The organism is Calditerricola yamamurae, from assembly GCF_054654135.1.
In genome coordinates this window covers 287,501-345,171 of sequence record NZ_BAAIFH010000004.1, presented here as the reverse complement: position 1 = coordinate 345,171, position 57,671 = coordinate 287,501, and the positions used below count along the sequence as shown (strand labels likewise).

Here is a 57,671-nt window from a genome sequence, read left to right as displayed (position 1 = left end):
CTCGAAAACGCCCAACCCCTCGTCTTCACCACGGGGGCGGGCAGCCTGGCCCTGGCCCACAACGGCAACCTGGTCAACTATCGCCGCATCAAACGCCGGCTGGAGCGGCAAGGGTCGCTCTTTCAGACCTCGAGCGACACCGAGGTGATCGCCCACCTCATTGCCCGGTCGGGTCGCGCGGACATTGTCGACGGTCTGCGCCACGCCCTCGCCCGGATCCAGGGGGCCTACGCCCTGCTGGTGATGACGGAACGCCGGCTCATTGTGGCGCTCGATCCCAACGGCATCCGCCCGCTGTCCCTCGGGCGGCTCGGCGAGGGCTACGTGGTGGCGTCGGAGACGTGTGCCTTTGACGCCGTCGGTGCGACCTACGTGCGCGACGTGGAGCCCGGCGAGCTCCTCGTCATCGACGAAGGGGGGCTTTCCCGCGAGCGGTTTTCCGCCTGCCCGCGGCGGACCATCTGCACCTTTGAGTACATCTACTTTGCTCGTCCGGACAGCGACGTCGGCGGCATCAACGTCCACCTGGCCCGCAAGCGCCTCGGGCGCCGGCTGGCCGAGGAGGCCCCCGTCGACGCCGATGTGGTCACCGGCGTGCCCGACTCGAGCATCTCCGCGGCCATCGGCTACGCCGAGGCCACGGGCATTCCCTACGAGCTGGGGCTGATCAAAAACCGGTACGTCGGGCGCACCTTCATCCAGCCGACGCAGGTGCTGCGCGCCCAGGGCGTGCGCATGAAACTGTCCGCCGTGCGCCAGGTGGTGGCCGGCAAGCGTGTGGTCATGATCGACGACTCCATCGTCCGCGGCACGACCAGCCGGCACATCGTCCAGCTCCTGCGCGAGGCCGGGGCGAAGGAAGTGCACGTGCGCATCAGCTCGCCGCCGGTTCGCTATCCGTGCTTCTACGGCATCGACACCTCGACGCGCGAGGAGCTGATCGCCGCCACGCGGTCGGTGGAGGAAATCCGCCGGGCCATCGGCGCCGACTCGCTGTATTTTCTGTCCCTCGAAGGGATGCTGGAGGCCATCGGGCGTCCGGACAACGCGGCGGACCACGGCCACTGCCTGGCCTGCTTCACCGGATGCTACCCGACGGAGATCGGCGAGGATGCACCGCGCGAAACGGAAGCGTGCATCGCGGAGAAAAGTAGACGGGACAGGGGGAAAGACGTGTGAGCGAAGCGTACAAGCGCGCCGGCGTGGACCTGGCGGCGGGCTATGAGGCGGTCCGGCGCATCAAGGTCCATGTGCGGCGCACCTATCGACCGGAGGTGTTGGGCGACATCGGCGGTTTCGGCGCCCTCTTCCAGCTCGATGTCTTCCGCTATCGCCAGCCGGTGCTCGTCGCCGGGGCCGACGGCGTGGGCACGAAGCTGAAGATCGCCTTTGCCACCGGACGCCACGACACGATCGGCATCGACTGCGTGGCCATGTGCGCCAACGATGTTGTCGTGCAAGGGGCCGAGCCGCTCTTTTTCATGGACTACCTCGCCTGCAGCAAGCTCGACCCGGCCCAGGTGGAGGCCATTGTCAAGGGCCTGGCTGACGGCTGCGTACAAGCCGGCTGTTCCCTCATCGGCGGGGAGACGGCGGAGATGCCGGGCTTCTACCCGCCCGGCGCCTACGACATCGCCGGCTTTTGTGTCGGCGTCGTCGAGCGCGACCGCCTCGTCGACGGCTCGCGCATCCGGGCAGGTGATGCGCTGGTGGGCCTGGCCTCGACGGGGCTGCACAGCAACGGTTTCTCCCTCGTGCGCAGGGTGCTGCTGGAAGAGCAGGGGATGGCCCTCGACGACTACGTGCCTGCCCTCGGCCGGACGCTGGGCGAGGAGCTGCTCACGCCAACGGCGATTTACGTGCGGGCGGTCCTCGCCCTGCGCGGGCGTTTCGACCTGCGCGGCATGGCGCACATTACCGGCGGCGGTTTTGTCGAAAACGTGCCCCGCATCCTGCCGCCGGGCACGCGGGCGGAGATCGATTGGGGGGCGTGGCCCGTTCCGCCCATTTTCACCCTGATCGAGGAAGCGGGGCGCCTCGATCGTCGCGACATGGTGAACACCTTTAACATGGGCATCGGCATGGTCCTCGTCGTGCCGGAGGACGAGGCCGACGATGTGGTGCGAGCGGCCGCGGAGGTGGGCCATCGCGCCTACCGCATCGGCCGGGTTGGCCGCGGCGAGGGCGGCGTTGTCTTCGGGGGGGTGCGGTGGGCGTGAGGATCGCCGTTTTCGCCTCCGGGAGCGGCTCCAATTTTGAAGCCCTGGTGCGCGCCGCGCGCGCGGGGAAGGTGAACGGTGAGATCGTTCTCCTGGTGTGTGACCGCCCCGGTGCGCCGGTGCTCGAGCGGGCGGAGCGGCTCGGCGTGCCGACCTTCGCGTTCCACCCGAAGGCCTACCCCGACAAGGCGGCCTATGAGCGGGCCATCCTCGCGGAACTGGCGGCGCGCAGGGTCGAGCTGGTCGTCCTGGCCGGGTACATGCGCCTCGTCGGCCCGACGCTCCTTTCCGCCTACGAGGGGCGGATGATCAACCTCCACCCGTCCCTTCTCCCCGCGTTTCCCGGGAAAGACGCCATCGGCCAGGCCCTCGCCCACGGCGTGAAGGTGACGGGGGTGACGGTCCACTTCGTCGACGCCGGCATGGACACCGGGCCCATCATCGCCCAGCGGGCCGTACCGGTGGAAGAGGACGACACGCCGGAGGCGCTGGCGGCGCGCATCCATGCCGTCGAGCACGAGCTCTTGCCGCAGGTGGTGCAGTGGCTGATCGAGGGGCGTGTGCGGCGCGGGGAAGGCCGCCGCGTGCGGGTGTTGTCGATCCCGGAGGGAGCGGCCGGTTGACGGGTGGCCGTCGGGAACGGGTTGCGGCACGTTAGGAGGAACGGTGGGTAACGTGCGCGAAGGAAGCGGAAGCGGTAGCGGAACGAGGAACGGAAGGAGAGGAGACGGACGTGATCCAGCGAGCGTTGATCAGCGTGTCGGAGAAGACGGGCCTGATTCCGTTTGCCCGTGAACTGGCGGCACTGGGGGTGGAGATCGTCTCCACCGGCGGAACGGCCCGCGTGTTGCGCGAAGCAGGCGTGCCGGTGACGGCCATCTCCGAGGTGACCGGGTTTCCGGAAATTCTCGACGGGCGCGTCAAGACGTTGCATCCGCGCGTCCACGGGGCCATTTTGGCCGTTCGCGACAACGCCGAGCACCGGCGGCAGCTCGCCGAGCACGGCATTCGGCCTATCGACCTGGTCGTCGTCAACCTCTACCCGTTCCGGGAGACGATCGCCAAGCCGGGCGTGACGCTGGCGGAGGCCGTCGAGCAGATTGACATCGGCGGGCCGTGCCTCGTGCGCGCGGCGGCGAAAAACCACGCCTACGTAACAGTGGTGACCGACGCAGCGGATTATCCCCTCGTCCTCGAACAGCTCAAGGCGCGGGGCGAGGTGGACCCCGAGACGCGCCGCCGGCTGGCGGCCAAGGCCTTCCGTCATACCGCCGCCTACGATGCCGCTGTGGCCCAGTACCTGACCGAGCAGACGGGTGAGGTGTGGCCGGAGACCTTCACGTTGGCCGTGGAGAAGGTGCAGGACCTGCGCTACGGGGAAAACCCGCACCAGCAGGCGGCCTTTTACCGTACGCCCGACCGGCGCCCGGGAACGCTGGCCGCGGCGGAGCAGCTGCACGGCAAGGAACTGTCGTACAACAACATCCTCGACGCCGACGCCGCCCTGGCCCTTGTGCAGGAGTTTGCCGAGCCGGCCGTTGTTGCCGTCAAGCACACCAACCCGTGCGGCGTGGGCACGGGGGAGACCCTCCTCGAGGCGTGGCGGCGGGCCTACGAGGCCGATCCGGTGTCCATCTTCGGCGGCATCATCGCCGCCAACCGGCCCATCGACGAGGAAACGGCGCAATCGATGCGCGAGGTGTTTCTGGAAATCGTCATTGCCCCCGATTTCGCACCAGAGGCCCTCGCCGTGCTGAAGGCGAAGAAAAATTTGCGCCTCCTGCGTGTGGCCATTCCGGACCGGCCGGTGCCGGAGCGTCGCCTGGTGAGCGTGGCTGGCGGTGTTCTCGTGCAGACGCGCGACGTGCGCGAGCTGACGGAGGCCGACCTGCGCGTGGTTACCGAGCGGGTGCCGACGGCGGAGGAGCTGCGCGACCTGCTTTTCGCCTGGAGGGTGGTCAAGCATGTCAAGTCCAACGCCATTGTCGTGGCCAAGGACGGCCAGACCCTCGGCGTGGGCGCCGGGCAGATGAACCGCGTCGGCGCAGCGCGCATCGCTCTCGCCCAGGCCGGCGAGAAGGCCAAGGGCGCGGTGCTGGCCTCGGACGCCTTCTTCCCCATGCCCGACACGGTGGAAGAGGCGGCCAAGGCCGGCGTGACGGCCATCATCCAACCGGGTGGCTCAATTCGCGACGCGGATTCCATCGCCGAGGCCAACCGCTACGGCATCGCCATGGTGTTTACCGGCGTGCGCCACTTCCGTCACTGAGGCGCTGCCAATGGGGTTGACGAGGAGGGGAAACGGCGATGAAGGTGTTGGTGGTCGGGCAAGGCGGCCGGGAACACGCCCTGTGCTGGGCGCTGGCCCAAAGCCCTCACGTGGAGCGGGTGTACTGCGCGCCGGGGAACGGCGGTATCGCCGAGGTGGCCACCTGCGTGCCGATTAAGGAAACCGATTTGGCTGCGCTGGCCCGATTCGCCCAGGACGAGGGCATCGGCCTGACGGTGGTGGGCCCCGAGGCGCCCCTTGCCGCGGGCATCGTCGACTTCTTCCGCGCCCGGGGCCTGCCCATTTTCGGGCCGACGCGCGCGGCGGCGCAGGTGGAGAGCAGCAAGGCCTTTGCCAAGCGGATCATGCAGCAGCACGGCATCCCCACCGCCGACTACGCCGTCTTTGACGATTACGGGGCGGCGCTGGCCTACGTGCGGGAAAAGGGGGCGCCCATTGTTGTCAAGGCCGACGGGCTGGCCGCCGGCAAGGGAGTGACGGTGGCCCGCACGGTGGCCGAGGCGGAGGAGGCGCTCCGCCGGGCGATGCGGGATGGTGCCTTTGGCGCTGCCGGATCACGCGTGGTGATCGAGGAATGCCTGGAAGGGGAGGAGCTCTCCCTGATGGCCTTCGTCGACGGGGAGACAGTGCGCCCGATGGTGCCGGCCCAGGACCACAAGCCGGTGTTCGACGGCGACCGCGGGCCCAATACCGGCGGCATGGGCGCCTACTCACCGGTGCCGCAGATGGACCCGGCCGTCATTGCGGCCGCCGAGGCGCGCATCTTGAGGCCGATGGCCGCGGCGCTGGCGCGGGAGGGCTGTCCCTTCACCGGCGTACTGTACGCCGGCCTGATGGTCACGGCAGACGGGCCGAAGGTGATCGAGTTCAACGCCCGCTTCGGCGACCCGGAGACCCAGGTGGTCCTGCCGCGGCTGAAGACGGACCTCCTGGAGGTGCTTTTCGCCGTCGTGGAGGGGCGTCTCGAAGAGGTGGCGCTGGAGTGGCGCGACGAGGCGGCCCTGTGCGTCGTTCTCGCTTCGGGCGGCTATCCGCACGGCTACGAGGTGGGCAAGGCCATTTCCGGACTCGACCGGGTCGACCCCGACGTGCTCGTCTTCCACGCCGGGACGAAGCGAGACGGTGAGGCTCTCGTCACGAGCGGCGGGCGTATTCTTGGCGTAACGGCCCTCGGGGCCACGCTGGCCGAGGCCCAGCAGAAGGCGTACGCCAACGCCGCGCGCATCCGCTTCGAGGGCATGCACTACCGCACCGACATCGGGAGCCGGGCGCTGATGGCGAAGGGGTAGGGGAGCGTCCGCCGCGCCGGCGTAGGCTGCGCCTTCGCGTGGACAAACCGCAAAAGAGACAAACGGCTGGTGGAAGGTATCGGAAGCGATTCTCGGGAGGTCCTGCGGGTACCGCTTTGTTTCCCCATCGGTTCGGGCGCATTCGCGACGTGGTGGAGGGACCGGATGGCCCGTTGTACCTGCTCAAGGGGCATCGCGCATTGCCCCACCGTCAGGAGTTGCCTACGTTTCGTCTTTACTGCCGCGACGGCGCAGAGCCGCGCGGCGGGTGTACCACCCGTCGCGGCGCCGGATGCCCATCCACAGGGCGATGGCCAGCACGACGGAGAGCCCGACCAAGAGCAGGGAAAACAGGTTGTCGCTCAGCCATTCATAGGCAATCCACTGGTCGAGGCGGCTTTGGGGGACCAAAGGCCTTCCCTCCTTGTCCGTCAGGAAAAACGAATTCGCCGTAGCGCATTACCCGAACCGACCGCGTTTCATCGCGTTCCGGTCCAGCTCACGTGTGTTGGCCCCCATCAAGGCCAACATGGGACACCAACGCGTCAGCCCTTCGGCGATCTTCAGCGCCGAGAGCAGCATCAGCCCGACAGGCGGGCGCGAGAACGGCCGGGACGCCATGGCGATGGCCCAGGCCAGCCCGGTAAACCCGGCAACGAGCCGGATCATGGCGTCGAGGGTTCCGACGTTTTTCTTCACAGCGCACCCTCCTCCCTGTGTGTTTCAAGTTTAGGATGAGTCGATCCCGGTTTAGTATGAGCCGATCCCGGAAGGCCCAAGCCCTCGTCGGATTGGAAAAATGTTGGAAACAAACACCAGCCACGCGGGCGGACGCCCGCCGGTATGGTACAATGGGAAGAGACGGAACGATTCGACACGTCGAAACCGTCGAACAATACGACAGGACAAGGAGGACGCGATGAAAACGCCCATCCCCCCTCTCACGGCTGAACGTCGGCGCCGCCTGACCGAGGTGGCGATGCGCCGGTGCCCGGCCACCGCGTGGATTCGCGGCGGGCGCGTCTTCAACGTGTACACCGGCGAACTGCTCCGGGCCGAGGTGGTCCTGTGTGACGACCGCATTGCCTACGTCGGCGAGAAAACGCCGAACGTGAACGATGAAACCGCCATCATCGACGCCGACGGCCTCATCCTCGTGCCGGGCTATCTTGAACCCCATGCCCATCCGTTTTTGCTGTACAACCCGTTCGCGTTGGCGGCGTTCGCCTTGCGCCATGGGACAACGGGGATGGTAAACGACAACCTGTTCCTGTTCCACAGGCTCGACGTGGAGGAGCTGGAGGCATTTTGGGACGAGACGGCCGAGCTGCCGGTGCGCATGTGGTGGTGGGTGCGTCTCGACCCGCAAACCGACTCGTCACTGCTGCGCCGGCGGTACACGCCGGAGCGGACCGGCCGCCTGTTGGCCCATCCCGCTGTGTTGCAGGCCGGCGAGCTGACGGCGTGGCCCGACCTTCTTGCCGGCGATGCGGCCCTCGTCGCCGGTGTCGACCGCGCGCGGACCCTCGGCAAGCGCGTCGAGGGGCATCACCCCGGGGCGTCCGTCGAGACGCTCAACGCCGTGGCGGCGGCCGGGGTGACGGCGTGCCATGAGGCGATCAACGGCGAGGAGGCCCTGCGGCGCCTGCGCCTCGGCCTGTACGCGACGCTGCGTCATTCGTCGATCCGGCCCGACGTGCCAACCCTTGTGCGCGAGCTCGTCGCCAGTGGCATCGACCTCACCAGCCGTCTCATGCTGACCACCGACGGCTCGCCGCCCCCCTTTTTGCGGGAAGGATTTCTGGACGCCGTGTTGCGCGAGGCTTTGGCCGCCGGCCTGCCACCGTTGGCCGCCTACCGCGCTGCGACACTCAACGTCGCCGTCTACTACGGGCTGGACGGTGACATCGGCGGCATCGCCCCGGGACGCGTTGCCGACATCAACTTTTTGGAGGACCTGGCCAACCCCACCCCGGTGCACGTGATGAGCGGCGGCCGCTTACGCGTGCAAGACGGCCGGCTGGTTGACGCGCCACCGTCCCTCGATTGGTCGCGCTACCCGGCGCTCTGCCGATATGCGCCCCGCGTGGCGCCGGCTGACCCGGACTGGTTCCGCGTGATCGATCCGGGCTTCCCGTTTCCGGTGATGGAACTGGTGAACGCCGTGATCACACGGGTGAGTCGTGATGTTCCCGCCGTTCGGGACGGCGAGGTGGTGCCCGATCCGGATCGCGGAGAACTGCATGCGGCGTTGCTTAGCGCAGACGGGCATTGGGTGACGACGGGCATTGTCCGTGGCTTTGGCCTCTTTGACGCCTTGGCCAGTTCCTTTTCCGGTTCCGGTGACCTGATGGTGCTGGGGCGCGATCGGAAGGCCATGGCCCGCGCCGTGGATGCCGTGTGCGAAATGGGCGGAGGCATTGTGCTTGTCGACGGCGGGCGGGAGGTGTACCGCCTCCCGCTTCCCCTCGGCGGATGCATGAGCGATCTGCCGATGGACGAGCTGATGGAGCGGACCGAACAGCTGGTGACCCTGCTGCGTCAGCGCGGGTATGGCCATACCGATCCGCTGTATTCGCTGTTTTTCTTTTCCTCGACGCATTTGCCGGCGCTTCGCTTTACGCCCGACGGTCTTTATGACGTGAAGCAAAAGCGCATGCTCGTTCCCTCACGCCTGTTGGAGCACGGGCAAAGGTGAGGGCCAGAAGCCCTCCAGTGCCTTTCCCGTGTCAACCTCTCTGTACGTGTACCTGGAACAAAAGAGCAGGAATTGGATTCCGATCGCGCGAACAGAAAAAGGGACAACCCCATCGTAGGAGAAGAGGGAGACCGCATGCGCAAAGGGATCGTTGTCGCGCTGATGATCACGTTCGCTCTTCTGGCCGGCGGATGCCGCGACGAAACAAAATCGGTGCCGGAACCGTCACCGCAGGCGCCCAGCGAGACGGAAACGCCGGGGGCGGAAGGGCCGACGGTCGTGGCGCCGCTGACGGGGCAGGTGACGGCCGTGCCCGTCGAGCACCGCGCGATTATGGTCATGATCAACAACGCCCCGAAGGCCCGCCCCCAGTCGGGTCTCGACAAGGCGGACATCGTCTACGAGGTGTTGGCGGAAGGGGACATCACCCGCTTTGCCGCCATCTACCACAGCCAGGCGCCCGAGGTGATCGGGCCGGTACGCAGCATCCGGCCGTATTATGTCGAGCTGGGGGAAGGGTTTGACGCCGTCATGGTGCACGCCGGAGGCAGCCCCGATGCGCTGGCGCTGTTGCGGGAAGGAGGGTACGCCCACCTGGACGAAATCCACAATCCCCGCTATTTCTGGCGGGACCCGTCGCGGAAAGCCCCGCACAACCTGTATACCGACCTGACACGCATTCGCCGGGCCATGGCCGACAAGGGGTATGCCGACGTTGGCAAGCTGCCGCGCCTGCCCTTCGTGGACGACCCGCGCCAGGACCCGGTCGGGGCGCCGGCGCGGAAGGTGGAGATTCGCTATGCGGCGACGTACCGCTGCGGATACGAATACGATGCCGCTCGCCAGGTGTACAGGCGCCTAACGCAGGGGAAGCTGCACCGCGACCGCACAACCGGCGAGATGCTCACGGCAGTGAACGTGATCGTCCTCGAAGCCCAGCACCGCGTGCTGGACGCCGCTGGGCGGCGTGAAATCGACCTTGCGGGACCCGGCCGCGCCTACGTGTTTCAGCGTGGGGTGATGCGGACGGGTACGTGGGAGCGGGCGAACGGCGTGTTACGCGTGTATGGGGAAGACGGAACGGAGATTCCGCTCTATCCCGGAAACACCTGGGTGAACATCGTCCCCACGAACCCGGGTTTGACAGCCAGTGTTCGTTACGAGTAAACTATCGTTCGGACGAGTTTTTCGTACGGTGATGTTCTGCAGTCGAAACGTACGGGAACCGGGGGAAGGAGTGAACGGAATGCCCCTGGAAAAGTTGAAGCGCCGCGAAGTGGATCAATTGTTTGAAGCCATCCTGACCCTGCGGACCGTAGAGGAGTGCTACCGGTTTTTTGACGATCTGTGCACGGTAAACGAGATTCACTCGCTGGCGCAGCGGCTGGAAGTGGCGCGCATGTTGCGAAAGGGCTATACGTACAGCCAGATTGAGATGGAGACGGGCGCCAGCACGGCGACCATTTCGCGCGTCAAGCGCTGCCTCAACTACGGAAATGATGGATACGAAATGGTGTTGGCGCGACTGGAGGAAGCAAGAGGGGTGGAAGGGCGCGCGTCTTCGGAAACAGCGCCCCCGTCCCGTGACGGAGGGGACGCGTAAAACCGACGCCTAGGCCACGGTGTGGTCTAGGCGGTTTTGTTTTTCGATCGTGTCCGGTGATCAGCAAGGCCGCGCACCGTACGTGGCCACATTTTTTTGTGCAGGGACAGGAGAGCAGGAACCGGCGCCCGCCGCTGTGCATAGGGTGGAATACGCCCTGTTGGGATGCCGGATGGGGCGAGTGAACCGGGGAAGGTGAGAACGGATGGGGGGACAGACCGCGCGGAAGTCCCGCCCGCTTTCCTGGCGTCTTTTGGGACTGTGTGGGGTTGGCCTGCTTTTTGACGCCATGGAAGTGGGGATGTTGGCGTTCATCTTCGCCGCGTTAGCCGAGGACTGGGGACTGGCGCCCAACATTACCGGTCTGTTGGGGAGCGTCAATTTTATCGGTATGGCCGTTGGGGCCGCCTTAGCCGGATTATTGGCGGACCGCTTCGGCCGCCGGCGGCTCTTCGTCTGGACGCTCATGCTGTACAGCTTGGCCACGGGTGCCAGTGCCTTGGCCGGAACCGTCGCCGTCTTGCTTGTGCTGCGCGTTCTGGCCGGCATGGGATTGGGCGGTGAATTGCCGGTCGCCACCACCTATGTGTTGGAATCGGCGCCGGAATCTTCGCGCGGCCGTGCAGTGGTGTACCTGAACAGCTTCTGGGCCGTCGGCATGCTGGTGGCCGCCTTTGTTTCGTATTTCATCATTCCTGCGTTCGGGTGGCAGGCCGGCTTTTTGATCGGGGCCCTTCCGGCGCTGTATGCGGTTTACCTGCGCCGACGGCTACCGGAGACGCCGGCGTTCCGGCGACAGGCGGTACGCCCATCGTTGTTTGGGCAGGTCAGCAGGCTGTGGGGGACGGAATTCCGGCGGCAGACGGCGGTGCTATGGCTGCTGTGGTTTGCAGCCAACTTTTCCTATTACGGCATGTTCCTGTGGCTGCCCTCGGTGATGGTGCTCAAGGGCTACACCCTCGTGCGCAGCTTTGCATACGTGCTCATCATGACGTTGACGCAAATCCCCGGCTACCTCAGTGCCGCCTACCTGGTGGAACGGTGGGGGCGCAAACCGACGGTGGTGGCCTATCTTCTTCTGGCGGCGCTGTCCGCCCTGGGGTTCGGGCTATCCGACTCGCTGGGGATGCTGCTGGCCTTTGGCCTGGCCCTATCGTTTTTCAACCTCGGCGCTTGGGGCGCCATTTACGCATACACATCCGAGCAGTACCCGGTGCGCATTCGCGCCACGGGAACGGGCTGGGCGGCCGGATTCGGCCGGTTGGGCAGCATCGCGGCGCCCTACCTGGTGGGGCTGGCTATCGGCGCGGGGGTGGGGTTTGCGTGGATATTCGGTGCGTTTTTTGCCGTGATGGTGCTGGGCGCGCTAGTGGTGGCCGGCTTTGGCCGGGAAAGCCGTCCGGTGAACGCGGTAAAATCCGGGCGCCGGCCGCCATGGTGACCGGCAGGGTCCGCTTCGCGCGGACCGCTTTTTTTGTGGGGCCGAACAGCGGCTTGTCGTTGCGAAATCGGTGCGGGATGGTAGAATAACCGTAGCGCAAAAGGAGGAGCGAATCATGGATGTGGGCGCGTGGCGGCACGTGTTCAAGCTGGATCCGAACAAGCCGCTGTCGGATGATGCGCTGGAAGCGGTGTGCGAGTCGGGTACCGACGCCATCGTCATCGGCGGCACCGACGGCGTCACCTTCGACAATACGGTGGAGCTGCTGGCCCGTGTGCGGCGCTACGCTGTCCCGTGTGTGCAAGAAATCTCTTCGCTGGATGCGGTGGTGCCCGGCTTTGACGGCTACCTTGTGCCCCTCGTGCTTAATGCGGGGGACCCCGATTGGCTCTTGCGTCCGCACATGGAGGCCATTCGCCGCCTGGGCCGTCTCATTCGGTGGGATGAGCTGGTTGTGGAAGGGTACATCGTGCTCAATCCGGAGGCGAAGGTGGCGCGCCTGACGCGAAGCGACGCTTCCCTGGACGTGGAAACGGCGGCGGCCTATGCCGTGCTGGCGGAACGGCTCTTGTCGCTTCCGGTGGTGTACATCGAATACAGCGGGACGCGCGGAGACGTGAACCTGGTGCGGGAGGTGCGCCGCGTGTTGACGCGCGCCCGCCTCTTTTACGGCGGCGGTGTGGACGGCCCCGAAGTGGCGCGGGCGATGGCCCGCGTGGCCGATACGGTTGTCGTCGGCAACGCGGTGTACGCGAAACTTGAGGGGGCGCTGGCGACGGTGGCGGCGGTCAAGGAAACCCCGGTGAACACCGTGGACGTATAAGACCGGGCATTCGGGGCTCGGTTGCCCCAATGGGTTTGTACGGACACAGCGGAGGGGCCCGAAGCGGCCACAGGGGAAACCAGAAGTGGGCGGAAGGTGATGGATGTGACGGTACAACTTGGCGAGGTGGACCGGCTGCTTTCCGGCCTCAACGACCAGCAGCGCACAGCAGTGTTGACCATCGAGGGACCGGTGCTCATCCTGGCTGGGGCTGGATCGGGCAAAACGCGCGTGCTCACCCACCGTGTGGCCTACTTGCTGGGGGTGAAAGGGGTCCCGCCGTGGAACCTCTTGGCCATCACTTTCACCAACAAGGCGGCGCGGGAGATGCAGGAGCGGATCGCCCACCTCGTCGGCCCGGCGGCGAAGGACTGCTGGATCATGACCTTTCACGCCATGTGCGTGCGCATCCTGCGCCGCGACATCGAGCGGATGGGGTATACGACGCACTTTTCCATCCTCGACCCGTCCGACCAGCTTGCGGTGCTGAAGGAGTGCCTCAAGGAAAAGAACCTGGACGCCAAGCGTTATGACCCGCGTGCGGTGCTGGCGGCCATTTCTTATGCCAAGAATGAGCTGAAAGACCCGGAGCGCTTTGCCAGGGCGGCGCAAACCCCCTATGACCGGGTCGTCGCCGAACTGTACGCCTTGTACCAGGAGAAGCTGAAGCGCAACAACGCCCTGGATTTTGACGACCTCCTGCTCGTGACCGTGCGCCTCTTTGAAGCGCACGCCGATGTGCTCGGATACTACCAGAACAAGTTCCGCTACATCCATGTCGACGAGTACCAGGACACCAACCGTGCCCAGTACCTCCTGGTGCGGATGCTGGCTGATCGGCATCGCAACCTGTGTGTGGTGGGCGACAGCGACCAGTCGATTTACAGCTGGCGCGGGGCGGACATCCGCAACATCCTCGATTTTGAGGCCGATTTCCCCGACGCCGCCGTGATCAAGCTGGAGCAAAACTACCGGTCCACCAAGCGCATCCTGCGCGCGGCCAACGCGGTGATTGCCCACAACGCGTTGCGAAAGCCAAAGGAGCTATGGACGGCCAACCCTGAGGGCGAGCCGATCCGCTATTACGAGGCCGAGACCGAGGTCGACGAGGCCCTCTACGTCGTCGACCGCATCCGCGAGGGGCAGGCCAAGGGGCGGAAGTTGTCCGACTTTGCCGTGCTGTACCGCACCAACGCCCAGTCGCGCGCACTGGAAGAGGCGCTGATGAAGGCCGGCATTCCCTACCGCGTCGTGGGCGGCATCAAGTTCTACGAGCGTAAGGAGATCAAGGACCTGATCGCCTACCTGCGCCTGGTGGCCAATCCCGATGACGACATCAGCCTGCAGCGCATCGTCAACGTGCCCAAGCGGGGCATCGGCGCGGTCACGCTGGAGAAGCTGGCCGCTTTCGCCGCGGAGCAAGGCCTTTCCCTCTTCCGCGCCATGCAGCGAGCCGAGGAGGCGGGTGTGAGCGGCAAGACGGCTGCGCGCCTGGCTGATTTTGTGCAGTTGATTGAGAACCTGGCCGCCATGGCCGAGTACCTGTCGGTGACGGAGTTGACGGAAGAACTTCTCGACCGCACCGGTTACCGCGAGGCCCTCAGGCAGGAAGGGACGCCGGAGGCCCTGGGCCGGCTGGAGAACATCGCCGAGTTTCTCACCGTCACCAAGGACTTTGAGGCGTCGAGCGAGGACAAGTCCCTTGTCGCCTTCCTCACCGAGTTGGCCCTCATCTCCGATGTCGACCGGCTCGATGACGAGGGTCCGGCCGAGGCCGTCACGCTGATGACCCTGCACAGCGCCAAGGGCCTGGAGTTCCCCGTCGTCTTTCTTGTGGGCATGGAAGAGGGGATCTTTCCGCACAGCCGTGCCTTGGCCGATGACGAGGCCCTGGAGGAAGAGCGGCGCCTGGCCTACGTCGGCATCACGCGGGCAATGGAGGAGCTTCATCTCACCTCGGCCCGGTGGCGCACCCTGTTCGGCGATACGCGCCCGGGCGTGCCCTCGCGTTTCTTGGACGAGATTCCCGAGGCAGAACTCCAGCGCGTGGGCGGTCCGGCGGCCGACCCGGCGGGGCCGTCGGCCGGACGCCCGGCTCCGTGGTGGCGGCGGACGCCAGAGGGGACGTTTGCGGCGATGGGCGCCGCGCAGCGGCGCGTTCCCGCACCCAAGGATACGGTCTTTCAGCCGGGCGACAAGGTGCGCCATGCCAAATGGGGCATCGGCACCGTGGTGAAGGTGAAGGGCAGCGGCAGCGAAGCGGAGATCGACGTGGCCTTCCCGGCCCCCACCGGGGTGAAGAAGCTCTTGGCCGCCTATGCGCCGATCGAAAAGGTGAAGTGACCGGAGCATGTTTGAGGGGAAAGGAGGCGCGGGCATGGATCGCCAGGAAGCGGCCCGGCGGATTGAGGAGCTGCGCCGGCAGATCGAGGAGCACAACTACTGGTACTACGTCAAGGACGACCCCAAGATCAGCGACGCCGAATACGACGCGCTGATGCGCGAGCTGATCGAGCTGGAGAAAGCCTTTCCCGATCTCGTCACGCTCGATTCCCCCAGCCAGCGTGTCGGCGGGGCCCCGTTGGACGCCTTCGAGAAGGTGATCCATCCCGTCCCCATGCTGAGTCTCGACAACGCCTTTGACGAGGGCGACTTGCGGGAGTTTGACCGGCGGGTGCGCGGCCTCCTCGGCGGCGAAACGGTGCAGTACGTCGTGGAACCCAAGATCGACGGCCTGGCCGTGACGCTGCGCTACGAGGACGGCCGTTTCGTGCGCGGGGCTACGCGCGGCGACGGCTTGACCGGGGAAAACATCACCCAGAACTTGAAGACGATCCGTTCGCTTCCCTTGCGCCTGCGCCGCCCGCTGACGCTGGAGGTGCGCGGCGAGGCGTTCATGCCCAAGGCGGCCTTTGAACGGCTGAACCGCGAACGACAGGCGCGCGGGGAACCGCTCTTTGCCAATCCGCGCAACGCCGCCGCGGGCAGCCTGCGCCAGCTCGATCCCAGGGTTGCCGCGGAGCGGACGCTCGACTTGTTTGTCTACGGCCTGGCCGCCGTGGAGGGGGAGACGGTGGCCACCCACTGGGATGCCCTTAACCTGCTGGAAGAGCTGGGGTTTAAGGTGAACCCCGAGCGGCGACGCTTCGATACCATCGACGAGGTGATCGACCACTGCGCGGCGTGGACTGCACGGCGACACGAGCTTCCCTACGCCATTGACGGTCTCGTCATCAAAGTCGACCGCTTTGACCAGCAGGGGCGCCTCGGCGCTACGGCCAAGAGCCCCCGCTGGGCCATCGCGTACAAGTTTCCCGCCGAAGAGGCGGTGACGGTGCTGGAGGACATCGAGGTCAGCGTCGGCCGCACCGGTGTTGTCACGCCGACGGCCATCCTGCGGCCGGTACAGCTGGCCGGCACGACGGTGAAGCGCGCGTCCCTGCACAACGAGGACATCATCCGTGAAAAGGGCCTCCTCCTTGGCGACCACGTCGTTGTGCGCAAGGCGGGCGACATTATTCCCGAGGTTGTTGCCGTGCTCGCCGAGCGTCGGACGGGAAGCGAGCGTCCCTTTGCGATGCCAACCCACTGCCCGGCCTGCGGCAGCGCCCTCGTGCGCCTTGAGGGCGAGGTGGCCCTGCGCTGCGTTAACCCGAGTTGCCCGGCCCAGATCGTCGAGGGGTTGATCCACTTCGCCTCCCGCGACGCGATGAACATCGAGGGCCTCGGCGAGCGGGTGTGTCAGCAGCTCTTCGACCACGGCCTGGTGCGCAACGTGGCCGACCTGTATTTCCTCGACCGTGACGACCTTGTCCGGCTGGAGCGGATGGGGCCGAAGTCGGCCGACAACCTGCTTGCCGCCATCGAGCGGAGCAAGGCCAATTCCCTTGAACGTCTGGTTTACGGCTTGGGCATTCGCTTCATCGGAGCCAAAGCGGCCAAGACGTTGGCCCAGCACTTTGGCACCCTTGACCGCCTGATGGCGGCCACCTACGATGAGCTCCTGACGGTGCCGGAGATCGGGCCGAAGATGGCCGACAGCGTCGTTACCTACTTTGCGCGAGCGGAAGTGCGGGCCGTGATCGAGCGGCTGAAGGCGGCCGGCGTCAACACGGCGTACAAGGGACCGGCACCCGCGGCGCAAGCGGCGTCGCCCTTCGTCGGGAAGACCGTCGTCCTCACCGGTACCCTGGCGTCGATGACGCGTAAGGAGGCCCAGGAGCGCATCGAGGCCCTGGGCGGCAAGGTGGCCTCCAGCGTTAGCAAGAAGACCGACCTCGTCATTGCCGGGGAGAACGCCGGTTCCAAGCTGGCCAAGGCGCGCGAGCTGGGCGTTCCGGTGATCGATGAGGCGGCGTTTTTGGCCCTGCTTGGGTCGGGGGAAGGCGCGTAGGACCGTTGGCACACCAGAACGGTTTTCGGGAAAAGGAGACGAACGAGCGATGCGCCGACTGCTCTTTCGCGTTGTCCTGTTGGTTGGCGCCTGCACGCTGCTGGTCAGCGGTTGCGCACCGTGGGACTTGCGTCCACAAGGGAACTTGCAGCCCAAGAAGGCCTACATTTCGCCGGCGTTGGAGACCACCCATCGCTTCTTCCCGGGCTTGTTGCCGTACCGCCCCAGCAAGACCCGGGGGATGCTGATGCTGGGTGACACCCTGGACGATCTGGATATCAGCCGCCTGGAGATGGGGATGATCGAGATCGCCCAGCAAACCTTTTCGCCGGACAACACGTATTTCCGTGAAGGTGAATACATCCAGCGCGAAGAAGCGCGGGAATGGCTCAGCCGGCAGGGCCCCCAACATCCGCACGGCTTAAATCCGCCGGATGGGAAAGGCCCGCGCCTTCTTGTGCACATCCTGGAACATGACTATTACCAGGTCGTGAACAACGAGGCCCGCCTGGCGGGCATGGTGATCGGCCTGACCCTTGATCCGACGCCGACGGTGAAGGGGCCCGATGGTCAGCCGACCAAACTGGAGCTGACTGACGATGTGCTGCGCCGCGAAGGCAAGCGTTTCGCGGCCATCGTGTCTGAGCGCCTCCGTGCCAAAAACGTGCGCGACGTGCCCCTGATCTTTGCCCTCTTTCGAGAGGAGACGCAGAATCCGTACCTGCCCGGCCGCTTTATTGCCGTCGGCACGGCCGACGCGGGGAAGACGGCCATCTCGCAGTGGCAGGAAATCCACGAGCGGTTTGTGCTCCTGCCCAGCAAGGAGCGCCTGGAGGGAGCACTCCTTGGCGTCAACCGGCGATTTGTGGACTACCAGCGGGCGGTTCAGGAGTTTTTCTCCGGGTATGTCGCGGTGACCGGCTTGGCCCGTTTCGAGGGGGACCAATTGCTGGAGCTGCGCATTCGGGCGGTGGCCGAGTACGATTCGCGTGCAGAGGCCATCCAGACGATCCAGTTTATGGCCAATCGCCTGAACGACCTGGTCGACGAGGATGTCCACGTGACGATCACCGTGGAAACGGTCAACCAACCGCTTGCGTTGTACGAACGTCCGGCCCAAGGCGAGCCCTATTTACATGTGTTCCGTTACTAGAACCGGGTGGGCGCCGCGGCGGGATGCGCCGACAAGCGAAGGGAAGTTTTGAAGGATCGCGTTCCTCTGTATTACAATAACGTTGAGATGAAATCGCCAACATTGGAAAACGGGAGTGAGGCCGCATGGTCGTCGATTTCAAGAACGAGCCCTTGACCGACTTTTCAAAGGAGGAGAACCGCCGCGCCTTCGAAGAAGCCCTGCGCAAGGTGGAAGCGGAACTGGGGCGCGAGTACGACCTGATCATCGGCGGCGAGCGGATCAAGACCGATCGCAAGATCCAGTCAATCAACCCCTCGAACATTGACCAGGTCGTGGGGGTCGTGTCGCAGGCGGACACGGCGCTGGCCGAAAAGGCGGTCCAGGCGGCGCTCAAGGCGTTTGAAACCTGGAAGCGCGTGCCGGCCGAAGCGCGCGCCCGCTATCTGTTCAAGGCCGCGGCCATCCTGCGCCGGCGCAAGCACGAGTTTTCGGCGTGGATGGTCTACGAGGCCGGCAAGAGCTGGGCCGAGGCCGACGCCGACACGGCCGAGGCGATCGACTTCATGGAGTACTACGGCCGGCAAATGATCAAGCTGGCCGAGCGCCAGCCCCTGGTGCGCATCCCGACGGAAGACAATGAGATGTACTACATTCCGCTTGGCGTGGGGGCGGTTATCCCGCCGTGGAACTTCCCGCTGGCGATCATGGTCGGCATGACCACCTCGGCCATCGTGACGGGGAATACCGTCGTCCTGAAACCGGCCAGCACGACACCGGTCATTGCTGCCAAGTTTATGGAAATCCTCGAAGAGGCGGGCCTCCCGGCGGGCGTGGTCAACTATGTGCCCGGTTCTGGGGGCGAGATCGGCGACTACCTCGTTGACCACCCGAAGATCCGCTTTATCTCCTTCACCGGGTCGAAGGAAGTCGGGCTGCGCATTTACGAGCGGGCGGCGAAGCGCCACCCGGGCCAGTTGTGGCTCAAGCGCGTCATTGCCGAGATGGGCGGCAAGGATTCGATCATTGTCGACTCCAGTGCTGATCTGGAATTGGCTGCGCAGGGCATCGTCGTTTCGGCTTTCGGCTTTTCCGGCCAGAAGTGTTCGGCCTGCTCGCGGGCGATCGTTCTTGAAGACGTGTACGACCAGGTGCTGGAGCTGGTGGCCGAGAAGACGAAGGCCCTCAAGGTGGGCGACGTGCGCAACCCCGACGTCTTCACCGGACCGGTGATCGACGAGAAGGCCTACAACAAGATTCTCTCCTACATCGAGATCGGCAAGAACGAAGGCCGTCTCGTTGTCGGCGGCGGCAAGGGAGAAGGGAACGGCTACTTCATCCAGCCGACCATCTTTGCCGACGTCGATCCGCAGGCGCGCATCATGCAGGAGGAGATCTTCGGGCCGGTGGTGGCCTTCACCAAGGCCAAGGACTTCGACCACGCCCTGGAGATTGCCAACAACACCGAGTACGGGCTGACCGGGTCCGTCTACTCCCGCAATCGCTTCAACCTGGAAAAGGCACGGGAGGAGTTCCACGTCGGCAACCTGTACTTCAACCGCAAGTGCACCGGCGCCCTCGTTGGCGTGCACCCCTTTGGCGGGTTCAACATGTCCGGAACCGACTCCAAGGCCGGCGGTCCGGACTACCTGCTCCTGTTCACCCAGGCCAAAGTGGTGTCGGAAGTGCTGTGAGGCGGACAAGCGAAGGAGCGAGACACAGACGCCGCGGCAGGACGCCGCGGCGTTTGCTTATGCCGTTTCCCGGCGGTTTGTGGCTGGGGGGTTCCCGGAGGGAAAGGATCAAATTGGCGGTAAGAACTGACGTCGAAAAGCCCAAATTATAGGGTGAAGGAGGAGGGATTTCACCATGCCAATTTCCAAGAACATCTTCCGCAGGGGCAGGGGCGCGATGGCCGGCGTGCTGGCAATCGGCTGCTTGGTGGGGGCCGGCGCGGCAGGCGAGGCGTGGCGGGTGACGGCGGAAACGGTGGGGAATGCGGAGCAACCCGCCATAGCAGAGAGCGGATCGGGATGGACGAAGCCGGATAAGGGCTTTCGCCATTTCCACGGGGCCAAACGGGCTGTCCTGGTGGAACAGGTGGCGGCGTACCTCGGGGTGTCGAAAGAGGAGATCGAGAAGGTGGCCCAATCCCACCCGGGCGGATGGCGCCTTGTGGTGCAGGCGGCGCCGTACGCCAAGGTGAGCGGAAAGAAGCTTGCCGATGTGGTGGCCTACAAAGCGTCGGGGGCCACGTGGGCGCAGACAGCCCAACATTTTGGAGTGAAGCTGGAAGACGTGCAGAACGCGCGAAAGCAGTGGATGGAAGAACAGCGCCAGAAGGCCAAAGACGCCTGGGTGACGCGCTTGGCCAACTACCTCGGCGTGCCCAAGGCGGAAGTGGAGCAGGTAGCCCAGTCGCAAGAGGGCGGCGGGCGCTTGGTGATGATGGCCGCGCCGATCGCCAAGCTGAGCGGGAAGAGGCTGGCTGACGTGGTGGCCTACCTGGCGAACGGCGCAACGATCGAGGAAGCGGCCGAGCATTTTGGCGTGAAAATGGATGCGCTCCAAAACGAACGCAAGCAATGGATGAAGGGCAAAGGGCGGCACGGCTTTGCCTACGCGTTTCCTCGGGGGTAGACGGAAAACGAAGCGGATGCTGCAATCGTGTGCCTCTCGCGGGCCTTGGGCCCGCTTTTTTGTCGCGGGAAGGGGCCGTTGACCTTTTTTATGCCTTTCGTCGGGCGCGTGCGGCGGCCTGGAGGGCCGCTTCTTCGACGGGGATGCGCACGCGCCACACGAGGGCCAGGTGAAGCAAAGGGAAGAGCGTGGCGGTCATAAGTGCGCCAAAGGTGAGGGGGAGCACGAGCAGCTCGAGGGCAACGATCCAGTAGTTGGGATGGCGCAGCCAGCGGTACGGTCCGCGTGCAACCGGAGCGGCGCCCGGCACGACGATCACGCGCGTGTTCCAGAACCGGCCGAGGCTGGTGATGCACCAGTACCGGCCGACCTGGGCGAGGAGAAAAAGGGCGAGCGTCCACGGCCACCATGGCGGCAGCGCCGGCGCGCGCCACCCCACTTCGGCCGCCAAACTGAGAAAAAAGAGAACGTGCAGCCCTACGAAAAGCGGGTAATGACGTGCGCCCACTTCGTATCCGCCCCGGGCGCGCCAGTAGGCGGCGTTGCGGCGGGCGATGGCCAGCTCGACCAGCCGTTGCGCGACAACGAAGGCGAAGGTGGCAACAAACAAGGCAGACATCAGGACGATCCCTCGCTTACCTGCACAGAAGCACCAATTCGCCGCTGAAGCCCGGCCCCAGCGCCGTGACAAGGGCCGGCTCTCCGGCCGGCCAGGGGCGGTTGAGACGGCGGGCGAGAACGAAGAGAACGGTCGCGGCAGAGACGTTGCCGTATTCAGCAAGGATTTCCGCGGCGTCGTGCAGTGCATGCGGCGGCACGCCCAGCGCTTCCTGGAGCGCGTCGAGCACCTTCGCGCCGCCGGGATGGGCCAGGATGTGGCGGAGGTCTTGCGGAGTCAGGCCGAAGCGGGCCAAAAAGCCGCGTGCGAATTCGGGCATGTTCCGGCGCACCAGCTCGGGAATGGCGGGGGAGAAGACCACGTTCAGGCCGTCGTCGGTGAGGTCCCAGCCTATCACGTCAAGGGTGTTGGGCCATGTGACGGAGGCACGGCCGACGATGGCAGGGTGTGGCGCAGGGTTTCCCTGGGCCGGGGCAGCGGCGTCGCCGCCGACGAGCACCGCCGCCGCGCCGTCGGCGAAGAGCGCCGTGGCGATGAGGTTTCGCTTCGAGCGATCCTGGGGCACAAAGGTCAGGCTGCACAGTTCGGAAGGCGTGGCCGCGTCCCCCGACGCTTGGGCAGCCACCGCTTCCCCTTCCTGGGTGATGGCACCGACTTTAGGAGCGCCGTCCCACCTGCGGGACGCGTCAGTCCACGCCAGGTGCTGTTCCTCGCGGGGGTATCCGGCATAGTCGACGCCGAGCACGCGGGCCAGCTCCTTGTCCACGCACACCAAGTCGTCGCGGCTGATCTGGTTGAGATCGGTCTTGCTCAGGGCGTAGGCGACCAGCTTCATCTCTTCCACGCAGGATTTGAGAAATTTGGCCAGGTGCTCGGCCCCCTGTTCGATATCGAAATCTTCCTTAAACTTGCCATGGTAGAGAGCGGCTTGGACGGGGGGCTCAAAGGGCGTGGCGAGATTCATCTGCGTATGCAGCATGGCCACGAGGGCGATGGATCCGATGTACACGGCATCGGCGCCGAGGGCCATCGCTTTGAGGAAATGGCCGGGCGTGGTCAGTCCGCCTGCGGCGATGACCGATACGTCGCGTTTCACGCCGCGCCGCTCGAGGTGGCGAACGGTGCGGGCGAGGGCGATCAGCGTGGGTAAGCCGACGTCGTCCTGCAAGATGGTCGGGCCGCCGTGGGTCCCCCCTTCCGCCCCGTCGACGACGACGAAATCGATTTCCCCTTCAAGGGCGATGTCCAGTTCTCGTTCCAGGTAGTGGGTGGCGCACGTTTTGAGGCCAACGGGCACCCCGTAGGTGGCGCGCAGCTCGCGCACGAGACGGACGAAATCTGCAGGGCGGTTGACGCCCGGCAGCCGCGTGTGGATGACGGCGTCTTCTCCCGGCGGGATGCGGAAATGCTTTCGGAAGGGGTCGTCGATCTGCCAGGAGGCGGTGCCCATCGGCGCGGCGGCCTGCGCGCCCTGGCCGAGCTGGATCTCGAAGGCGTCCAGCTGGCGAAGCTGCTCCGGCGTGTTCATCCACCCGCCGCGGTTGTACTGACCGATGAAATACCTGGCAGCTTGCCGTTCCTCCGGAATCAGCGGAGCCTCACCCGAATTGGTGGCCGTTCCGGCCATCGTGGCGGCACGGGCCAGGGCGATTTTCTGCTTCATACCCAGGGCCCCGCCGTACGACATGCCGGTAATCAGGATGGGGATCTCCAGGTGAAGCGGTTTTTTGGCCCGCGGACCGATGGTGACGCCTGTTTGAATTACCACACCATCTTGGGTGGGCAGGCGTGGGGCGAGGTGAACAGGATTAAAGAGGAGCGTTTCCCAACGAGACAGGACGATGGGGCTTCCCAGGGGACGGGACAAGGGCTTCCCGGATTCGGCCCGCATTGCCGCTTCGACGATGGCACGGGGGGGTGAGTTTCTGTGCAACGGTGACATACGCAAACAAGTTTTCGGTATAGGGATCCTGCAGCAATCTGGACATCACGCTGTCCATCATGGCATTCGCCATTCGCCGGCGTGCAGCTTCTCCGCTTGCGCATGCAGGCGGCGACAAGCCTCGCGCAGTTCTTGGTTGGCGCTCTCCGTCTCCGCGACTGCGTAGGCGTGGGCGAGCATTTTCTCCAAGAGCAACATGTCCTGGGCGATGTCTCGGTCGACGAGTTTCATCCGATCTTGCTCCTTTCCGCTTCGATGGATTCTGTTGGTTGGGACACGAGGTTCCGCGCGTAGCCGCGGCATCCGTTTACGTTGGGGCGGGGATCACGCGTCGGGTCGTTGTGCGGTTTGCTCCCTCTCCCGCCCACTGTGGCGGCGCATCTGGTCGACGAGGGCTTCCACGTGGGCCTGGTGCGTGGCGGCCGCGTTGTGCAGCCATTGTTTGAGTTCGGGATCTTGACGTGAGCTAATCCATTGCGTACCCTCCTGGATTCGATTTGTCCATTGGTGGCCCATTTGCTAGTATGGGGATCGAGTGGACAAAGCATGTAACAGGAACGTTTTGTTGGCAAGGAGGGTTCCCCGTGTTGTACGGTGTCGTCGGCAACGGCCGTGCGCTGGCCGTTGTGAATCCCAACCTGGAAGTGGCATACCTGGCGGTGGGAGAGGGTTCGGCGGATGTGCTCTTTGATCGTGCGCAACATCCCGAAGGAGCCAGCTTGCGCCTCGCCGCCGGCGGGCGTGCGCCCGAACCCATCGCGCAGGCCTATGTAGGCGGAAGCGGCGTCCTGCGCACTGTGGCCCGGATTGGCGAGGTGGAGATCGACGCGACGGATTACTTGCCCTTTGGAAGACCGCTGTTTCTCCGCGATATGACCATCACCAACCGATCGGATGCGGAAATGCCGTTCGTGCTGACGGCGGAGGCGGTCTCCGTGCCGCCGAACGTGACCGTTGCGCGCGACGGCGACCTGACGGTGTTGGAAGGCGCGTTCGGCGTGGCTGCCTTTCGATTGGAAGGGGTTGTCGGGTTCCTCGAACCGGAAGAAGAGGCCCTGGTGCGCCTGGCGCTGGCGTGGGGGCCGGACCGCGCCGCGGTGCGCGAGGTGCTTGACGCGGCTGAGAGCCTCTCGCCCCAGGAGGCGCTGTGGGAATGGGGGGAGCGGCTGAAGAAGGAGGTACGTCCCGACGTGCCGGAGCACGACCGGGTCCTGCAGGTCGCGACTGGGTGCCCCACCTTTTGCGCCGACTGGTTGGACGAGCCGGTTGCGCGCTGGCTGGGCCGGCTGCGTGGCCACTGAAGTGGCCACGCAGGGGCGCATCCGGTTTCGTGAGTATGCAAAATCCAGAATTGATTTACACATAGGGCGTGCTAAAATGGTTGTCAAACAGCGCGTGTTGCCGAGGAGGGTTGCCGCCATGTCCCGTCTCGCAGGGCTACCCTTGGCCACTTGGTTTTGGTTGATTTTTCCTTATTTTACATTAATTTTGCTTTCTGTTTGGCATTACGTCCGGGAGGGTCGGAAATAAGATGGCGTTCACCCAAGCGGCGCTTTTCACATTTTCCCTCTATCTTGTCGCCATGCTGATCATCGGCTTCCTCACGTTCCGGCGCAACCGGTCGTTTTCCGACTACGTGCTTGGCGGTCGGGGACTCGGAAGCTGGGTGACGGCTTTGGCGGCTCAGGCCAGCGATATGAGCGGTTGGCTGCTGATGGGCTTGCCCGGATTTGTCATCGCCACCGGGTTTGGCTCCCTTTGGCTCGTCATCGGGTTGGCCGTTGGGACCTTTGTCAACTGGGTATTCATCGCCAAGCGCATTCGCCTGTACACGGAAAAATTGAACGTGCTCACCGTTCCCGACTACCTCGAAGCGCGTTTTCGTGACCGCACGCGCTTGTTGCGCCTGATCTCGGCCACCGCCATCGTGGTCTTTTTTCTCTACTACACAGCCTCCAGCATGGTCGCGGGCGGCAAGCTGATGGAACTGGCCTTTGGGGTGGACTACCGCCTCGGTGTCAATATCGGTGCCCTGGTCATCATCGTGTATACATTCTTGGGAGGGTTTCTGGCCGTTGCCTGGACGGACTTTTTCCAGGGCATGCTGATGTTTTTCGCCCTGATTGTCGTGCCGATTGCCGCTATCGGCTACCTTGGCGGGTTTGATCACCTGGTGCAATCGATCGCGGCGCTGAAGCCGGAACACCTGGTCGTCTTTTCCACGGACGACGGTATCGGGATGGCCATTGCCGGCGTCTTGTCGCTCATGGCCTGGGGACTGGCTTACCCCGGCATGCCCCATGTCGTGACAAAGTACATGGCCATTCGCGATCCCGACCTGTTGCGCAAATCGACGGTTATCGGCATGGTGTGGGTGCTGACCACCCTGTACGCGGCCGTTTTTGTCGGGATGGCCGGTCTGGCCATCTACAAAGGCGATGTCCTGGGGGACAGCCCGAAGGTGGACCCGGAAACGGTGTTCATCAAGCTGTCGTACCTGCTCTTTAATCCCTGGATCGCTGGCGTGTTGATCGCCGCAATTATGGCCGCCATCATGAGCTCCGTGAGCTCATTCTTGCTCGTTTCGGCGGGAGCCATTGCGGAAGACTTTTACAAGCTCCTGTTCCGTCCGAGCGCCTCGTCCAAGGAGCTGTTGTGGGTGGGCCGTATTGCGCTCTTGACCATTTCCGGGATTGCCTTGTACATGGCCCAGGACAAGAACTCGGTGTTCAATCTGGTGGAATACGCATGGGGCGGGCTGGGCGCGAGCCTTGGTCCGGTGATCCTCTTGTCGCTCTACTGGAAGCGCATGACGAAAGCCGGGGCCTTGACCGGCATGGTCGTGGGCATGGTAGCGTCCATTGTCTTGCACCATGTGGAGGCGGTGACCGCCTATGTCTATGAACTTTTGCCCGCTTTTGTCCTCAGCCTCCTGTCGATTGTCGGGGTTAGCCTGCTCACCCGCGTCCCTTCCGAGGAAATCCAGCGGGAGTTTGCCGAAGCGGTGCAGAACGGCCGCTGACCTCTGTCCTGCGCGCGATGCCAAAAAGTGCGCCCGCCGGTCGAGGATCTTTCCCCAACCGGCGGGCGCTTTTTTGTTCGATTTGGATCGGTCTCGTTGCGGCGGTGCCTGGGCGTTTCGCTTGGGCCCATGCGCTAGCAGCAGCGCGTCACGCCTCCCTTTTCGTAGCGCTGCGAAAGGTAATACCGGTAGTATTCCGCCTCCGTCATTGGCCGTCCGCCCTCGTGTTTGTGATGCTGCTCCCAGTGGGCGAGATAGCGTTCGTAGTCCGGCATGCCAAAGATGGTCTTGATGTTCTTTTGGAGGCGGCGCAGGGTGTAGCGGATGCGTTCGGTCATCGTCCACCCCCCCCTTTTCGTTTTTTCGAAGCCGAGGACGTCAGGCGATCGCGCCGCCCTTGGCTTCGGGGGCGACTTTGGACAAGTCACCGCGCGACTTGACATACGGGGCTTCGTGCAGTTCGGGCTTGGTCTTGCCCGTCCAGATGTTCATCCACAAGCGGATGGCGGCAAGGAGCAAGGCGATGACGATGACGATGAACACGGCGGTTACGGCCGCGTCGATGTAGTCGTTCATGAGCATCTTGTGGGCTTCCTCCACCGTCTTGGCCGGCGCCGGCAGCTGCCCGGCCGCCAGGCTCTCCTTGATCATGTTGGCGTGGGCGAGGAACCCGATTTTCGGCGAGCTGTGGAATAGCTTCTGGAAGCCGGCGGTCAGGGTCACCACCGACAGCCAGGCGAGCGGTACCAGCGTCACCCATGCGTAACGGGTCTTGCCCATCTTGATGACGATCGTCGTCCCCACCACCAGGGCGATGGCGGCGAGCATCTGGTTGGCGATGCCGAAGAGCGGCCACAGGGTGTTGATGCCGCCCAGCGGGTCGGTTACCCCCTGGTACAGGAAGTACCCCCATGCCGAGCAGATCAGGGCGCTGGCGATGAGGTTGGCCGGCAACCAGTCGGTGCGCCGCATCTTCGGCCAGATGTTACCCAGAAGGTCCTGGATCATGAAGCGGCCGATGCGCGTCCCGGCGTCGATGGTGGTGAGGATGAACACTGCCTCGAACAGGATGGCGAAGTGGTACCAGAAGGCCATCAACGTATCGCCGCCGAAGACGCGGGACAGGATGTACGCCATCCCGATGGCCAGCGTCGGGGCGCCGCCGGTTCGCGAGAGAACCGTTTCTTCCTCAATTTGCTCCGACAGGCGCTGGAAGTCTTCCGGTGTCACGGTGAAGCCCCACGAGCTGATCGTCTCCGCCGCCTTGACCACGTCGGTGCCGATTACCGCCGCCGGGCTGTTAATGCCGAAGTAGATCCCCGGCGTCAGGAGCGTGGCGGCGATCATGGCCATGATGGCGACGAAGGACTCCATCAGCATGCCGCCGTACCCGACCAGGCGCGCATGGGATTCCTTGGCGATGAGTTTCGGCGTCGTCCCGGACGACACCAGTGAATGGAAGCCGGAGATGGCACCGCAGGCGATGGTGATGAACAGGAAAGGGAACAGGTTCCCGGCGAACACTGGGCCGGTGCCGTCGGCAAACTTGGTGATGGCCGGCATTTGAATCTCCGGCATGACGAGGAAAATGGCCCCGGCCAGTACGAAAATTGTTCCGATTTTCAAGAAGCTCGACAGGTAGTCACGCGGCGCGAGCAAGAGCCACACCGGCAGCACCGAAGCGACAAACCCGTAGGCGATCATCCACAGGGCGATTGCCTCACCGCTCAGCGTGAAGAGATCGGCCAGCGCCGGGTGCTGCGCCACGTAGCGGCCGCCCCACAGCGCGAGGAGGAGCAGGACCAGGCCGAGCAGCGACCCTTCCAGCACTTTCCCCGGCCGCAGGTAGCGCATGTAGACGCCCATCAGGAGGGCGATCGGAATGGTCATGGCGATGGTGAAGGTGCCCCACGGGCTGTGCGCAAGGGCCTTGACCACCACGAGGGCGAGGACCGCGATGAGGATGATCATGATGGACAAAATGCCGATCATGGCGAGGACGCCGACAAACGGTCCGATCTCCTCCTTGGCGATCTGGCCCAAGCTCTTTCCGTTGCGGCGCATGGAGGCGAACAGGATGATGAAGTCCTGGACGCAGCCGCCGAGCACGGCGCCGACGATGATCCACAGCGTGCCGGGCAGGTAGCCCATTTGCGCCGCCAGAATCGGTCCGACCAGGGGACCTGCACCGGCAATGGCCGCAAAGTGGTGGCCGTAGACGACCCACTTGTTTGTCGGCACAAAGTCCTTTCCGTCGTTGATCACTTCGGCGGGCGTCGCCCGATTGTCGTCCAATTGCATGATTTTTGTGGCGATGAACCGGCTATAAAACCGGTAGGCCACCAAGTAGGTCCCGATGGCTGCGGTCAAGAGCCACGCCGCGCTGATCGTTTCGCCGCGATGCAGCGCGATCACGGCCAGCCCCGCCGCGCCGAGGATGGCGATGACGGTCCAGATGAGGATGGACAGGATGCCCCGCTTGAAGCGCGACACGATGGTCACTCCTTTCGTCAGGATACGTACGTCGTGGACGGGGGGCTCGTCAGGTAGGGGCGCGTCACCTCCATGTAACCGCTTAAGGTTCATCATTTTTATTTTATTATTACTATACGGGAAAACACAAAAAAACGAAAGACAAGATTTTTTGCGTGACGCGCAGCAATGGAGGAAGCCATATCTCGCCGCGCGGGCATACTAAACCATGAGGGTGTGTGGTGGATGCCATGCGGAGGGTCGGTGGATACGGGTGACGATCGCATTGTCCTTTTTGTCCGCCTTTTTTCTTGTTTCCGTGCTGGTGCCGCCCGTTCGTCGGTTGGCCGTTGCGCTGGGGTGGGTGGACCGTCCCGCTGGACGGAAGCGACATCGCGGCCCGATTCCCCTGAGCGGTGGATGGGCGCTGTTTTTGGCGGTCGGGATTGTCGCCGTCGCGTTCGGTCCGCCGCACCTGGCCCCCGTGCTGGTGGGCGGCGGACTTTTGCTCGTCCTCATCGGGCTCCTGGACGATGGGTACAAGGCGCGGCGGCGCGAGCTGCCCCCGCTGCCCAAGCTGATCGCGCAGGTGGCGGCGGCACTCGTGCCCTTCGTAGCCGGTGTGCGCGTCTATGGCGTGCGCGATGTCGTCGACGGCGGAATGATCCTGTTTCCCCTGTGGCTGTCGCTGCTGGCAACGATGCTGTGGGTGGTGGTCCTCATCAACATCATCAATTTCCTCGACGGTGCGGATGGGTTGGCCGCCGGTGTAACGGCCATTGCCGCCGCCAGCCTGACGGTGATCGCCCTGTTGAAAGGGCAGGCCACAACGGCTGTGCTGACGGCCGCCCTGATGGGCGCTTGCCTGGCGTTCCTGCGCTTCAACCTGCCGCCGGCGACGATCTTCATGGGCGACACCGGATCGGCGTTTTTGGGGTACTATTTGGCCGTCGTGGCGCTGGACGGGACGCTGAAAACCGTTACGTTTCTCTCGCTGGTGGCCATGCTGCTGGTTTTCGGAGTGCCGTTGTTTGACAGCGTACAGGTGATCCTGCGCCGCTTGCGGGAAGGGCGGCCCATTTACCAGGCCGACCGTTTCCATGTCCACCATCGCCTGCTGGCGTACGGCCTCACGCAGGCGCAGACGCTGGCCGTCTTGTACGGGGTGTCGGTTTTGCTGTCCGTGGTTTCCCTCCTCCTCTATTGGTGGGTGGTCGGGTAGTCCGAAGACGTGAGAAAATTGAGTTGACCTATCTGATTTCAGGGAGTAAGATAGGGGTAACGCCCGATGGAAATTGCATACGACCGGAACACATCCCCTTATCGAGAGAGGGGGAGGGACTGGCCCGATGAACCCTCGGCAACCGGCCCACACTTCCCGCGCGGTGAGCACGGTGCCAATTCCAGAAAAGGCGCGCGGCGGGCGCGCCTTTGAAGATAAGGAGAGAAAAGCGCGCCCTTTTCTCTTCGTTCAAAGGGGAGAAGGGCGCGTTGATTTTTCCGAGGAGGGTGAGGGCTCATGGCGTTTAAGTATCAATGGAAGTGGGCGGAGGACCCGTCCAAGCTGAACAAGGTGGAGCTCCTGAAGCTCAACCGCGATGGCCTCGACATTCTCGACGACATTGAGCGGCTGGCGGCGGCCGGGCACGAGGCGCTGACCGACGACGACCTGCAACTCCTGAAGTGGGCCGGGATCTACGCGCAACGGCCGAAGGAGGACGGCTTCTTCATGATGCGCATCCGCGTGCCGTCGGGCGTGCTCAACAGCCGGCAAGCGCGCGAGGTGGCCCGCATCAGTCGCGAATACGGACGCAGCCTGGTCGACGTGACGACGCGGCAGTGCTTCCAGCTGCACTGGGTGCGCATCGAAAACTGCCCCGAAATCTTCAAGCGCCTGGCCGAGGTGGGGCTCTATACCTATGAAGCCTGTGGCGACTGCCCGCGCAACATCGTCGGCAACCCGCTGGCCGGCATTGATCCCCACGAGCTGATCGACACGCGTCCCATCGTGGAAGCCGTGCAAAACGCGATCTGGATGAACCGCGAATTTTCGAACCTGCCGCGGAAGTACAAGATTTCGATATCGGCGAACATTTACAACGCAGCCCATGCCGAAATCAACGACTTGGCCTTCACCCCGGCGATGAAAATGATCGACGGGGAGGAAGTGGTTGGCTTCCACGTATGGGTGGGCGGCGGCCTGTCCTCCAAGCCGCACATGGCCCGGCAGCTCGACATGTTCGTGCGGCCGGAAGAGGTGGTCAAGGTCGCCGTTGGCGTCACCCGCGTGTTCCGCGACTACGGCTATCGGGAGAAGCGCCACCGCGCCCGCCTGAAGTTCCTCGTCGCCGACTGGGGGGTCGAGAAGTTCCAGGAAGTCCTCGAGGGCTACATCGGGAAGTTTCCCGGGCGGGGCGAGGACAAGATCGTCGGCTGGAACGCGGGCTACTTCACCGGCGTGCACCGGCAGAAGCAAGAGGGGCTGTACTACGTCGGCCTGTCGGTGCCGGTTGGCCGCATGAGTGCCGACGAGCTGGAAGGGTTGGCTGAGCTGGCCGACAAGTACGGCAATGGCTCGCTGCGCACGTGCAACACGCAGAACATTCTGATCACACACGTGCCGGAAAACAAGGTGGAGGCGCTGCTCGCCGAACCGCTCCTGAAGCGCATCACCCCGTTCCCGAAAACCTTCTCCGGCCATGCCGTTTCCTGCACGGGGATCGAGTTTTGCAACCTGGCCCTTACCGAAACCAAGGAGCGCATGCGCAAGATCGTCGCGTATCTCGACGAACGCATCCCTCTCGACGTGCCTATCCGCCTGCACATCAACGGCTGCCCCAACTCCTGCGGCCAGCAGCAGATCGCCGACATTGGCCTGCAGGGCGCGCTGGTGAAGACGCCGGAAGGGATGAAGGAGGCGTTCGACATCGCCATCGGCGGGAAGCTCGGGCCTGGGGCGACGTTCAACACCAAACTGAAAGGGCGGGTGCCGGCCGTGTACGTCCCCTACGTGCTGGAGGCGCTGATCGCGTTCTACCGCGACGAGCGCCGGAAGGGCGAGGACTTCCACGCTTTCGTCCGCCGTGTCGGCGTCGATGCGTTCCAGGCCAAGCTCGACGAAGTGCTGACCGAGACGGTGAGCGGCTAGCTTATCGGGATCGGAAAAACGGCGGGTCGGCATTTGGGCGGCTGGCCGCGTGCCGCTTGGGCTCGGCTCGCGAGTTCGGGAAAAGGTGGGAAGAAGATGGCGGAAGCGGGATGGTACTTGTATCGCCTGGAAGCGCGCCTGAACGACGGCCGGCTGGTGACGGTGGTCGTGGCGGCGGCGAACGAGGAAAAGGCGTTCCAGTACGCCGAAAGCCACCTGGAGCGTGACCTGGTCTTTCGCTCGCGCGTGGCGGAACTCTCGCTGGTAGAGAAGAAATCGCTGCACCCGGGCGTGGGATACGCCGTGGTAACCGCCGAGGTGTGACAGGGCGGGGAAGCGGTTGTTCGGGCTGTGATCGGTGGGGGATAAACGTGACTGGGATCGTGTGCAAGGGGCGGTTGTGCGTGAACCGCCCTTTTCGTTTGGGCTGCCTCACGGCCAATCCAGCCGCCGGTAGTCGTCGGGGATCAGCGCGAAGATCATGCGGTCAGCAGGTTCCCCGTTGGCGCCAGGGGCGCTACGGCGAAGCGTCCCCTCATAGACGAAACCTAGGCGTTCGGGGACGGCGCGGCTTTTCGCATTGCGCGGGTCGACGCGGATCTCGACGCGGTTGGCCTTGAGTCCCTCGAAGGCGAAACGGGTCAGCACCTGCACCGTTTCGGCGGCATGACCGCGCCCCGTCGCGGTGGACCGCAGCCAGTAGCCGATCTCGAAGGTGCGCAGCGACCAGTCGTGCGGATGGAGGGTGCAACCGCCGAGCAGGTGGCCCCCGTTCCGTGCGAAAATGCCCATGGCCAGATCGGTTCGCCGCCGCCAGCGTGTGCGGGTGCGGGCGACGAAGGCCTGGGCGTCGGCGATGGTGTGCACGTGCCGCACCCAGGGCAGCCACGGGGTGAGGTGGCCCCGCGACTCGTGGATCGCTGCCAACAGTTCCGCCGCGTCGTCAAGCCCAAGAGGACGCAACAGCACGCGGGGGCCGTGCAGCGCGTCGGGTACGGAAATGTCGTGGGGGAATGCCATGCCCGTTCCTCCTTCTCGAAGGGCGGTTCCGTTCATCGTATTCCCCCTGCCGCGTTGCGTTTCCCGATATGTGTGGTCCCCGCGCGGCCGAGAAGCGTGGGCGGTCGGGCATTTGCGGGGTGTTTTCCCCATCTGGTATCATTAAGATTATGTGGCAGGAAAAGCGTGGAGCATGTGCGACAACCGCACGACAGGCCGATGCAGGCGGCCACTCCAGGGCGGAATACACGAGGAGGTGCCACCGATGGGTGCGATTTCCCGCCAGCAGGTTGAGCATATCGCCAACCTGGCGCGGCTGTCGCTGACGCCGGAGGAGACGGAGCGGTTTACCGAACAGCTCAACAAGATCCTCGAGTTTGCCCACAAGCTGAACGAACTCAACACCGACAGCGTGGAACCGACGAGCCATGTCTTGCCGCTGGCCAACGTGATGCGCGACGATGCGGTGCGGCCGTCGATTGCGCGGGAGGAGGCGCTCAAAAACGCGCCGGATCATGTGGACGGCCTGTTCCGCGTGCCGAAAGTGATCGAAGGCTAGCCGGCTGAGCCGAGAGGCAGCGGTGAAGCCGGACAAGGCAGTGGTGGTGGAAAGGGGGATACGGCGTGTCGCTGTTGGAGAAATCGATTCAGGAGATCCACAACGGCCTGCATAAAAAGGAATTTTCCGTCCGCGAGCTGGTGGAAGCATCGCTTACCCGGATCCGCGACGTGGATGAGAAGGTTAAGGCCTTCCTCACGTTGGACGAGGAGGGGGCGTTAAAGAAAGCCGACGAGCTCGACCGGCGCCTGGCCGCCGGAGAGGCGATGGGGCTCTTGTACGGCATTCCGGCGGGCATCAAGGACAACATCGTCACCAGGGGCGTGCGCACGACCTGTGCGTCGAAGATCCTGGCCAACTACGAGCCGATCTACAATGCCACGGTGATGGACAAGCTCGACGCCGCCGATGCGGTAATGGTCGGCAAGACGAATATGGACGAGTTTGCCATGGGGTCGTCGACGGAGAACTCCGCCTTCTTCCCCACGCGCAATCCGTGGGACCTCGAACGCGTGCCCGGAGGTTCGAGCGGCGGGTCGGCGGCAGCGGTGGCGGCCGGGGAGGTTGTTTTTGCCCTTGGTTCCGACACCGGCGGCTCCATCCGCCAGCCGGCGGCTTTCTGCGGTGTCGTAGGGCTCAAGCCCACGTACGGTCGCGTTTCCCGCTTTGGGCTTGTGGCCTTTGCCTCCTCCCTCGACCAGATTGGCCCCCTCACGCGTACCGTGGCCGATGCTGCCTACGTGCTCCAGGCTATCGCTGGACACGACCCGCAGGATTCCACTTCGGCCAACGTTGAGGTGCCGGATTACACGGCGGCCCTCACCGGCGACGTGAAGGGCCTGAAAATTGCCGTGCCCAAGGAGTACCTCGGCGACGGCATCGACGAGGGCGTGCGCCAGCGGGTGCTTGAGGCGCTGAAGGTGTTCGCCTCGCTGGGTGCCGAATGGGAGGAGGTCTCCCTGCCGCACAGCGACTACGCCGTGGCCTGCTACTACCTGATCGCCCCGTCGGAGGCGTCGTCCAATCTGGCGCGCTATGACGGCGTGCGCTACGGCGTGCGCGTGGAGGCGGACAACCTCGTCGACATGTACAAGCAGACGCGCAGCCAGGGCTTCGGTCCCGAGGTGAAGCGGCGGATCATGCTTGGCACCTTCGCCCTCAGTTCGGGCTACTACGACGCGTACTACCTGAAGGCGCAGAAGGTGCGCACGCTGATCAAGCAGGATTTCGAGCGGCTCTTCGAACGCTTCGACGTGGTGATCGGCCCGACCGCGCCGACGACCGCCTTCAAGCTCGGCGAGAAGGTAAACGACCCGCTGACGATGTACCTGAACGACATCTGTACCATTCCGGTCAACCTGGCCGGGCTGCCGGCGATCAGCGTCCCGTGCGGCCTTTCCGACGGGCTGCCGGTGGGGCTGCAGATCATCGGCAAGCCCTTCGACGAGCTGACGGTGCTGCGCGCCGCGTACGCCTTCGAGGTGCACACCGATCACCACAAGGCGCGTCCGGCGCTGTGAGGGAGGGGAACGGACGATGAACTTTGAGACGGTCATCGGGCTGGAAGTGCACGTCGAACTGGCGACGAAGTCGAAGATTTTCTGCAGCTGTTCCACGGAATTCGGCGCCCCGCCCAACACCAACGTGTGTCCGATCTGCCTCGGCCATCCGGGGGTTCTGCCGGTGCTCAACCGCCAGGCCGTGGAGTTCGCCATGAAGGCAGCGCTGGCCCTCAACTGCGAGATCGCCGAGGAGTGCAAGTTCGATCGCAAGAACTACTTCTACCCCGATCTGCCCAAGGCGTACCAGATTTCCCAGTACGACCGGCCCCTTGCCAAAAACGGCTGGGTCGAGATTGAGGTGAACGGGCGCAAAAAGCGCGTCGGCATCACCCGCCTGCACCTGGAGGAGGACGCCGGGAAGTCGCTCCACGCCGAGGACGGCGGCAACTATTCCCTTGTTGACTTCAACCGCGTTGGTGTGCCGCTCATCGAGATCGTCACCGAACCGGACCTTCGCTCGCCGGAGGAGGCGCGCCTGTTCCTGGAGAAGTTGCGGCAGATCCTTCTCTACACCGGCGTCTCGGACGTAAAGATGGAAGAGGGGTCGCTGCGCTGCGACGCCAACATCTCCCTGCGTCCGGTGGGTGCCGACACCTTCGGCACGAAGACGGAGTTGAAAAACCTCAATTCCTTCCGCTTTGTGCAGAAAGGTCTCGAGTATGAGGAAAAACGCCAGCGGGAGATTCTCATGAGCGGCGGCGTCGTGGAGCAGGAAACGCGGCGCTGGGACGAGCAGAAGGAGATTACCGTGCCCATGCGCGGCAAAGAGGAGGCCCACGATTACCGCTACTTCCCGGAACCGGACCTCGTGCGCCTCGTCATCGACCGCGAGTGGGTGGAACGGGTGAAGGCTGAGCTGCCGGAGCTGCCCGATGCGCGGCGCGAGCGGTACATGCGCGACTACGGCCTGTCGGCGTACGATGCCGGTGTGTTGACGGCCTCGAAGGACCTGTCCGACTACTACGAGGAAGTGGTCAAGCACTGCCAGGATCCGAAAACGGCGGCCAACTGGGTGATGGTGGAGCTGATGGGCTACGTTAACGCCCAGGGGATCGAGGTGCGCGACGTCAAGCTTTCGCCGGCGAACCTTGGCAAGCTGATTACCCTGATCAACAAGGGTACCATCAGCGGGAAGATCGCCAAGCAGGTCTTCAAGGAGCTCCTGGAGACGGATCGGGATCCCGAGGCGATCGTCAAGGAGAAGGGGCTGGTGCAAATCACCGACCCCGAGGTGCTGCGACCGATCGTTCTCCAGGTCCTCGACGCCAATGCGCAGTCGGTTGTGGACTACAAGAACGGTAAAGACCGCGCGCTGGGCTTCCTCGTCGGCCAGGTGATGAAGGCCACGAAGGGCAAGGCCAATCCCGAGCTTGTCAACAAGCTGCTTCTGGAGGAGATCGCCAAGCGGTAAAGGGCTGTGCGGCCCCATGTGGGCTTTCTCGGGGGGATTCGAGGGGATGGAATCAGCCGTGCCGGAGAAGTGGATAACACTCCGGCGCGGCTTGAAGGGGTGAGCCACCGATGAACGCGACGATCCGTTTGCTCCAGAACCATCGCTCGATTCGCCGGTACGAGCCGCGGCCCATTCCGGACGAGATGGTGGAGGCGATCATCCGGAGCGCGCAGGCGGCCTCCACCTCCAGCTACGTGCAGGCGTACACGATTATCGGCGTCACCGACCCGGCGAAAAAGAAGGCCCTTGCCGAGCTGTCGGGCAATGCCCATGTGGAGACGTGCCCGCTCTTTCTCGTCTTCTGTGCCGACCTGAGGCGGCTGCAGGTGGCCGCCGCCCGTCACGGCGTCGAAGCGCAGGTCACCTCAACCGAGCCATTCCTCGTCGCCACCGTCGACGCGGCGCTGGCGGCGCAAAACGCGGCCATTGCCGCCGAGTCGCTGGGGCTCGGCATCTGCTACATCGGCGGCATCCGCAACCGCATCGACGAGGTGTGCGCGCTGCTGGACATCCCCCGCCTCGTGTATCCTGTCTTCGGCATGACGGTGGGCTTCCCGGCCGACGAACCGGGGAAAAAGCCGCGCCTTCCCCTGGAGGCCGTCTACCACCGCGAGCGGTACGAGCCGGAGCGCGACCAGCACCTCGGCGCCTACGACGAGACCGTCAGCCGCTATTACACCGAGCGGACGGGCGGCCGGCGTACCCACGGGTGGACGGACTACATTGCCGAGCTCCTCAAAGAGCCGCGCCGTACGCATTTGCTGGCCTTTTTGCGCCGGCAGGGGTTCTTGCAGGACACCCTGAACCGGGAAGGCGAGGATGAGGAGCGGTGATGGCGGACGTGCGGCGTCCCGGCGTGCTCGTCATCGCCCACGGTTCGCGCGACGAAGACTGGGTGCAGCTCGTTGATGCAGCCCTCCAACGCCTTCGGACGGTCTTCCCCGGCGTGCCGGTGACCGCCGGCTACCTGGAGCTGGTGGACGGACGGCTCATCCCCGACGGCGTGCGCTGGCTCGAAGGGCAGGGCGTAACCGATATTGTGGCCGTTCCCCTGTTCGTCTCTTCGGGCAGCACGCACATTGACGAAATTCAATGGGCCCTCGGCGTCAAGGCCGAGCCGGCACTGGAGACCGACCTGGCGCGTGTGCACACGGCTTGCCGTGTGCACATCTGCCCGCCGATGGACGACCATCCGCTGATCGCGGAGATCGTCGCCGAGCGGGCCCGCGCCCTGGCGGAGAACCCGGCGCGGGAGGTGCTTGTGTTGGTGGGCCACGGCAGCGAGCATCCCGGTTTCCGCGAGCGGTGGGAGGGCCTGCTGGAGCGCCTGACACGCCGGGTGGGGCAGGCGGTCGGCTTTGCGAAGGCGACCTATGCCACCTTTCACCCCGATACCCTGCGCGACCGCGTGGCGGAGGCCGCGCGGCGCGGCCGCGTCGTGGTGGTGCCCCTGTTCCTCAGCGCCGGCTATTTTACCCGCACGGTAATTCCGCAGAAGCTCGCGGGCCTGTCCTACGCCTACAGCGGAGAAGCCTACCTCCCCCACGAGAATGTGTACCGCTGGCTAGAAGAGACGGTGCGGCAGGGTTTGGCGAGGGCGGCCGCGCCATCGCCGCGCGGGTGAGGCTGCATGCGTGCGCGACTGATTTACAATCCCTCGGCGGGGCGCGAGGAAATCAAAAAGCGCCTGCCCGAGGTGCTGGATGCCCTCGAGGCGGCCGGCCTGGAGACGTCCTGCCACATGACGAAGGGGGAAGGCGATGCCACACGCGCGGCGGAAGAAGCGGTGACGCGCGGGTTTGACGTGGTGATCGCCGCCGGCGGTGACGGCACGGTGTACGAGGTGGTCAACGGCCTGGCGGGAAGGCCGCGCCGGCCCAAGCTCGGCATCTTGCCCTGCGGCACGTCGAACGATTTCGCCACGGCCCTCGGCATCCCGCGGTCGCTGGCGGGCGCCTGCGCGGTGATCGCCGGCGGCCGCACCAAGGCGGTTGACGTGGGCAAGATGAACGACCGCTATTTCATCAACATCGCCGGCGCGGGGTGGCTGACCGAGCTTACCTACGAGGTACCGAGCCGGCTGAAGACGCTCCTCGGGCAAATGGCCTATTACGTCAAAGGTATTGAGAAGCTGCCGTTTATCTCCCCGCGTCATGTCCAGCTCCGCTACCCCGGCGGCACGCTGGAGGCCGACGTGATGCTCGTTCTCGTAGCCAACAGCCCCACCGTGGGCGGATTTGAACGCTTGGCTCCCGAGGCCGACGTGTCCGACGGGCAGCTGGACGTCATCGTGCTGAAAAAGACCACCCTGCCTGTCTTCGTGCGCCTGGCCAGGCAGGCGCTTGCCGGCCAACACGTGCGCGACCCGCTCGTGGTGTACTTCCAGACGCCATGGCTGGAAGCGCGGTCGACGGATCGCGTGCTGGTCAATCTTGATGGCGAACTGGGCGGGGAACTCCCCTGCCGCATCGAGGTGCTCCCGCAACATCTCGAGGTGTTTGTTCCCGCTGGCGGTTGAGGCACGGGTCGCGCGCCGCAGGACAGGGAATCGGCCGGCTCCACGGCAGGAACCAAAACCGGGAAGCGGCAAAGGAGAGGCGACGATGAAACCGGCATGCCCCCCGGTGGAACCGGGTGATCTCGTTGAACTGGATATTTCCGGCATCGCCCACGACGGCAACGGCGTGGGGCGCTACGAGGGCTTTACGCTGTTTGTCTCCGGCGCCCTTCCAGGGGAGCGGGTGCGCGCCCGGGTCGTCGAGGTGGCCAAAACCTTTGGCCGGGCCGAGGTGGCCAAGGTGCTCATGACCAGTTTCCTGCGTACCGTGCCGCCCTGTCCGGTGGTGGGCGCCTGCGGCGGCTGCACGCTGCAGCACGCCGCCTATGAAGGGCAGCTGTCCCTGAAGCGGCGCATCGTGGCCGACGCCTTCGCCCGCATCGCCCGCCTGCCCGATGTCCCCGTCCGCTCCGTGATCGGCATGACGGACCCGTGGCGCTACCGCAACAAGGTGCAGGTGCCCGTTGGGGCAGAAGACGGACGGCTCGTGGCCGGCTTTTTCGCCAAGGGGACGCACACCGTCGTGGATCTGAAGGGTTGCCTCCTCCAGCCGGAACCGATGGAGGCGGCGGTGCGCGCCGTTAAGGAGGCGGCGGCTGCGCTGGGCATCCCGCCCTATGACCACGTCCGCCACGAAGGCGTGCTGCGCCATGTCGTTGTCCGCGTCGGCTTTCGCACCGGTGAGGTGATGGTCATCCTCGTCGCGGCCACGCCTGCCGTGCCGCGCCTGGATGAGCTGGTTGCCGCCATCCGCGCGCGCGTGCCCGGTGTTCGTTCGATCGTGCTCAACGTCAATCGCGCGAAAAGCAGCGTTGTCCTCGGCGACGAGATGCGTCTCCTGTGGGGGTGCGAGGTGATCCACGACGAGCTGGGGGGTCTGCGCTTTGCCATCTCCCCGCGCTCCTTTTACCAGGTCAACCCGCTCCAGACCGAGGTGCTGTACGAGCAGGTGCGCCGCTATGCCGCCCTCACGGGGACGGAGACGGTGATCGACGCCTACTGCGGCGTGGGCACGATCGCCCTCGTGCTGGCCCGCCACGCCAAGGAAGTGTACGGCGTGGAGGTCGTCCCCGAGGCGGTGCGCGACGCCTGGCGCAACGCTGCCCTCAACGGCATCGCCAACGTGCACTTCGCCGTGGGCCGGGCGGAAGACATCCTGCCACGCTGGCGGAGGGAAGGGATCCATCCCGACGTGGTGGTGGTCGACCCGCCGCGCAAGGGCTGTGCGCGGTCCCTCCTCGATACGCTGGTGCAGGTCAGGCCGGAGCGCGTTGTCTACGTCTCGTGCAACCCGGCGACGCTGGCCCGCGACTGCCGCATCCTGGCCGACGGGGGCTTTCGCGTCGTCGAGGTGCAGCCGGTCGACCTCTTCCCGCACACGGCGCACGTGGAGTGCGTGGCGCTGCTGAAGAACACACGTGCATCGTGACGGGAGCGGCCGGTTCCCTTCCTGTTCGAAATCATTTTTTATAAAATTAAAAAAACCGTTTGTTTCTCATGTGTGCCAAAGATGACCATGGGTTCGTTCAAGAGGAGGCGAGACCATGAAACGATTGGTGTGCTGCGGGAAACGACAAGGCGTTGTGGATCTATGTGGGAATTGCGGCAACGTTGTTGATGCTGTTGGTTGGCAAATAAGGTATTCCCGCGCCGAACCCGATCACACTCGTTGCGGAAGAGGCTGTCGACCAGCGTGCGGTGAACCTCCCACGTCCGATACCGCATGACCTACGGATCGGATGCATATGCGAACCCATCGGTTGTGTCTTCTGCCGTTGACACCGCAGGATATGCTGCGTATCCTTTAATTTAGACAGTTTTCTAATTATCTAATTGGAGGGTTCGCCATGCGCGAAATGGGGCCACGTTCGGTCGAGAGGGGGACAGCCGATGGGGCTGTCTGATGTGTTCAAAGCGTTGGCCGATCCGACGCGCCGCGCCATCCTTGACTTGCTGAAAGGCGGCGACCGCACGGCCGGCGAGATCGCCGAGCGGTTTTCCATCAGCAAGCCGAGCATCTCCCATCATCTGAACGTGCTGAAGCAGGCCAACCTGGTGCAGGACGAGCGCCGGGGGCAGCATGTCGTGTACTCGCTGAACACAACGGTGTTTCATGAGGTGCTGAAGTGGATGCTGACACTTGCCAAAGCCAAGGGAGGGAAAGAATGAGTCGTCCGTGGTTGGGAGTGGTTTTGTTTGTCGTGGCGGCGGCCATCAGCGTGGTCGCGTACCCCTTTTTGCCGGAGACGGTGCCGATCCACTGGAACCTGCGGGGCGAGGCGGATGGTTTCGCCCCGAAGGCGGTGGCGCTGGCGCTCACCCCGGCGTTGATCCTGGTGTTCGCCGGGTTACTGCGCATTCTGCCGGCCATTGACCCCAAGCGCGAGGAAATCCGCCGGTTTGAGCGGTCGTACCACATGGCGATCAATCTCATCCTTACGCTCCTGCTGGTGATTCACGCGATGGTCGTGGCCAACGGTGCCGGGTGGTCGGTCGACGTTTCGGTTGTGCTTCCCCTGCTTATCGGGCTGTTGTTCCTCTTTCTCGGCAACGAGATGCCGCGGTTCCGGCAAAATTTCTTTCTTGGCATCCGGACGCCGTGGACGCTGTCGGACGAGGAGGTTTGGCGGCAGACCCACCGCGTGGGCGGGCGCGTCTTTGTGGTTGGTGGCGCGCTGATGATGGCCGCATCGTTTTTGCCCGCGCCGCAGCGTTTTGCGGTCTTTTTGGCCGCGGCGGTGGCAAGCAGCCTCATCCCCGTGGTGCTGTCGTACGTGTACTATCGGCGCCGCACGCGGTGAGGCTTCAGGGAGGGGACAAACGGAAGCATCCCCAACCAAAAGGAAGGGAGGACGTATGGGTGAACCCATCGATGCGGAATCGAGGCGGCCTGCGGGGCCGCATTGCCGTGGTGACGGGCGTTGGACGCATGAAGGGAATCGGCGCCGCCGTGTGCCGGGCGCTCGCCGCCGACGGGGCGGACATCTTCTTCACGTACTGGACGCCGTACGATCGCGCCATGCCGTGGGGGACCGCCCCGGACAACCCGGACGTCCTGGCGGAGGAGCTGAGGCGACTGGGTGTGCGCTGTGCCCACGCGGAACTCGACCTTTCTCGTCCCGAAGCGCCCGAAACCTTATTAGATGCGGTGGAACAACAGCTCGGCCCCCCGTCGATCCTGGTCAACAACGCGTGTCATTCTGACCTTGACGGGTGGGACCGGTTGGACGCGGCGACCTTGGATGCGCATTACGCGGTCAACGTGCGGGCCACCGTGTTGCTCAGCGTGGCCTTCGCCCGCCGGTTTCGCGGAGGGTCGGGCGGGCGGATCATCAACCTGACATCGGGGCAGTCGCGCGGTCCAATGCCCAAGGAGATCGCCTACGCGACAACGAAAGGTGCCATCGATGCGTTTACCGTCACGTTTGCGGCCGAGGTGGCGTCCCGGGGGATTACGGTCAACGCCGTCAATCCCGGGCCCACCGATACGGGTTGGATGACGGAACAGGTGAAGGCCGAGTTGCTGCCGCGCTTTCCAATGGGTCGCGTCGGCCAGCCGGAGGACGCCGCCCGCCTGATTCGCTTCTTGGCCAGCGACGAGGCGGAGTGGATTACCGGGCAAATCCTCCATTCCGACGGCGGCTTTCGCTACGCGTGAAAAAACGCCACCGTCTCCGCTGCCCGCGGAAGGCGGTGGCGCATTTCTTTACTCGCGTGCGCACCGCAGTTGTTCCAACTTCTTTTGCCGTTCCCATTCCTGGCGCATGCGTTCGCGATGTTCCTGGGCCAGCGCTTTCCACAACGAGACGCACATGGCGGCCAGGATTGCGGCAAAGGGCAAGGCCGCGACGATCGATGCGGTCTGCAGCGCCTTCAGCCCTCCGCTGACGAGGAGAACGGCGGCGATGGCCGCCTGCAGGATGCCCCACGCGACCCGCACGCGGCGCGTGGGGTTGAGGCGCCCGTTGGAGGAGAGCATGCCCAGCACATAGGTGGCCGAGTCGGCCGAGGTGATAAAGAAGGTGATGATGAGCATCGTGGCTAGCGCTGCCGCGATGCTGCCAAAGGGCAGGTGTTCGAGGGTGACGAAGAGGGCGGAGGTCAGATCCGCTTGTACCGCCTGGGTGATGTTGCGGCCGTCGACGATTTCGAGCTTGAGGGCCAGACCTCCAAAGACGGAGAACCACAGGAAGCTGAACACACTGGGGGCGATCAGTGCACCGATGACAAATTCGCGGATGGTACGCCCCTTCGATATGCGGGCGATGAACAGGCCGACGAACGGGGCCCACGCGATCCACCAGGCCCAGTAAAACAAGGTCCAGTTGGCCAGCCACGATCCGTCGGTGAACGGGGCCATGCGCAGGCTCATGCTGATGAGATTCTGCAGGTAGCCCCCCAGTGTGGTGGTGAAGACTTCAAAGAGGAACGATGTCGGACCCACAAATAGCACCACGAGCAACAGCCCCACGGCAACGGCCATGTTGACGTTGCTCAGGGTTTTGATCCCTTTGTTCAATCCCGTCGTCGCCGAGGCGATGTACATTACGGTGAGGATGAGAATGATCACCAATTGTATCGACAACTGGTTGGGGATATCCAGCAAGTGGGACAACCCCCCGTTGATCTGCAGCGCGCCCAACCCGAGCGAGGTGGCCACGCCAAAGGCGGTGGCGAAGATGGCCAGGAGGTCAATGGCTTTCCCCAGCGGGCCGTTTACCTTATGATCGAGGAGCGGTTGGAACGTTGCGCTGATCAAGCTGCTCGTTCCTTTCCGAAACTGGAAATAGGCGATAGACAGGGCGATGACCGTGTAGATGGCCCAGGGGTGTAATCCCCAGTGGAAAAAGGCGTACCGCATGGCCAATCGGGCCGCTTCAGCCGTTTTCCCTTCTGCGTCGAAGGGCGGGTCCACGTAATGGTACATCGGCTCGGCGACGCCCCAGAACACAAGTCCGATCCCCATACCTGCGCTAAAGAGCATGGAAAACCATGTAAGAAGTGAATATTCGGGTTTTTGGCCGTCCGGCCCAAGGCGAATTGACCCGTATTTGCTGAAAGCGAGGGTGAGGGCGAACAGCAAGAAGCCAAAGGTGACCAGCATGTAAAACCAGCCACACTTTTCGATGATCACGCTCAGCAGCCCGTTGGCCGTTTCATTCAGGTTTTGCGGCCAGAACACCCCCCACAACACAAACAACAGGATGATGAAGAACGAAATCGCGAAAACCATGTGGTTCCCTCCTCATTGCTTACTCGGGCGCCGTCACGCTCCTTCACACTCGATTTCACATGTTTTTATTATTGCACAACGGGAGCAGGGGATCAAATCACAAAAAAACATTATTGACATAATTATGAAATAGAATATATTCAAGATCGAAACCTCTGAAAGCCCGGGTTCATGAATGCGGGAGCGTGTAAAGTTTCAGTAGGAACACGGTGAGGAAAAAACGAAAAGAGACCTCACCGCAAGTTGTCTGGCCAGGCAACTTGCCCCGACACGAAGTCGAGGAGGCGGTGAGGTCTCATGAAATTGATTCGCGAAACCGTGCAAGAAATCCTCCTTCTTGTGCAGGAAATGGCTGACCTCCTGAAGCAAAGCCCGGATTTTGAGGCATTGGAGAAGGGCATCTACCGACTGGTGCAGCAGGCAACCCTCCGGCTTTTGCAGGCGGCCTGTGCGGAGTTGGATCAACAGTTTATGAAAAACCGGGATCGGAAGCATTTAAAGATCGTGCATCGCAAGGAGCGCACGGTCCTGACGCCCTTTGGTGAGGTGCGTATTGAGCGGCGGTACTACGTGGACCGGGAAAGCGGTCAGGGCCGGTACCTTCTGGATGAGGCGCTGGGCTTGGCACCACGCCAGCGGCTTTCGCCGTGGGCAAGACAGTTGGCCGTAGCCCTGGCGGTGGAGATGCCGTATCACCGGGCAGCGGAAGTGCTCAAGCACGTGACGCTTGGGAATGTGGACATCCGGGCCATGAGCATCTGGCAGGAGGTACAAAAGGCCGGTAGGGAATTGGGGCAACAGATCGAACAGCGGCGGCGGGATGTGTTTGAACGGGGCGTAAGCCCCAAAGGGCAACGAAAGAGCTCGGCAGTGTATGTGGAAGCGGATGAGGTTTGGGTACCAGCCCGGCGTTCGGAAGGGAAGCGGGCAACGATTCCCGTCAAGGTGGCGGTGGCCTACGAGGGAAAAGGGGACGTTTCGGCCCAGCGGCGTCGTTTGCAAGAACGTTGTGTGCATGCCGGTGTAGCAGAAGGGACGACCTTTTGGGAAGAGTGCGTGGCGAAGTTTGGTGAACATTGGGATTTCGGCGCAGTGGAGCGATGGTATGTGGGGGGTGATGGAGCGGCGTTTGTAAAAGAAGGGTGTGCGTATTTTCCGGGAGCGCAATACCGGCTCGATCCGTTTCACCTTCGTCGGAACCTGGTGGAGAGTCTTCGACATGACGAGAAGGCGTATCGGGAGGTTTGTGCTGCGCTGGCAACGTCCGATTGGGAAGGGGTTGAGCAGGCTCTGAAAGCAGCCGAACATCGCAGCCGCGGGGCACAGCGGCAGCGGGTGGTTCAGTTGCGGCGCTATCTGCGGACCAACTGGGAAGGCATTCGGGAGTTGGGAGAGCCCGTGCGATTAGGGGCGATTGAGGGACAAGTGTTTCATCACATTGCACGGCGGATGAAGCGTCATGGAGCGCGTTGGAGCGTCGAGGGGGCCGGCCGGTTGGCGCGGCTTTTGGCGTCGCGGGCAAATGGGGAACTGGCTGAAGTGGTGAAAACCAAGTGGACAGCCCAACCGGAAAGAATGAGCCATGTGTTTGGCAAAGGAGCGGCGGAGGAAAGGGAAAAGAGTTGGAGAGCAGACATAGAGGGATGGCTGCGCGCAAGGATTCCGGCCCTTAACGGGCCTGGATCCGGTGCGCCTTGGGTAAAGTATGTGCTTCGTGAGCTTGTGCGGGCGATTCCAAGAAGGGTGTAAACCGATCACTCAAATTTTTGTGTCGGGGCACCTACTGAAAGTTGACACGCACTGAATGCGGTCACAAATGGCGAGGCATGTGCCTAATGGCGTATAATGGCTTCAGATCTGACACAACGGGAGGCGGATGCCATGGACCGGCTGAACAAGAGCGGCAGCGGGGGTGCGAAACGCGGCTTTACCCTTCTCAATACCCGGACCGATGTCCATGCCGGTTTCGGCCGCGGGGTGGTAGACCTCAGCGCAGTGGCGCCGGTCATCATCGATGGGGAAGAGGCATACATTGACTTGGGCGCCCTGCATGCCAAGAGTGCCGTGGAGCGGGGCATCCGGTGGACGACGAACCGCAGCGAGGTGCCGAACGGCAAACCCTACTGGGTGGTGTGGGTGACGGTGGGGAAGGGCGAAAATGGCCCCTATTACAAGGGCGTGGCCGCCTCCTACATGGAAATCGACCATGAGGCGCGGCGCGGGTACAAGATCCTTGCCGAGCACGTCAACCGGATGGACGCCTCGCTGAAGGGACGCATCGTCGTCGACGAGATGGACGCGCAAAGCAAAGCGGTGTTGCGTGCCTTCTTGATGCGGCACAATCCGCAGATGTGGGCCAATTCCCCCGACGAGTTGAAAGCGGCGCTGGCCTGAGCGGTTCCGACCTCTTGCGCGTCCCGGAAAGGAGAGCGGGAGCGTGAACACGGTTCTTCTGGCGGGTTTTGGGCCCTTTGGTCCCTACCGCCTCAACCCCAGTGAGCACGTGGCGCGGCTGCTGAATGGGCAGCACATTGGCGGCTGTGACGTGGTTGGCGTTGTGCTTCCGGTGTCGTATGCCCGTGCCGGGGAGAAGCTGCAGCGTGCCGTGGACGACCTTCATCCCCACGCGGTTTTCGTGTTGGAGCTTGCCCCCGGGTTGGACCGCATCGCGCTGTCCCGCGTGGTGATTAACTGTGACGACGGCGGACCCGACGCCGATGGGGCGATGCGGCGGGACGCCCCGATCGTTCCCGACGGTCCTGCAGCCTATTTTGGCACTCTGCCGGCACGGCGCCTGGTTGACGGGCTGATCCGGCGCGGGTATCCCGCGGAGGTTTCCGACGCCGGCGGGACGTTTGTCGGCAATCACGTCGTGTACCGCTTGCTGCACCGATTCACGGAAGAAGTGTCCGTTCCCGCGGGTCTGGTGCACCTGCCGGCCACCCACGAGATGGCCGCCACGTCGGCGGCGCGCATGCCCAGCTGGTCGATGGCCTCAGTACTGGAAGCGGTGCGCATCCTCATCCAGGTGTGGGCCCAGGGAGAAGCCCGGAACGCGAGCCCCTGATCACCCGGGGAGGGGCTTTCGTTTTTTTCACGATGTGATGACCGTGGCGGCGCCGTTCATGGCGGCGCGCAAAGTTTGGTACAATACTGTCTGACAATGTGAAAAATGTCCTGCTGAAACCGAGCGAAACCTGCGGAAAGTTGAGGGATTTCCACGTGAGGCGACAACTGGGTATTGTGATGTTAACATTGATTACGACCTTTGTCGGGTTCGGATTGATCATTCCCGTCATGCCGGAGATGGTGCAGGACGCGGGGGCGGCACCGGTCCATTTGGGGCTTCTCTTGTCGGTATACGCCGCGGCGTCGTTCGTCTGTTCCCCGCTGTGGGGGGCCTTGTCGGATCGCATTGGGCGGCGGCCGGTCATCCTGACCGGACTCCTCGGCTTTGCCGTTAGTTTCGTGCTGTTTGGCTTGGCCGATCATCGGCTGTGGCTCATGTACGTGTCGCGCTTTCTCGGCGGCGTCTTTTCTGGAGCGGCCGTCTCCTGTACGGTGGCCTATGTGGCCGACATCACGACGGAAGCGGAGCGAACCAGGGCGATGGGCCTGGTCGGCATGTCCATCGGCCTCGGTTTCATCCTGGGCCCGGCCGTAGGGGGGGTGCTCGGGGAGATCGGGCACACCGTGCCGTTTTTTGCCGCGACCGGGCTTTCCCTCCTCACGCTGTTGTTTGCGTGGCGGGCATTGCCGGAATCCCTCGCCCCCGAGCGGCGGATGGTGCGTGCCGAGGGGCACCTGTCGCGGTGGGCGGCCTTCCGCGGCCCGCTGAAGTACTTGTACATCATCGCCTTCATCGTGTCGTTTACCCTTGCCGGCCTTGAGGGAACCCTCCAGTATTTCCAGATGGCGCGCATCGGTGCCTCCACGGCCCAAATTGGCGTGATGTTTGCCATCGTGGGAATTGTGGGCGCGCTGGTGCAGGGGGGCGTGATTCGGCGGTTGGTCAAGCCGGGAACCGAGGGACGTGCCATCGGCATCGGTCTGGTGTTGGCGGCCGTCGGCATGTTTCTCATCATCTTCACCACGAATTTTTGGACGGCTACTCTCTACTTGGCCCTTTTCGGTACCGGGCATGCCCTTATTCGCCCGTGCGTCACGTCCCTCGTTACGCAGCGGACGACGGTTGGCCAGGGGGTGGCGTCGGGGCTGGTCTCGTCGATGGATAGCCTGGGGCGCATTTTGGGTCCGGTGGTCGGCACGGCGCTGTACACCCTCCACGCCACCTATCCTTTCCTCGCCGGCGCCGTCGTGCTGTTGGCCGGCCTGCTTTGCCTCTACGGCTTCGTTGTCATGGACCGCAAGCTGGTGACCACCAAGGCGATTTAGGGCCGAACGCGCGTCTTGCGCAGGAAGGACAAGCAGGATGCCATTCGGGGAAAACTAATGGCGGGGAGGCGAAAGGAGGCGTGTGCATGGCAACGGACCGCGACGTGGTTGTCTACACCACCCCCACTTGACCGGCATGTGCCGCGCTGAAGCGGTTCCTTTCGGAGAAAGGAATCCCCTATACGGAAGTCGACCTGACCGAGGATTACACAGCGCGCAAAACCGTGATCCAAGCAACGGGTCAGCTGATTGTGCCGCAGACGCGGATCGGCAACGAGTGGGTAGTCGGGTTCGATCCCCAGCGCTTGACCGAGCTGCTTGGCTGCTGAAGGGCGGGACAAGCGGATTGGTGTGGAAAACAGGACCGGGCCACCGGTCCTTTTTCCATGCGTCCCGGCGCCCGATTGGGGAGGAGGCGAGACGAGTGGCGGTGTTTCGGCGAAAAGGGGAATGGCTCGAGGTGGTGGTTCCCGACGCGTGGCAGGGCCAGACGGTGGAGGCGGTACTGGCCGGTCCGTTGCGCGTCCCTGCGCGCCTTCGCCGTGCGTGGTTGCGCGAGGCCCGGGTGGTGGTGGGAACGCACCCGGCCCGGCCGGATGAGGCGCTGGCGGCGGGTGCGCGGCTGCGCCTGCACGCCTTCGCGCCGGAGGACTACGGTGTCAACCCGGAGCCGCATCCCATTGAAGTGCTGTTCGAAGATGACCATGTGCTTGTCGTCAACAAGCCGGCGGGGATGATCGTCCATCCGGACCGGCCGGGAGGGGGCGGCACCTTGGCCAATGCCGTCGCCTATCATTACCTGCTGAACGGAATTGCGGCCAAGCCGCGCCACATCCACCGGCTGGATCGCGACACCACCGGCGTCGTGCTGTACGCCAAGCATCCGTGGGCCCACGCCGTGCTGGATGCCGAACTGCGCGAGCGCTGCGTGCGCCGCGAATATGTGGCCCTGGTGGCCGGACGCCTGCGGAAAAAGCGGGGAACGCTGCGCTTTCCCATTGCCCGCGACCGGCAGAACCGGCAGCGGCGCTGCGTGTCGCCTGCGGGCCAGCCGGCGGTGACCCATTACGAGGTCCTGGAAACCTTTCGGGACGCTACGCTGGTGCGCGCCTGGCTGGAGACGGGCCGGACGCATCAGATTCGCGTCCATTTTGCGCACATCGGCCATCCGCTCATGGGCGACGTGCTGTACGGCGGTCCGCCCGCGCCCCTTGGACGCCAGGCGCTGCACGCGTGGCGCGTAACCTTTTCCCATCCGCTGACCAGGTCGTGGGAAACGGTGGAAGCGCCGTGGCCGGACGACTTGCAAGCGGCGGTGGCCGACGCGCGAGCCGCAGGAAAAGGGGAAGCGCCGCCGGACGGGTAAGTGGCACCCTTGGGCGGGGAACGCCCATCCGTTTCGAACCGCTGGATACGATGCATGTGGTGGATGCGGGAGTAGAGACCGGAAAAGGGAGGGGGGATGCGATGGACAAGCACCTTGCGCGTCAGGTGGTAGAAATCGGGCGGGCGCTGTACGAAAAGGGTCTTGTTGCCGGAGCGGAAGGCAACATCAGCGTCCGTTTGTCGGCGGACACCATTCTGATCACGCCGAGTGGCAAGCACAAGGGCGCGCTGGCGGAGGAGGACCTCGTGGTGATCGACCTGAGCGGGAACGTGTTGGCCGGGCGGCACCGGCCGTCTTCGGAAGCGCAGCTGCACCTTGCGATCTACCGCCAGCGGGAGGATGTTGGCGCGGTGGTGCACGCCCATCCGCCCACGGCGACGGCGTTTACCGTGGCCGGCCTGTCGATGCTGGATCCGGTGTTGCCGGAGATCGTCGTTACCTTGGGGGGCGTTCCAACCGTGCCGTTTGCCGTGCCGGGGACGGCGGCGCTGGCCGACGCGATCCGTCCGTATCTGGACGACTTTGACGCCCTGCTCCTGGAAAACCACGGCGCGGTGACGATGGGACCGGATCTGGAGAGCGCGCACCAGAAAATGGAGAGTTTGGAGATGGCGGCGCGCATCCGCTGGATGGCCCGGATGCTGGGTGGGGAACGGCAGCTGACCCGGGACGAGGTGGCGGCCCTCCTTGCTGCGCGGGCGTACGTGCCGGCGACCTCCGGGCGGCATCCGGGAACGAAGCTGTTGAAATGGCTGGAAGATCAAAAAGAGAGTTGCAAACCCGCGCATTCCGATAGAAAATAAAGTTTGATCTTTTCTTCAATCTCACGCTGACCTTGCTGCAGGGGGAGAGGCCGCCATGTCCACAACCTACCGCCCGCTGACCGAAGCGGATGCCGCCGCGTACGTTAAGGAACGCGGGTTTTTTCCGCGCCACGCCAACCTGACCTGCCGCGAAATTGGCGACGGCAACCTGAATCTCGTCTTCCACATCGTCGACTCTGCTTCCGAGCAATCGCTGATCATCAAACAGGCTTTACCCTACGCGCGTATCGTTGGCGAATCGTGGCCCTTGACCCTCGACCGCGCCCGCATCGAGGCCGAGGCGCTGCGTATCGAGGGCGAGCTGGCTCCGGGCCTCGTGCCCGAGGTGGTCCACTACGATGCGGACCTGGCGCTGACGGTGATGGAGGACCTTTCCGACCACACGATCATGCGCAAAGGGCTAATTGCCCGCACGGTGTACCCGCGCTTTGCCGAGCACATGGCCACCTTTTTGGCCCGCACGCTGTTTTTCACCTCCGATCTCTTCCTGTCGCCGGAGGAGAAGAAAGCCAAGCAACGGGCCTTCATCAACCCCGAAATGTGCAAGATCACCGAAGACCTGGTTTTTTCCCACCCCTATTACAATGCCGACACCAACCAATTTAACCCGCTCATTCGCGACGCGGTGGAGGCGTTGTGGCAGAACGGGGAACTGAAGCGGGAAGTGGCCAAGCTGAAGGACGCGTTCATGACCAAGGCCCAGGCCCTCATCCACGGCGATTTGCACACCGGCTCGATCATGGTGAAGACCGACAGCACAAAGGTGATCGACCCCGAATTCGCCTTCTACGGCCCCATGGGCTTCGATCCGGGTGCGGTCTTTGCCAATTTGCTGCTGTCCTACGCCTCCCACGAGGGGCACACGCCGAACGAAGCCGAGCGCCGCGACTATCAAGCATGGCTCCTGGAGACGATCGAGGCGATCTGGCGCGGGTTTGCGCAGCAGTTTACGGAGCTTTGGGCGGAACACGTCAAAGACGAGATGTGGAACGCTCCCGGCTACCGCGAGACCTACCTCCGCGCAGTACTGCAGGATGCCGTCGGGTTCGCCGGTTGCAAGATGATGCGCCGCGTCGTCGGCCTGGCCCATGTGGCCGACTTGGAAAGCATTCCCGATCCGGCGGTGCGGGCGGCGTGCGAAAAACTGGCCCTGGCCATCGGGCAGGCCCTTGTCTTGCACCGTGAAACGGTGCAGCGCATCGAGGACCTGACGGCACTGGTGCGCGATGTGGCGACGGAAAGGGTGATGCGCTGATGGACCTCGGGTTTCCCGTCCCCCATCCGCAATCCGTGATCTGGCGTGACGACAGCCTGGTGCTGCTCGACCAGCGCCGACTGCCGACAAAAACCGTCTATCTGACCTTGAGGACGGCGGAAGAGGTGTGGACGGCCATCCGAGACTTGGCCGTGCGCGGCGCCCCGGCCATCAGTATCGCCGCCGCCTACGGGCTGGTTCTGGGGGTCCGCCATGTGCCCGAGGGTGACGAGGCGGGCTTTTGGCGCGAACTGGACCGCGTAGTCGCGTTCCTGGCCACGGCCCGGCCGACAGCGGTCAACCTCTTCTGGGCGTTGGAGCGGATGCGGAAGCGGGCCGAAGCCGAGCGGGGCAAGCCGCTGGCGGTGGTCAAGGCGGCCCTCCTGGACGAAGCGCGGGCCATCCAGCGGGAGGACGCGGCGGTGTGCCGGCGTATCGGTGAGCACCTCTTGGCCTTGCTGGCGGATGGCATGGGCATCCTTACCCATTGCAACGCCGGCGGGCTGGCCACCGCGGCCTATGGAACGGCGCTCGCCCCACTGTACCTGGCGAAGGAGCGGGGCTGGCGGTTGCGCGTGTTTGCCGACGAGACGCGGCCGGTTCTCCAGGGAGCACGGCTGACGGCCTACGAGTTGCAGCAGGCGGGCGTTGACGTGACGCTCATCTGCGACAATATGGCTGGCTGGGTGATGAAGCAGGGCTGGGTCCAGGCAGTCATCGTCGGCACCGACCGCGTGGCGGCGAACGGTGACGTGGCCAACAAGATTGGTACCTACAGCCTGGCTGTGTTGGCCAAGGCGCACAACATCCCGTTTTACGTGGCGGCGCCCACGTCATCCATCGACCTGGCCACGCCGACGGGCGCGGATATTCCCATTGAAGAGCGCCCGGCCCATGAGGTGACGGAAGGGTTTGGGCGCCGCACCGCCCCGGAAGGTGTTGCGGTGTACAATCCGGCCTTCGACGTGACACCCGCTGAGCTGGTGACGGCCATCGTGACCGAGCACGGCATTGTGCGTCCACCCTATCCGGAGGGTCTGAAGCGCGTGGTGGCCCAGAGTGGGGGATGACGCCCTCGCTCTGGGATTATTCTTTTTTCCGCTTGGCGTTTTGTCGCCGTACCAGCAGGTGGATGCCCGATCGGGTGTTGAAGCGCGGAGCCAAGGGTTTCCCGATGGGCGTTTCGCTGTCGTTTTTAGTATGCCCGGGGGTTTCTCGCTTGGCTCAGGATGAGATCGGCGTCGGGATGTCGCGCATACTAAGCCTATCCGTGAGACGGAAGGAGGGAAATGAGGATGGGGCATCCACCCGAACGCAAGGAAAAGGATCGCGGTTTACCTGCTTCCGCACAAGGGTTGGGAACCGATAAGCGCCCGCCGCTGGATCCGGAGGCTCCTGCCGCAAAACCCTGGGCTGACAACGCGCCGGAGCCGCCGCGGCAGCCGAACGGGTGACGACCGAAACGGAGAGGATTCGAAGCGAGAGCTGCGATGGTAAGGCGTTGTGGCTCTCGTTTTCCGTTGGATCATTTTTCTACCGGCTCTAAGTCAATAACTGTGGATGGGAGGTCAACCAAGCCAAGGGCATAAAAGCGAGGAGCATCTTTCGCACATAGATTTCGCGGTTGCGGAACCCGTAGCTGATTCGTTTGAGCAGTTTGATCTTGGTGTGAACGCCCTCCGTGTAGCCGTTTGAAACACGCCAGGTGTGGTAGGCCAGAATCGCCTCGCGCCAGCGGCGGAGCGTGCGTCCCCACTGCAGGAGCGCGGCATCGCTTGCCGACTGGGCCTCAAAGATCACGCGGTCCAGGATGGCTGCGGCTTCGTCTCGATTGGAAGCACGGTAAACGTCTCGCAGCTGCTCTTTGACCCAGTGAAAGTGGGCCACGTTCTTGTGATGCTTCCGAATGGTGGCAAGCTGGGCAGCTTGGCGTTCGGTGAGGTCGTCCTCGTTCTTCAAAAGCGGCCAGCGCCTCAGGCGTACCCCGGTCACCTGCTGTTCCACTAGCCGTGCTTCGTCAACCCGCCGATTCGCGTCCTGGATGACGTGGAACGGATCCGCCACGATGAAAGCACCGGGCAAAGCGCGCTTCACGGCATGACGCCAAGCATCCTTCAGGTCGATGCACACGGCCCGAATCCGCCGACGAACCGTCTCCGGCAGCTGGCGCAAAAAGCGCTCCAGTGTTTTCATGCGGTCATCCGGCAAGATGGCCAAAAGGCACCGTTTTGGCCACACGCACGTGACCGTAACCATCATGTCACGGCCACGATAGCTGTGTTCATCAATGCTAAGCACGAAGGCATCGACATCCCGGAGGGCTTCCTCGAGATTTACCTGCTGACCTACGTACCGAAGGAGCAGACGGCGCAAGGTGCTGGCGCTTGTCCCGCTTTCCTGGGCGGCACGACGAAAACTGCCCGCTTTCAGGCGCTGGAGCAAAAGGGCTTCGGCCCGTTCGGTCCTGCGTGCCCAGGGGCGAATGCCAGGGAAGCGTTCGGTGAACACTTTTCGACAGGCCGTGCACTGGAAGCGCCGGGGACGTACCCAGAGGTAAACTGGTTTCTCGTTGCACCAGGTGTGCAGCTTCCGTTTCCATTCGCGCGCACGATCGTAGACGCGGCGTGTCAACTGTCCACAATCCGGACACCGCGCTTCCTTACGCGGCCGACCTGCGTAGACGTGGATGCTGTCGGATTGATGGACGGTACGGTAAACAGAGCGTGTAAAGTTTCAGTAGGAACACGGTGAGGAAAAAACGAAAAGAGACCTCACCGCAAGTTGTCTGGCCAGGCAACTTGCCCCGACACGAAGTCGAGGAGGCGGTGAGGTCTCATGGAATGGATTCGCGAAACCGCGCAAGAAATCCTCCTTCTTGTGCAGGAAATGGCTGACCTCCTGAAGCAAAGCCCGGATTTTGAGGCATTGGAGAAGGGCATCTACCGGCTGGTGCAGCAGGCAACCCTCCGGCTTTTGCAGGCGGCCTGTGCGGAGTTGGATCAACAGTTTATGAAAAACCGGGATCGGAAGCATTTAAAGATCGTGCATCGCAAGGAGCGCACGGTCCTGACGCCCTTTGGTGAGGTGCGTATTGAGCGGCGGTACTACGTGGACCGGGAAAGCGGTCAGGGCCGGTACCTTCTGGATGAGGCGCTGGGCTTGGCACCACGCCAGCGGCTTTCGCCGTGGGCAAGACAGTTGGCCGTAGCCCTGGCGGTGGAGATGCCGTATCACCGGGCAGCGGAAGTGCTCAAGCACGTGACGCTTGGGAATGTGGACATCCGGGCCATGAGCATCTGGCAGGAGGTACAAAAGGCCGGTAGGGAATTGGGGCAACAGATCGAACAGCGGCGGCGGGATGTGTTTGAACGGGGCGTAAGCCCCAAAGGGCAACGAAAGAGCTCGGCAGTGTATGTGGAAGCGGATGAGGTTTGGGTACCAGCCCGGCGTTCGGAAGGGAAGCGGGCAACGATTCCCGTCAAGGTGGCGGTGGCCTACGAGGGAAAAGGGGACGTTTCGGCCCAGCGGCGTCGTTTGCAAGAACGTTGTGTGCATGCCGGTGTAGCAGAAGGGACGACCTTTTGGGAAGAGTGCGTGGCGAAGTTTGGTGAACATTGGGATTTCGGCGCAGTGGAGCGATGGTATGTGGGGGGTGATGGAGCGGCGTTTGTAAAAGAAGGGTGTGCGTATTTTCCGGGAGCGCAATACCGGCTCGATCCGTTTCACCTTCGTCGGAACCTGGTGGAGAGTCTTCGACATGACGAGAAGGCGTATCGGGAGGTTTGTGCTGCGCTGGCAACGTCCGATTGGGAAGGGGTTGAGCAGGCTCTGAAAGCAGCCGAACATCGCAGCCGCGGGGCACAGCGGCAGCGGGTGGTTCAGTTGCGGCGCTATCTGCGGACCAACTGGGAAGGCATTCGGGAGTTGGGAGAGCCCGTGCGATTAGGGGCGATTGAGGGACAAGTGTTTCATCACATTGCACGGCGGATGAAGCGTCATGGAGCGCGTTGGAGCGTCGAGGGGGCCGGCCGGTTGGCGCGGCTTTTGGCGTCGCGGGCAAATGGGGAACTGGCTGAAGTGGTGAAAACCAAGTGGACAGCCCAACCGGAAAGAATGAGCCATGTGTTTGGCAAAGGAGCGGCGGAGGAAAGGGAAAAGAGTTGGAGAGCAGACATAGAGGGATGGCTGCGCGCAAGGATTCCGGCCCTTAACGGGCCTGGATCCGGTGCGCCTTGGGTAAAGTATGTGCTTCGTGAGCTTGTGCGGGCGATTCCAAGAAGGGTGTAAACCGATCACTCAAATTTTTGTGTCGGGGTACCTACTGAAAGTTGACACGCACCGGTAAACAATCCACGATTGTAAGCCGAACATTTCTGCGGTAAGCTTGTTCATAGGCGGTCGCGAGCCTCCTTCGGGATGTGGTGTGCTTAACTATCCCTTGGCTCGTCGACCGCCTTTTCCTCTTAGAACCCACACTTTTTAGCGTAGAGCCTGAGCGTGTAAAGTTTCAGTAGGAACACGGTGAGGAAAAAACGAAAAGAGACCTCACCGCAAGTTGTCTGGCCAGGCAACTTGCCCCGACACGAAGTCGAGGAGGCGGTGAGGTCTCATGGAATGGATTCGCGAAACCGTGCAAGAAATCCTTCTTCTTGTGCAGGAAATGGCTGACCTCCTGAAGCAAAGCCCGGATTTTGAGGCATTGGAGAAGGGCATCTACCGGCTGGTGCAGCAGGCAACCCTCCGGCTTTTGCAGGTGGCCTGTGCGGAGTTGGATCAACAGTTTATGAAAAACCGGGATCGGAAGCATTTAAAGATCGTGCATCGCAAGGAGCGCACGGTCCTGACGCCCTTTGGTGAGGTGCGTATTGAGCGGCGGTACTACGTGGACCGGGAAAGCGGTCAGGGCCGGTACCTTCTGGATGAGGCGCTGGGCTTGGCACCACGCCAGCGGCTTTCGCCGTGGGCAAGACAGTTGGCCGTAGCCCTGGCGGTGGAGATGCCGTATCACCGGGCAGCGGAAGTGCTCAAGCACGTGACGCTTGGGAATGTGGACATCCGGGCCATGAGCATCTGGCAGGAGGTACAAAAGGCCGGTAGGGAATTGGGGCAACAGATCGAACAGCGGCGGCGGGATGTGTTTGAACGGGGCGTAAGCCCCAAAGGGCAACGAAAGAGCTCGGCAGTGTATGTGGAAGCGGATGAGGTTTGGGTACCAGCCCGGCGTTCGGAAGGGAAGCGGGCAACGATTCCCGTCAAGGTGGCGGTGGCCTACGAGGGAAAAGGGGACGTTTCGGCCCAGCGGCGTCGTTTGCAAGAACGTTGTGTGCATGCCGGTGTAGCAGAAGGGACGACCTTTTGGGAAGAGTGCGTGGCGAAGTTTGGTGAACATTGGGATTTCGGCGCAGTGGAGCGATGGTATGTGGGGGGTGATGGAGCGGCGTTTGTAAAAGAAGGGTGTGCGTATTTTCCGGGAGCGCAATACCGGCTCGATCCGTTTCACCTTCGTCGGAACCTGGTGGAGAGTCTTCGACATGACGAGAAGGCGTATCGGGAGGTTTGTGCTGCGCTGGCAACGTCCGATTGGGAAGGGGTTGAGCAGGCTCTGAAAGCAGCCGAACATCGCAGCCGCGGGGCACAGCGGCAGCGGGTGGTTCAGTTGCGGCGCTATCTGCGGACCAACTGGGAAGGCATTCGGGAGTTGGGAGAGCCCGTGCGA

At 63.7% G+C, this 57,671-nt stretch carries 50 protein-coding genes, 1 pseudogene and 1 riboswitch (2 of these 52 running past the window's edge); of the genes and pseudogenes, 41 read left to right on the top strand and 10 right to left on the bottom strand.

The window, feature by feature from the left end:
- The 5 genes from purF to purD form a co-directional block, all read left to right on the top strand.
- Positions 1–1,179, top strand: the 3' portion of a protein-coding gene (purF, locus tag ACYQ0Z_RS02995; protein WP_459865095.1) for an amidophosphoribosyltransferase. Its footprint begins 264 nt before the window's first position; the window shows 1,179 of its 1,443 coding nt (coding positions 265–1,443); its start codon lies beyond the left edge, outside the window; the stop codon is at positions 1,177–1,179.
- A complete protein-coding gene (gene purM, locus ACYQ0Z_RS02990) occupies positions 1,176–2,219 on the top strand; it encodes a phosphoribosylformylglycinamidine cyclo-ligase (RefSeq protein ID WP_459864288.1) in 1,044 nt (347 codons plus the stop codon). Before purF ends, purM begins: the two co-directional genes overlap by 4 nt.
- Entirely contained in the window at positions 2,216–2,842 is a 627-nt protein-coding gene (gene purN / locus ACYQ0Z_RS02985; protein WP_459865093.1) for a phosphoribosylglycinamide formyltransferase, read from the top strand. The genes purM and purN overlap by 4 nt, the downstream gene beginning before the upstream one ends.
- Before the next feature lie 110 nt (positions 2,843–2,952).
- Positions 2,953–4,488 (top strand): bifunctional phosphoribosylaminoimidazolecarboxamide formyltransferase/IMP cyclohydrolase, encoded by a 1,536-nt coding sequence (purH, locus tag ACYQ0Z_RS02980; RefSeq protein ID WP_459864286.1) that lies wholly within the window; start codon positions 2,953–2,955, stop codon positions 4,486–4,488.
- A 38-nt stretch (positions 4,489–4,526) separates the two neighbouring features.
- Complete coding sequence (gene purD / locus ACYQ0Z_RS02975; protein ID WP_459864284.1) at positions 4,527–5,798, top strand: phosphoribosylamine--glycine ligase; 1,272 nt, start codon at positions 4,527–4,529, stop codon at positions 5,796–5,798.
- Between the two features lie 222 nt (positions 5,799–6,020).
- Here the strand turns inward: purD and ACYQ0Z_RS02970 are convergent, their stop codons facing one another.
- Together ACYQ0Z_RS02970 and ACYQ0Z_RS02965 are read right to left on the bottom strand one after the other, a co-directional pair.
- A complete protein-coding gene (locus ACYQ0Z_RS02970) occupies positions 6,021–6,209 on the bottom strand; it encodes a hypothetical protein (protein ID WP_459864282.1) in 189 nt (62 codons plus the stop codon).
- A 48-nt stretch (positions 6,210–6,257) separates the two neighbouring features.
- Entirely contained in the window at positions 6,258–6,497 is a 240-nt protein-coding gene (locus ACYQ0Z_RS02965) for a YgaP family membrane protein (protein ID WP_459864280.1), read from the bottom strand.
- Positions 6,498–6,717: 220 nt separating this feature from the next.
- Here ACYQ0Z_RS02965 and ACYQ0Z_RS02960 point away from each other — a divergent pair, with 220 nt between their 5' ends.
- The 10 genes from ACYQ0Z_RS02960 to ACYQ0Z_RS02915 all read left to right on the top strand — a co-directional run bounded on the left by ACYQ0Z_RS02960 (position 6,718) and on the right by ACYQ0Z_RS02915 (position 20,528).
- Complete coding sequence (locus ACYQ0Z_RS02960) at positions 6,718–8,496, top strand: adenine deaminase C-terminal domain-containing protein (RefSeq protein ID WP_459864278.1); 1,779 nt, start codon at positions 6,718–6,720, stop codon at positions 8,494–8,496.
- Positions 8,497–8,631: 135 nt separating this feature from the next.
- Positions 8,632–9,663 carry a DUF3048 domain-containing protein gene (locus ACYQ0Z_RS02955; RefSeq protein ID WP_459864276.1) on the top strand — a complete coding sequence of 344 codons (1,032 nt, stop codon included), beginning with the start codon at positions 8,632–8,634 and terminating at the stop codon, positions 9,661–9,663.
- Positions 9,664–9,742: 79 nt separating this feature from the next.
- Complete coding sequence (locus tag ACYQ0Z_RS02950; protein WP_459864274.1) at positions 9,743–10,099, top strand: YerC/YecD family TrpR-related protein; 357 nt, start codon at positions 9,743–9,745, stop codon at positions 10,097–10,099.
- Positions 10,100–10,304: 205 nt separating this feature from the next.
- Complete coding sequence (locus tag ACYQ0Z_RS02945) at positions 10,305–11,540, top strand: MFS transporter (protein WP_459864271.1); 1,236 nt, start codon at positions 10,305–10,307, stop codon at positions 11,538–11,540.
- Between the two features lie 112 nt (positions 11,541–11,652).
- A complete protein-coding gene (gene pcrB, locus ACYQ0Z_RS02940; protein WP_459865090.1) occupies positions 11,653–12,363 on the top strand; it encodes a heptaprenylglyceryl phosphate synthase in 711 nt (236 codons plus the stop codon).
- Positions 12,364–12,462: 99 nt separating this feature from the next.
- Complete coding sequence (gene pcrA / locus ACYQ0Z_RS02935; RefSeq protein ID WP_459865088.1) at positions 12,463–14,706, top strand: DNA helicase PcrA; 2,244 nt, start codon at positions 12,463–12,465, stop codon at positions 14,704–14,706.
- A gap of 34 nt (positions 14,707–14,740) precedes the next feature.
- Positions 14,741–16,756 carry an NAD-dependent DNA ligase LigA gene (gene ligA / locus ACYQ0Z_RS02930; protein ID WP_459864269.1) on the top strand — a complete coding sequence of 672 codons (2,016 nt, stop codon included), beginning with the start codon at positions 14,741–14,743 and terminating at the stop codon, positions 16,754–16,756.
- A 49-nt stretch (positions 16,757–16,805) separates the two neighbouring features.
- Complete coding sequence (locus ACYQ0Z_RS02925; protein WP_459864267.1) at positions 16,806–17,909, top strand: CamS family sex pheromone protein; 1,104 nt, start codon at positions 16,806–16,808, stop codon at positions 17,907–17,909.
- Between the two features lie 125 nt (positions 17,910–18,034).
- Positions 18,035–19,582 carry an L-glutamate gamma-semialdehyde dehydrogenase gene (gene pruA, locus ACYQ0Z_RS02920; RefSeq protein ID WP_459864265.1) on the top strand — a complete coding sequence of 516 codons (1,548 nt, stop codon included), beginning with the start codon at positions 18,035–18,037 and terminating at the stop codon, positions 19,580–19,582.
- A 175-nt stretch (positions 19,583–19,757) separates the two neighbouring features.
- On the top strand, positions 19,758–20,528 hold the full coding sequence (locus ACYQ0Z_RS02915; RefSeq protein WP_459864263.1) for a hypothetical protein: 771 nt from the start codon (positions 19,758–19,760) through the stop codon (positions 20,526–20,528).
- 88 nt (positions 20,529–20,616) lie between these two features.
- Here the strand turns inward: ACYQ0Z_RS02915 and ACYQ0Z_RS02910 are convergent, their stop codons facing one another.
- The 3 genes from ACYQ0Z_RS02910 to ACYQ0Z_RS02900 all read right to left on the bottom strand — a co-directional run bounded on the left by ACYQ0Z_RS02910 (position 20,617) and on the right by ACYQ0Z_RS02900 (position 23,320).
- Positions 20,617–21,147 (bottom strand): isoprenylcysteine carboxyl methyltransferase family protein, encoded by a 531-nt coding sequence (locus tag ACYQ0Z_RS02910; protein ID WP_459864260.1) that lies wholly within the window; start codon positions 21,145–21,147, stop codon positions 20,617–20,619.
- Between the two features lie 16 nt (positions 21,148–21,163).
- Positions 21,164–22,915 (bottom strand): glutamate synthase-related protein, encoded by a 1,752-nt coding sequence (locus tag ACYQ0Z_RS02905; protein WP_459864258.1) that lies wholly within the window; start codon positions 22,913–22,915, stop codon positions 21,164–21,166.
- A 231-nt stretch (positions 22,916–23,146) separates the two neighbouring features.
- On the bottom strand, positions 23,147–23,320 hold the full coding sequence (locus ACYQ0Z_RS02900) for a spore coat protein (protein ID WP_459864256.1): 174 nt from the start codon (positions 23,318–23,320) through the stop codon (positions 23,147–23,149).
- A gap of 353 nt (positions 23,321–23,673) precedes the next feature.
- Here ACYQ0Z_RS02900 and ACYQ0Z_RS02895 point away from each other — a divergent pair, with 353 nt between their 5' ends.
- Together ACYQ0Z_RS02895 and putP are read left to right on the top strand one after the other, a co-directional pair.
- Positions 23,674–24,390, top strand: a complete 717-nt coding sequence (locus tag ACYQ0Z_RS02895) for a glycoside hydrolase family 15 protein (RefSeq protein WP_459864254.1) — start codon at positions 23,674–23,676, stop codon at positions 24,388–24,390.
- Positions 24,391–24,620: 230 nt separating this feature from the next.
- Positions 24,621–26,111 (top strand): sodium/proline symporter PutP, encoded by a 1,491-nt coding sequence (gene putP / locus ACYQ0Z_RS02890; RefSeq protein ID WP_459864252.1) that lies wholly within the window; start codon positions 24,621–24,623, stop codon positions 26,109–26,111.
- A gap of 134 nt (positions 26,112–26,245) precedes the next feature.
- Here the strand turns inward: putP and ACYQ0Z_RS02885 are convergent, their stop codons facing one another.
- Both ACYQ0Z_RS02885 and ACYQ0Z_RS02880 read right to left on the bottom strand, forming a co-directional pair.
- Positions 26,246–26,449 carry a CstA-like transporter-associated (seleno)protein gene (locus tag ACYQ0Z_RS02885; RefSeq protein WP_459864249.1) on the bottom strand — a complete coding sequence of 68 codons (204 nt, stop codon included), beginning with the start codon at positions 26,447–26,449 and terminating at the stop codon, positions 26,246–26,248.
- A 40-nt stretch (positions 26,450–26,489) separates the two neighbouring features.
- Entirely contained in the window at positions 26,490–28,604 is a 2,115-nt protein-coding gene (locus tag ACYQ0Z_RS02880; protein ID WP_459864247.1) for a carbon starvation CstA family protein, read from the bottom strand.
- Between the two features lie 253 nt (positions 28,605–28,857).
- On the opposite strand from ACYQ0Z_RS02880, the gene ACYQ0Z_RS02875 reads away from it, so the two are divergent.
- From ACYQ0Z_RS02875 to ACYQ0Z_RS02865, 3 genes are all read left to right on the top strand, one after another.
- A complete protein-coding gene (locus tag ACYQ0Z_RS02875) occupies positions 28,858–29,805 on the top strand; it encodes an MraY family glycosyltransferase (protein ID WP_459864245.1) in 948 nt (315 codons plus the stop codon).
- Between the two features lie 95 nt (positions 29,806–29,900).
- Positions 29,901–30,027: riboswitch (SAM riboswitch) on the top strand.
- A 75-nt stretch (positions 30,028–30,102) separates the two neighbouring features.
- Positions 30,103–31,731 (top strand): nitrite/sulfite reductase, encoded by a 1,629-nt coding sequence (locus ACYQ0Z_RS02870; RefSeq protein ID WP_459864243.1) that lies wholly within the window; start codon positions 30,103–30,105, stop codon positions 31,729–31,731.
- A gap of 96 nt (positions 31,732–31,827) precedes the next feature.
- The gene (locus ACYQ0Z_RS02865) at positions 31,828–32,055 is read left to right on the top strand and encodes a DUF3906 family protein (RefSeq protein ID WP_459864241.1); all 228 of its coding nucleotides are present in this window, start codon (positions 31,828–31,830) and stop codon (positions 32,053–32,055) included.
- Positions 32,056–32,163: 108 nt separating this feature from the next.
- On the opposite strand, the gene ACYQ0Z_RS02860 is transcribed toward ACYQ0Z_RS02865, so the two are convergent.
- Positions 32,164–32,751: a GNAT family N-acetyltransferase gene (locus ACYQ0Z_RS02860; protein ID WP_459864239.1), complete on the bottom strand. Its 588-nt coding sequence runs from the start codon at positions 32,749–32,751 to the stop codon at positions 32,164–32,166.
- 244 nt (positions 32,752–32,995) lie between these two features.
- Here ACYQ0Z_RS02860 and gatC point away from each other — a divergent pair, with 244 nt between their 5' ends.
- From gatC to ACYQ0Z_RS02810, 10 genes are all read left to right on the top strand, one after another.
- Positions 32,996–33,289 (top strand): Asp-tRNA(Asn)/Glu-tRNA(Gln) amidotransferase subunit GatC, encoded by a 294-nt coding sequence (gene gatC / locus ACYQ0Z_RS02855; RefSeq protein ID WP_459864237.1) that lies wholly within the window; start codon positions 32,996–32,998, stop codon positions 33,287–33,289.
- 65 nt (positions 33,290–33,354) lie between these two features.
- Positions 33,355–34,809: an Asp-tRNA(Asn)/Glu-tRNA(Gln) amidotransferase subunit GatA gene (gene gatA / locus ACYQ0Z_RS02850; protein WP_459864235.1), complete on the top strand. Its 1,455-nt coding sequence runs from the start codon at positions 33,355–33,357 to the stop codon at positions 34,807–34,809.
- Between the two features lie 16 nt (positions 34,810–34,825).
- A complete protein-coding gene (gatB, locus tag ACYQ0Z_RS02845; protein WP_459864233.1) occupies positions 34,826–36,262 on the top strand; it encodes an Asp-tRNA(Asn)/Glu-tRNA(Gln) amidotransferase subunit GatB in 1,437 nt (478 codons plus the stop codon).
- A 110-nt stretch (positions 36,263–36,372) separates the two neighbouring features.
- A complete protein-coding gene (nfsA, locus tag ACYQ0Z_RS02840; protein ID WP_459864231.1) occupies positions 36,373–37,137 on the top strand; it encodes an oxygen-insensitive NADPH nitroreductase in 765 nt (254 codons plus the stop codon).
- Positions 37,137–37,928, top strand: a complete 792-nt coding sequence (locus tag ACYQ0Z_RS02835; RefSeq protein ID WP_459864229.1) for a sirohydrochlorin chelatase — start codon at positions 37,137–37,139, stop codon at positions 37,926–37,928. Before nfsA ends, ACYQ0Z_RS02835 begins: the two co-directional genes overlap by 1 nt.
- A gap of 6 nt (positions 37,929–37,934) precedes the next feature.
- Positions 37,935–38,822 carry a diacylglycerol kinase gene (locus tag ACYQ0Z_RS02830; protein ID WP_459864227.1) on the top strand — a complete coding sequence of 296 codons (888 nt, stop codon included), beginning with the start codon at positions 37,935–37,937 and terminating at the stop codon, positions 38,820–38,822.
- 85 nt (positions 38,823–38,907) lie between these two features.
- Positions 38,908–40,290: a 23S rRNA (uracil(1939)-C(5))-methyltransferase RlmD gene (rlmD, locus tag ACYQ0Z_RS02825; protein ID WP_459864225.1), complete on the top strand. Its 1,383-nt coding sequence runs from the start codon at positions 38,908–38,910 to the stop codon at positions 40,288–40,290.
- 467 nt (positions 40,291–40,757) lie between these two features.
- Positions 40,758–41,030: an autorepressor SdpR family transcription factor gene (locus ACYQ0Z_RS02820; RefSeq protein WP_459865086.1), complete on the top strand. Its 273-nt coding sequence runs from the start codon at positions 40,758–40,760 to the stop codon at positions 41,028–41,030.
- Positions 41,027–41,662, top strand: a complete 636-nt coding sequence (locus tag ACYQ0Z_RS02815) for an SdpI family protein (RefSeq protein WP_459864223.1) — start codon at positions 41,027–41,029, stop codon at positions 41,660–41,662. The genes ACYQ0Z_RS02820 and ACYQ0Z_RS02815 overlap by 4 nt, the downstream gene beginning before the upstream one ends.
- A 71-nt stretch (positions 41,663–41,733) precedes the next feature.
- Complete coding sequence (locus tag ACYQ0Z_RS02810; protein ID WP_459865084.1) at positions 41,734–42,519, top strand: SDR family oxidoreductase; 786 nt, start codon at positions 41,734–41,736, stop codon at positions 42,517–42,519.
- 48 nt (positions 42,520–42,567) lie between these two features.
- On the opposite strand, the gene ACYQ0Z_RS02805 is transcribed toward ACYQ0Z_RS02810, so the two are convergent.
- Positions 42,568–44,094, bottom strand: coding sequence for a glycine betaine uptake BCCT transporter (locus ACYQ0Z_RS02805; protein ID WP_459864221.1), 1,527 nt, complete (start codon positions 44,092–44,094; stop codon positions 42,568–42,570).
- Between the two features lie 297 nt (positions 44,095–44,391).
- On the opposite strand from ACYQ0Z_RS02805, the gene ACYQ0Z_RS02800 reads away from it, so the two are divergent.
- The 9 genes and pseudogenes from ACYQ0Z_RS02800 (at position 44,392) to mtnA (ending at position 53,025) form a co-directional block, all read left to right on the top strand.
- Positions 44,392–45,843, top strand: coding sequence for an ISLre2 family transposase (locus ACYQ0Z_RS02800; RefSeq protein ID WP_459864219.1), 1,452 nt, complete (start codon positions 44,392–44,394; stop codon positions 45,841–45,843).
- A gap of 132 nt (positions 45,844–45,975) precedes the next feature.
- Complete coding sequence (locus ACYQ0Z_RS02795) at positions 45,976–46,488, top strand: YwhD family protein (protein ID WP_459864217.1); 513 nt, start codon at positions 45,976–45,978, stop codon at positions 46,486–46,488.
- Between the two features lie 43 nt (positions 46,489–46,531).
- Entirely contained in the window at positions 46,532–47,161 is a 630-nt protein-coding gene (locus tag ACYQ0Z_RS02790; protein ID WP_459864215.1) for a pyroglutamyl-peptidase I, read from the top strand.
- Between the two features lie 155 nt (positions 47,162–47,316).
- Entirely contained in the window at positions 47,317–48,489 is a 1,173-nt protein-coding gene (locus tag ACYQ0Z_RS02785) for an MFS transporter (RefSeq protein ID WP_459864213.1), read from the top strand.
- A gap of 143 nt (positions 48,490–48,632) precedes the next feature.
- Positions 48,633–48,818 (top strand): annotated as a pseudogene (locus tag ACYQ0Z_RS02780) (glutaredoxin family protein); the annotation flags it as partial.
- 95 nt (positions 48,819–48,913) lie between these two features.
- Positions 48,914–49,855 carry an RluA family pseudouridine synthase gene (locus ACYQ0Z_RS02775; protein WP_459864211.1) on the top strand — a complete coding sequence of 314 codons (942 nt, stop codon included), beginning with the start codon at positions 48,914–48,916 and terminating at the stop codon, positions 49,853–49,855.
- 101 nt (positions 49,856–49,956) lie between these two features.
- Positions 49,957–50,679: a class II aldolase/adducin family protein gene (locus ACYQ0Z_RS02770; protein ID WP_459864209.1), complete on the top strand. Its 723-nt coding sequence runs from the start codon at positions 49,957–49,959 to the stop codon at positions 50,677–50,679.
- 55 nt (positions 50,680–50,734) lie between these two features.
- Positions 50,735–51,955 carry an S-methyl-5-thioribose kinase gene (gene mtnK / locus ACYQ0Z_RS02765; protein WP_459864207.1) on the top strand — a complete coding sequence of 407 codons (1,221 nt, stop codon included), beginning with the start codon at positions 50,735–50,737 and terminating at the stop codon, positions 51,953–51,955.
- Positions 51,955–53,025 carry an S-methyl-5-thioribose-1-phosphate isomerase gene (gene mtnA / locus ACYQ0Z_RS02760; protein ID WP_459864205.1) on the top strand — a complete coding sequence of 357 codons (1,071 nt, stop codon included), beginning with the start codon at positions 51,955–51,957 and terminating at the stop codon, positions 53,023–53,025. The genes mtnK and mtnA overlap by 1 nt, the downstream gene beginning before the upstream one ends.
- Before the next feature lie 472 nt (positions 53,026–53,497).
- On the opposite strand, the gene ACYQ0Z_RS02755 is transcribed toward mtnA, so the two are convergent.
- On the bottom strand, positions 53,498–54,643 hold the full coding sequence (locus ACYQ0Z_RS02755; RefSeq protein WP_459865081.1) for an ISL3 family transposase: 1,146 nt from the start codon (positions 54,641–54,643) through the stop codon (positions 53,498–53,500).
- A 147-nt stretch (positions 54,644–54,790) separates the two neighbouring features.
- On the opposite strand from ACYQ0Z_RS02755, the gene ACYQ0Z_RS02750 reads away from it, so the two are divergent.
- Both ACYQ0Z_RS02750 and ACYQ0Z_RS02745 read left to right on the top strand, forming a co-directional pair.
- Entirely contained in the window at positions 54,791–56,242 is a 1,452-nt protein-coding gene (locus tag ACYQ0Z_RS02750; protein WP_459863947.1) for an ISLre2 family transposase, read from the top strand.
- 322 nt (positions 56,243–56,564) lie between these two features.
- A protein-coding gene (locus ACYQ0Z_RS02745) for an ISLre2 family transposase (RefSeq protein WP_459864203.1) crosses the window boundary here: on the top strand, positions 56,565–57,671 show its 5' portion. Its footprint extends 345 nt past the window's final position; the window shows 1,107 of its 1,452 coding nt (coding positions 1–1,107); its start codon is at positions 56,565–56,567; its stop codon lies off the right edge, out of view.

Excerpts from the sequence above, each read along its gene's own strand:
- purD (WP_459864284.1), top strand. The coding sequence starts at position 4,527 with ATGAAGGTGTTGGTGGTCGGGCAAGGCGGCCGGGAACACGCCCTGTGC.
- ACYQ0Z_RS02960 (WP_459864278.1), top strand. The coding sequence starts at position 6,718 with ATGAAAACGCCCATCCCCCCTCTCACGGCTGAACGTCGGCGCCGCCTG.
- ACYQ0Z_RS02955 (WP_459864276.1), top strand. The coding sequence starts at position 8,632 with ATGCGCAAAGGGATCGTTGTCGCGCTGATGATCACGTTCGCTCTTCTG.
- ACYQ0Z_RS02950 (WP_459864274.1), top strand. The coding sequence starts at position 9,743 with ATGCCCCTGGAAAAGTTGAAGCGCCGCGAAGTGGATCAATTGTTTGAA.
- ACYQ0Z_RS02945 (WP_459864271.1), top strand. The coding sequence starts at position 10,305 with ATGGGGGGACAGACCGCGCGGAAGTCCCGCCCGCTTTCCTGGCGTCTT.
- pcrA (WP_459865088.1), top strand. The coding sequence starts at position 12,463 with ATGGATGTGACGGTACAACTTGGCGAGGTGGACCGGCTGCTTTCCGGC.
- ligA (WP_459864269.1), top strand. The coding sequence starts at position 14,741 with ATGGATCGCCAGGAAGCGGCCCGGCGGATTGAGGAGCTGCGCCGGCAG.
- ACYQ0Z_RS02925 (WP_459864267.1), top strand. The coding sequence starts at position 16,806 with ATGCGCCGACTGCTCTTTCGCGTTGTCCTGTTGGTTGGCGCCTGCACG.
- pruA (WP_459864265.1), top strand. The coding sequence starts at position 18,035 with ATGGTCGTCGATTTCAAGAACGAGCCCTTGACCGACTTTTCAAAGGAG.
- ACYQ0Z_RS02915 (WP_459864263.1), top strand. The coding sequence starts at position 19,758 with ATGCCAATTTCCAAGAACATCTTCCGCAGGGGCAGGGGCGCGATGGCC.
- ACYQ0Z_RS02910 (WP_459864260.1), bottom strand. The coding sequence starts at position 21,147 with ATGTCTGCCTTGTTTGTTGCCACCTTCGCCTTCGTTGTCGCGCAACGG.
- ACYQ0Z_RS02900 (WP_459864256.1), bottom strand. The coding sequence starts at position 23,320 with ATGAAACTCGTCGACCGAGACATCGCCCAGGACATGTTGCTCTTGGAG.
- putP (WP_459864252.1), top strand. The coding sequence starts at position 24,621 with ATGGCGTTCACCCAAGCGGCGCTTTTCACATTTTCCCTCTATCTTGTC.
- ACYQ0Z_RS02885 (WP_459864249.1), bottom strand. The coding sequence starts at position 26,449 with ATGACCGAACGCATCCGCTACACCCTGCGCCGCCTCCAAAAGAACATC.
- ACYQ0Z_RS02870 (WP_459864243.1), top strand. The coding sequence starts at position 30,103 with ATGGCGTTTAAGTATCAATGGAAGTGGGCGGAGGACCCGTCCAAGCTG.
- ACYQ0Z_RS02865 (WP_459864241.1), top strand. The coding sequence starts at position 31,828 with ATGGCGGAAGCGGGATGGTACTTGTATCGCCTGGAAGCGCGCCTGAAC.
- ACYQ0Z_RS02860 (WP_459864239.1), bottom strand. The coding sequence starts at position 32,751 with ATGGCATTCCCCCACGACATTTCCGTACCCGACGCGCTGCACGGCCCC.
- gatC (WP_459864237.1), top strand. The coding sequence starts at position 32,996 with ATGGGTGCGATTTCCCGCCAGCAGGTTGAGCATATCGCCAACCTGGCG.
- gatB (WP_459864233.1), top strand. The coding sequence starts at position 34,826 with ATGAACTTTGAGACGGTCATCGGGCTGGAAGTGCACGTCGAACTGGCG.
- nfsA (WP_459864231.1), top strand. The coding sequence starts at position 36,373 with ATGAACGCGACGATCCGTTTGCTCCAGAACCATCGCTCGATTCGCCGG.
- ACYQ0Z_RS02835 (WP_459864229.1), top strand. The coding sequence starts at position 37,137 with ATGGCGGACGTGCGGCGTCCCGGCGTGCTCGTCATCGCCCACGGTTCG.
- ACYQ0Z_RS02830 (WP_459864227.1), top strand. The coding sequence starts at position 37,935 with ATGCGTGCGCGACTGATTTACAATCCCTCGGCGGGGCGCGAGGAAATC.
- rlmD (WP_459864225.1), top strand. The coding sequence starts at position 38,908 with ATGAAACCGGCATGCCCCCCGGTGGAACCGGGTGATCTCGTTGAACTG.
- ACYQ0Z_RS02815 (WP_459864223.1), top strand. The coding sequence starts at position 41,027 with ATGAGTCGTCCGTGGTTGGGAGTGGTTTTGTTTGTCGTGGCGGCGGCC.
- ACYQ0Z_RS02810 (WP_459865084.1), top strand. The coding sequence starts at position 41,734 with ATGCGGAATCGAGGCGGCCTGCGGGGCCGCATTGCCGTGGTGACGGGC.
- ACYQ0Z_RS02805 (WP_459864221.1), bottom strand. The coding sequence starts at position 44,094 with ATGGTTTTCGCGATTTCGTTCTTCATCATCCTGTTGTTTGTGTTGTGG.
- ACYQ0Z_RS02800 (WP_459864219.1), top strand. The coding sequence starts at position 44,392 with ATGAAATTGATTCGCGAAACCGTGCAAGAAATCCTCCTTCTTGTGCAG.
- ACYQ0Z_RS02795 (WP_459864217.1), top strand. The coding sequence starts at position 45,976 with ATGGACCGGCTGAACAAGAGCGGCAGCGGGGGTGCGAAACGCGGCTTT.
- ACYQ0Z_RS02770 (WP_459864209.1), top strand. The coding sequence starts at position 49,957 with ATGGACAAGCACCTTGCGCGTCAGGTGGTAGAAATCGGGCGGGCGCTG.
- mtnK (WP_459864207.1), top strand. The coding sequence starts at position 50,735 with ATGTCCACAACCTACCGCCCGCTGACCGAAGCGGATGCCGCCGCGTAC.
- mtnA (WP_459864205.1), top strand. The coding sequence starts at position 51,955 with ATGGACCTCGGGTTTCCCGTCCCCCATCCGCAATCCGTGATCTGGCGT.
- ACYQ0Z_RS02750 (WP_459863947.1), top strand. The coding sequence starts at position 54,791 with ATGGAATGGATTCGCGAAACCGCGCAAGAAATCCTCCTTCTTGTGCAG.